Raw genomic sequence first — 44357 nt, 5'->3', positions numbered from 1 at the left:
GGAGGAGTTCACCTACGCCACCGCCGAGACCGTGCTGGCCTACGGCGACGTCATCATCGTCTCCGGCAAGACCAAGCAGATCGAGCGCTTCACCGACCTGCCCTGAACACCGGTTCTGACCTGCGCGGACGGCGGTCAGGGCCGGGTGGGCACTCGATGATGTTATCCCGAAATGGGATTTTCCCTAGGAAAACCGGGTTCATACGATCCACCGTGACGACGAAAGAGCGGCGGCCGTCCGTGCCCTGCCTGCCCGGCGGCGCGTCCACTCAGGAATGAGGGCCCGGTGAGTCGAAAACGCATTCTGTCTCTCGTGACCGCGCTTCTCGCGCTTCCCCCGCTGGCGGTGACCACCACCGCCTCCGCCACCGCCACTGCCGCCCCCTACTGTTACGAGGAACCCTCACAGCCGACCGCGGACGTGAGCGACCTCAGGGCGAGGTTCACCTCGTCCAACTGGATGCAGACGCTCCAGGCGGTGTACGGCAGGCGGTGGCCGAGCGGCCAGGCGCTGGCCGTCGCCCAGGCCAGGGACAAGTACTGGACCCAGTTCGTCCAGACGAGCAGCTTCGAGGCCTTCGCCGAGTCGATGATGGTGGCGATCCACGAGGAGACCCACATGTGGGACCTCGACCCGGCGCGGACCAGGTGGAACGTGCACACCGCGGCCTGGATCAACGCCTCCCGGCAGGACACGGTCGTGCCGCTGTACGACGGGTTCCCCCGCAAGGAGATCCTGCCGCTGATCCAGGACCGGCTCAGCGACTCCATGGACGGCATCTACCTGCGTGACCGGACCCAGGGGGAGTATCACCTCCAGGGCGTGCTGGCCGAGCTGAACGCCGGACTGACGGGCCTGCCCGCGGTGACGGTCCTCCAGGAGTACATCAGGGGCATCGGCGCCAGCAACGCTCGCGACATCGCCGCGACCAACCTGCGCTACCTGCTGCTCTACCTCCGGGTGGCCAAGAGCAGGCACCCCGACTACTGGACGAGGATCAAGAACGAGCCGAAGCTGCGTGAGCTGGTCCTGACCCAGTTCCTGCGCACGGCCTACTGGCTGGAGAAGTCGGCGCCGTACACCGGCAAGCTGGGCAGCGCCGACGCCGACCGGATCACCGCGACCAACTACTCCCCGGCGAACATCGCGATCCTGGAGGAGTTCACCGGCAGAAGCGTCCGCACCGACACCCAGAAGAACTGCACCCTCTGAACGCCGAACGATCCCCTCCGGGTGCGGCCCCGGGGGGATCGTCTGCGTATTTCAGGAAATTTCCGTAATGCCTTGGATGGACTCCTGTACGTTCGCCGGGGCCGTACGCGAGGGGCGGTCAGGCGCAGCGCCAGTCCCCGTCCCAGTCGTGGGAGTCGTACGCCTCAAGGACGAACCGGTGGCCACCGGCGACTTCCTCGTCTTCGAAGAAGAGGGAGATCTCCGCCTTCGTCTCGGCTCCCGCGACCGACACGTTTCTGTAGAAGCGTTGGATCTCCTGCGGCGTCAGCGCCGTCCGGAGCGTGAGCCTGACGCGGTAGTCGCAGGAGGACCCGCTACCGCCGACCAGGTTCGGTCCGAAGACCACGTCACGGTCCGTCGAATAGACGCTCCGCGTCCGTGGCGGGAGAGGAAGGTCGAGAACGCGTTCGCGGAAGGCTTCGAGACGAACCGTGTCCCGCCAGATGGGAGCGATGACCAAGGCGGCCCCAAGGACGGCCGGCACCAGCACGAGCGCCGACCTCGTCCACACGGTCCACGTGCTTCGTCTCATGAGATCGAACCCTAGGGCTGCCGGCGACCGTATCCATGCGGAACAGGATTCAGGTGGCTCCTCATCATGGAGAGGAGCCACCTGGCGATCGATTGGGACAACTCAAGGCCCGCGGTGTTCACCGTCATCTTCATGACGGCTGTTTCGGGAGGAAGCCCTGGTTCCCGGTTATCTGGATGAGTGGGGAGACGAGCTTCGCACGACCGGGAATCCCGGGCGACCCGGTTACTCGGGCACCGTCAGGGTCACCGGGACCCTGACGACCGGCTGGCGCGCGCTGGTCGAGTGGATGACGAGTTCCCCCTCCCGCGTGTCGCCGGGGGCGAGACCGGCGGTCGAGACGGTGACGGTCAGGGTCGCCGACTGGTTCTTGAGGAGTCCGCCCGTCAGGGGCGAGACGCTCAGCCAGCCGGACTGGGCGGATTCGGCGGTGACGTCGTAGGGGGTCGGCCAGCCCTGGTTGGTGAGGGTGACCGTCGCGGTCCTGGTGGTGCCGGGCGGGGCGGTCAGGCTCACCTGGGTGGGGGCGGCGACGACCTTTCCGGTGATCAGCTCGGTGTCCATGGTGGTGCTGTCGCCCGCGACGACGGTCACCTGCCGGGTGGTCGTGCCGTAGTTCTCCCCGGAGACCTGCGCGGTGTGGTTCCCGGCCCGGATCTGACCGGAGAAGGTGCCGTCCTGGCCGGTGGTGAACGTGGCCACGTAGGGGAAGGTCACCGTCGCCCCGGCCACCGGCCGGCCGTCGTTGGCGTCGGTGACCGTACCGCGCACCACGCCGTGGTCGGCGGCGACGAACGTCAGGCTCTGCCCGTCGGTGAGGGAGGCCGTGTTGTAGGAGTAGAGCAGCGCGTCGGTGCCGTCGGCGTTCTCGATGCCGATCGTGGCGCCTCTGCCCCCGCTCCGTTCGGTGCCGATGCCCTTGTAGCGGTAGCTGATCGTGCCGTCCTCACCGAGGAGCGCGGAGAACGAGACGTGATCATCCGAACCCACGATCGCGACATCGCGCCATTCGATCACGAAGGACCGGTGCGGGGCCGTACCCACCGTGGCGGTGTAGACGCCCGCGTTGCCGCTTAGCATGAGGCTGTCCCAGAACGGATAGATCGCCAGATCGGGAACATCGGCGTACGGCAGGGAATCGTTTTCGCCGCCGACGATCAAGAGTTCGGTGAAGGTCGCGAGGCCGACGGGGGCGACCCAGATCTCGTTTTTCAAAGCGCCGTAGAACGGCACGGGGAACGGCAGCGCCACCCGTTCGGTCGTGGTCTCCGGGGGCAGTGCGAGGCGCTGGGTGCCCGCCACGTACGGTTCGGTGCCGACCTCGCAGGTGTAGCCGAAGTCGTCGGTGCGCCGCTGAAGGCTGACGTTCCTGGTCATGTTCCCGGCCACGGTGATCTGCTCGTCGGCGGAGGTGTCGCACCGTGAGGCGCCGACCAGCAGGTGGTAGGAGCCGGACGGCAGCCTGATCTGGTAGTGGCCCGTGGCGTCGGTGACCGTCCTGGCCCCCGTGCCGGTCACGACGACCGTGGCGTCCGCGGCGGGGGCGCCCGCCACGGTGACCGTCCCCGAGACGACGCCGCCCGGCTTCTGGGTCAGTGTGACGTCGGCGGTCGCCGTCTGGCCGTCCGTGACGGTCGCCGTCCCGGTGAAGTCCTGGTAGCCGAACCTGGAGACGGTGACCTGGTAGACGCCGGGAGACAGACGCGGCATGGAGTAGACGCCGTCCTGGCCGCTGACCGCCGTACGGCCGGACGGACCGGTGACCCTCACCTCGGTGTCCGGCACGGGCTGCCCGTTCGACGTGACGGTGCCGTGGAGGTCGCCGAGCGGATCGTCCGGCGCGGCCAGCACGGCGGCGTGGACGTCCATGGAGCCCTCACCGGCGACGTTGTTGTCGTCGGCCGTCCCGCCGCAGCTCGTGTCGGGGATGTCGACGGCGGTGTCGTCGAACAGCGCCCGGATGGCGCTGACGTTTTTCCGCAGGGAGGGGGCGGCGGACAGGACGAGCGCGACCGCGCCCGCCACGTGTGGAGCCGCCTGGGAGGTTCCGGTCATGTGCCCGTAACCCCCGTCGGGGGTCGAGGAGCGTATCTCCGTCCCGGGGGCGGAGATGTTGGGCTTGATGTCCCCGTTCTCACCCGGCCCTCGGCTGGACTCGTCGAAGACGTTCCCGGTGGAGTCGAGGTTTCCCACGCTGTAGGTCTCAAGGTAGCTTCCGGGGTGACGGCTCGTGTCGCACGGCTTTTCCTTCCCCTCGTTGCCGTTGGCGAAGACCGGGAAGATCCCCGCGGCGATCCAGGCGTTGACGGAGGCCCGGAAGTCGATCCCGACCTGGTTCGGAGCCCAGCCCCAGGAGCTGTTGACGACGTCCGGAGCGAGATCTTCGCGGGGGTTCTCGCCGTTCAGGTCGGTGGGCCTGATCATCCACTGGGCGGTCGCCAGCAGCCCGGGTTCCGTACAGTCGCTGCCGCAGCCGTTGGAGCCGATCCACCTGGCACCCGGCGCGACCCCGATGCCGTTCGCTCCGGCCGCGATGCCGGTCACGTGTGTGCCGTGCCCCATCGAGTCACACGGAGCGGCGGAGGGGCACTTCCCGTAGGCGTCGAACCAGTTGTAGTTGTGGTCAACGGACCCGTCGGCCCGTGTGCCGCGGTAGGACCCGATCAGCGCCGGGTGCGTGAAGTCGACTCCGCTGTCGATTACGCCGATGACGATGCCCTCGCCCCGGTTGTGCAGGTCGTTCCACACCTGCGGGGCCTTCACCATGTCGATGTTCCACTCGACCCCGGCTGCCGCCTTCGAACGAGCCTTGTCCGGCTTCGGTCCGGGCTCCTTCGGAATATCGATCTTGGCCACCGGCTCGACGGCGGTCACCTCGGGCAGGGCGGCGATCTCCTCGGCCAGCTTCTCGTCGGCGGTCACCTTCACCGCGTTGACGATCCAGAACGGCGTGAACTCCGCGTGCCGCCTGGTCAGCAGCGCGCGGAGCCCGGCCTGGGACCGGTCGGCGTAGGCGGTCTTGGCGTCGTAGACCGCCTTGCCCTTGGCGGCCTTCGTCGTGGCTCTGGACGCGGGGCTGAGGTCGGCCTCGCCCTTCAGCCGGACCCAGAGGGCGGCCTTGCCGTCCTTCAGGCTCGCGCGGGCCTTCGCCGTGATCTTGCCGGGCTCGTACGGCTTGGCGTTCGCCACGTTCTGGGGGAGGAGCAGGCACAGCAGGGCGAGCACGCCGACGAGTGCCCGGGATAAGGAAGTACGTCGTAGGGCATGGGACATGTGTTCTCCTAGCGTCCGCCGGAGTTCGGGACACCGGACCTCCCCCGGGGAGGTCCACGTGACTTTCCCGCGGCCGAGGAGGGACCTTCCTCGGCCGCGGAGCACTGGTGGGGGAGGACACGCCTGTCAGGCGGTCCTTGGTCGCGGCCCTCGTGGGCCGGCCGTCATGGGGCAAGCATGGCGGCGGGGGCACGCCGTGATCGATCCCGCCCGCTGCCGGGGCGGGGTACAGCCTGCGCTACCCGTGCGTGACGCGGGCCTGGATGCCGTGGAGCACGTTGTGGGTCGCGCGGATGGAGCCCTCCTGCCAGCCGTTGATGTGGCTCATGTGCTCGCCCGCGAACCAGTACGGCCCGTCCGGCGGCAGCAGTACGGAGTAGATGTCGCGGCGGGTGGCCGGATCGTCCCCCCAGTCGATCCAGGCGCCTCCCTGGAAGGGCACGTTCGGCCACGCGACGGAGACGGGACGCCGGACCAGGTTCCGGTAACCGGGGTGGAGGTGTTCGCCGTCGGCGACGGCCGCGGCGGCGCGTTGCGCGGGCGTCATCGCCGAGAAGGAGTTCCCGATGTCGTGTGTCCAGATGTAGGCGCCGACGAGGATGCCCTCGCGGGCGTGGAGGTTCGAGCTGGGGTACCACATCTGGGTGATGTCCCGGCTGCTCCACGAGATGCCGCCGTAGATCTGGTGGTCCTTCTCCCACCACCGGTCCGCCTGGAACGCGATCTTGACGGCCGGGATGTAGTAGGGGACCGCCGCCTCGACGGCCCGTTTCACGGGCGGCGAGAAGTCGCTGTCGATGGCGTTGACGACCGTGAGGGGGACCGTCACGATCACGTGGTCGGCGTCCCAGACCTGCACGCGCCTGGTGACGCGGTCACGCCAGGTGACCTGCGCGCCGGACCCGGCGCGCCTGAGCTTCGTCACCTGCGCGTTGAGCGTGATGAACCGCCGGGTCCGCTGGTAGAAGGCCCGCGCGACGGCGTCCATGCCGCCGGTCGGCTCCACGACGGTCGACTGCTGCGGGTACTGCTCGCTGAACAGCGCGCGCCAGCGCAGCGACGAGCCCTTGGAGATCTCGACGAGGTCGAGGGGTTCGAGGACCTGGCCCGGTTCCGGTCCCCCCGGCGGCTCGGAGTATCCGGCGTCAGGCGACCCGGTGTAGCGGTAGTTCCCGTCGAGCCCGCCGAACCCCTGGATGAAGTCACGCACCCGGGCGAGGTCATCCTCCGACATGGGACGGTCCAGGTCCTGCTTGAGCGCGCGCGCCGCCAGCTCCGCGACGGCTCCCCGCGTGTCGGTGATCACCCGGCGGGCGCGCTGCGGTCGTCCGCCGAACGCGGCGGCGTCGTGCAGGTAGGCGGCGCGGTTGTCGTTGACGAACACCTGCAGGGGGATGTCGAAGTCGCGGCACTACCCGAGGAGCGCCTCGTGGTGGTGGGGGATCCTGGCGGGCCCCGCGTTGAAGTAGAGGCCCGGGTCGCGGTCCCAGCCGACGCGCTGGACCGAGCCGTTCTCGACGACGGTGTCCCCGCCGCGGTAGGTCCTGATCCGGCCGCCGACCCGCTCCTGCGCCTCGAAGACCCGCACGTCGTACTGCGCGGCCGACAGTTCGAGCGCGGCGACCATGCCGGAGACGCCGGCGCCGATCACCGCGACCCTGACGCCCCGCCCGCCGCCGTGTCGTGCCAGGTCCGGCCGTCCGGCGTAGGCCTCGGGTACGGCCAGCAGGCCCATCGCCGTCAGCGTCCCGTACGCGGCTCCCACGCCACCGGCGCGTCCGACCAGGTTCACGAACGCCCGGCGTGTCAGTCGGTCACGGTACATACGCCCTCCAGTACGGGGATGAGTGCGTCGGGATCGGTGGGGCGCCGCCCGGCGGAGCGTGGGCGGGAGAGAGCCCACAGCCGTTTGACGGCGACCTGGCCGGGGTCACGAACCGGGAGGCGTCGACGCGCTGAGCTCGACGGGGCCGATACGCCTGTTCTCCAGACGCGCCTCTCGGGAGAGCAGGAGGTTCTGGGGAGGCGCGAGGCCAGTTTGTCGTTTTATGACGGGAATGTCATTGACGGTTTCTGTATTGGTTGTTGATGGTTTCTGCACGCTCTCTCGGCGGGCGGGGCATGGCCGTTCGCCGGGGACGGCCCCTGTCGTCGCCCGCTCTCGCCGGGTGGGCCGCCGATCAGGGACTTCCGCCGCTCTCGCCCCGCGTGGCGCCCTCGTGGCTCGCCTGCACCGGAAATATATGGATATATCCGACTATTCCTCACTCAACAGGTGTAACTCTCCCTGAGGTCGGTAGCACCTGAAGTCAGGAGAGGAGGAGCCATGGAATTGACGGCCACGACGACAATCCGCAAACCGGCGCGGGACGTTTACGCGTTCTGGCGTCACCTGGAGAACCTCCCGACGTTCATGTGCCACCTTGACGAGGTACGTGTCACGGGCGAACGGACGAGTCACTGGACGGCGAGCGCCCCGTTCGACCGGACGGTCGGATGGGACGCCGAGATCACCGACGAGGTGCCGGGAGAGCTGATCGGCTGGCGCTCGACCGGCGACGCCGACGTGCCGAACGCGGGAAGGGTCCGGTTCGCGCCGGCCCCGGACGGCGTGAGCACGGAGGTGTACGTACTGCTCGTCTACGACATCCCGGGCGGCCCGCTCGGCAAGGCGGTCGCCAGATACTTCGGCGAGGAGCCGCACCAGCAGCTCGACGACGACCTGCGCAGGCTGAAGCAGGTTCTGGAGACCGGTGAGGTGATGCGATCCGACGGGGCGCCCTGGGGCAAACGCGCCCGCCGGGAGTTCCCGCAGCGCCCGGCGCGGCCCCTGTCGGCGGAGGAACTCGCGAAGGGGGCGGGGGCATGAGGGCCAACACCTGGGCCGGACGCAACAAGGTCGAGGTCCGCGACGTGCCGGACCCGACGATCCTCAACGGCCGTGACGCGATCGTCCGGATCACCTCGACCGCGATCTGCGGTTCCGACCTGCACCTTCTCGACGGGTACGTGCCGACGATGCAGGACGGCGACGTCATGGGCCACGAGTTCATGGGCGAGGTGGTCGAGGTCGGGAACGGCGTCGACCCGTCGCGGCTGCGTGTCGGCGACCGCGTCGTGGTGCCGTTCCCGATCGCCTGCGGCGCCTGCGCGGCGTGCGCGGCGCGGCTGTACTCGTGCTGTGAGAACAGCAACCCCAACGCCGGGATCGCGGAGAAGATGTTCGGCCACCCGGTCGCCGGGATCTTCGGATACTCGCACCTGACCGGGGGGTTCGCCGGAGGGCAGGCGGAGTACGCACGCGTGCCGTTCGCCGACGTCGGGCCGCTGCGGATCGAGTCGGAGCTGAGCGACGAGCAGGTGCTGTTCCTGTCCGACATCCTGCCCACCGGTTACATGGGCGCCGAGATGTGCGACATCCAGCCCGGCGACGTCGTCGCCGTGTGGGGCGCGGGCCCGGTCGGGCAGCTCGCCATGGACAGCGCGAGACTGCTCGGCGCGGCCGAGGTCATCGCGATCGACAGGGAACCGTACCGGCTGCGCATGGCCGAGGAGGCGGGCCACACCACGGTCGACTTCGAGGAGACCGATGTCCGCTCCCGGCTGCTGGAGCTGACCGGCGGACGCGGCCCGGACAAGTGCGTGGACGCCGTCGGCCTTGAGGCCACGCACGGCAGCGCCCACATCGGCGCCTACGACCGCGTCAAACAGGCCGTCCGCTCCGAGACCGACCGTCCGCACGCCCTGCGGCAGGCCATCCTGTCGTGCCGCAGCGGCGGAGTGGTCTCGGTCATCGGCGCGTACGGCGGGCTGGTCGACAAGTTCCCCGCGGGGGCGTGGATGAACCGGTCGCTCACCCTGCGCACCGGGCAGTGCCATGTGCAGCGGTACATGGAGCCGCTGCTGAGGCTGGTCGAACGGGGCGAGCTCGACCCGACCCGGATCATCACCCACACCCTGCCGCTCGAACAGGCGCCGTACGGCTTCGACATCTTCAAGAACAAGCGGGAGGACTGCGAGAAGGTCGTCCTCAAGCCCTGAGGGGGCCCTGGGCGCCACGCCGCCGGAGCACCCCGCGCCCCGAGGGCGGGGGTCAGACGCCCGGCGAGGCGTGGACGGGGGCCAGGTCGGTGAACCCGGAGATGTTCAGGACGGGGAGCAGGAGAGGAGGGGCGATCAGTTCGATCCGGTCGACATGGGCGAACAGGACCGACAGGCCGGCGCTGTCGAGGTAACCGACGGAGGTCAGGTCGAGGACGACCGCGCCCGTCGTGCGTTCGAGGGCGGCGGCGAGGACGTCGGTGTTGCTCATGTCGATCTCACCGACGGCCGTCAGCAGGGCGACGCCGTCCGGGCGGAGATCGGGGACCAGGGTGAGCGGTGTGGCCATCAGGTGATCCTCGTGTGCATGTCGACGGTGGTTCCGGTGGAACCCGGGGTGACGGTGACGTGCTGCATCATGGCGCGCATCAGGGCCATGCCACGGCCGCGATGGGCGTTGATCTCGGGACGGGGAGGCTTCCAGTGGCCGCTGTCGGTCACGGTGAGCCGCAGATCGTCGACGGAGGCCTCGGCACGCAGGCGGATCGTGCCGCCGGGGGCGTCGCGGTGCCCGTGTTCGATGGCGTTGGCGCACGCCTCACCGGCGGCGAGCAGGATGCCCTGCAGGACCGGTGGGGAGAGCCTGCACTGGGTGAGCCAGCCACGCAGGGCCGTACGGATGGGTGCGAGCTGGGACGACTCAGCGGGGAAGACCACGTCCAGGGGAGCGGGGTGCCGGTACAGCAGCAGGGCGACGTCGTCGTCGTAACCCCCCTCCGGGGCCAGGCGGGTCATGACCTGGGTGGCGAGATCGTCGACGGCGATGTTCCGGCCCGCCTGGACCGCCGCGCCCGCCTGGTCGATGCCCTCGGTCAGGGAGCGGCGACGGCGCTCGACGAGGCCGTCGGTGTACAGCAGCAGGGTGGCGCGCGCGGGGATGTCGCACTCGCCTTCGGGACGCGCCCTGCCGGGGAGGACGGCCAGCGGGGCGGAGCGGCCCTCTGACAGGAGGCGGACGGTGCCGTCGGGGTGGGCGAGGATGGCCGGTGGATGCCCGGCGCTGGAGTAGGTCAGGTGCCCGGTGCGCGGATCCAGGACGCTGCAGAAGACCGTGGTGCACCTCGCGCCGGGGAGGTCGGCGGCGAAGTGGTCCAGGGCCATGAGGGTCCGGCCCGGCCGGGCGTCCTGCAGCAGCAGGGCGCGGCAGGCGCTGCGCAGCTGCCCCATGACGGCCGCCGCCTCCAGCCCGCGGCCGACACAGTCGCCGACCACGATGCCGATGCGGCCGTCGGGCAGGGTGACCGTGTCGTACCAGTCGCCGCCGACCTCCAGGGGAGGGGTGGCCGGTTCGTAGCGGACGGCGAAACCGTCGGGCAGGCTGGAGGGGCCGAGGATGGCGCGCTGCAGGGCGAGGGCGGTCTCGCGCTGCTGGTCGATCTGGTGGGCGCGGACCAGGCCCTGGGCGAGATGCCCGGCCAGCAACGACAGCAGCAGCTGGTCCTCGCCGGTGAAGGGCCGGTGGTCGCCCAGGTCGATCCACAGGGCCAGCGGGCCCTCGGGGTGCTCCAGGAGGACGCCGGCCCCGGTGCGGTCGGTCACCGAGGAGAGCGGAGGCCGTCCGCGCAGTTCGGTGAGGGCGTCACGGCGCCGCTCGGGCAGCAGCCGCCAGACGGGTGAGCCGTCGGTTGCGGTCAGGGCCGGCTCGTCGTCGCCGTCGAAGACGGCGGCCAGCACCGACCGGGCGCGCCAGAGGTTCTTCAGCTCGGTCAGCGCGCCGCGCAGCGCGTCGTCCAGGCTGGTGGCCCGGGACAGGCACGTGCTCAGCGACGCCAGGGCGCTCTCCCGCTGGACGGCGTAGTGCTCCGCGGTGACGTCGCGGAAGGTGCCGACGGTCACCCTGCGGCCGGTTTCCGGGTCCTGGGCCTGGTTGAAGGTGGCGCTGATCCACAGCCGGTGCCCGTCGCGGTGGGTGACGGGCAGGGTGTGGCTGCCCCGGCCCTGGCCGAGCAGGTCCGCGAAGGACTCGGCGACCTGCCGGTGCGCCTCGGGATCGGTCTCGGCGTCGGGCCACCAGGGATGGGCGGGCGCGTACGGCAGGCCGTCGGCCCCGTAGCCGAGGATGTCGGCGAAGGAGGCGTTGATCTCGATGACCGCGCCGTTCTCGTCACAGACGAAGAACGCCTCCCGAAGGGAGTCGATCAGCGCGGTGCGCCAGCGGGCGTGGTGGCCGCGCAACCGGGCCAGTTCCACGCTCGCCCGTACACGTGCCAGCAGTTCGGCCGCGATGAACGGCTTGACGAGGTAGTCGTCGGCACCGGCCCGCAGGCCCTCGATGGAGGCCTCCTGCCCGGCCCTGGCGGACAACAGCAGGATGGGGACCGAGGCGGTGCGTGAGTCGGCCCGGAGCGCCGCGACCAGCCCCAGGCCGTCCAGGTGGGGCATCATCACGTCGCTGACCACCAGGTCGGGAGTGGTCGTGCGGACGGCCCGCAGGGCCTGCCGTCCGTCGCCGACCGCGTCGACCAGGTAACCGGCCCCCCGCAGGATGCGGGCGAGGTACTCGCGCATGTCGGCGTTGTCGTCGGCGATCAGCACCCGTGCCGGGGGGTCGGAGGCCGGAGCCGTCCCCGCCGCCTCCGTCGTCTCGGCGGTCGGATCGTCGGGCAGCCAGCGCAGCGCCTCCTGCAGGTAGGGGTCGGCCGCGGCGGAGGTCACGGAGAGAGGCCCGGCGAGGGACGGGGCCGTACCGGTGGCCGGGGTCAGCGCCTCGGGGGGCAGGTGGGTGTGCCCGAAGGGCAGACGGATGGTGAAGGTGGTGCCCTCTCCTTCGACGCTGTCGGCGGTGATGGTGCCGCCGTGCAGACCGACGAGTTCCCACACCAGAGCCAGCCCGATTCCGCTTCCCTCGTTGGAGCGGGACCGGGTGTTCTCGATGCGGTGGAAGCGCTCGAACAGCCTGGGCAGTTCCCCGGCGGGTACGCCGATGCCGGTGTCCTCGACGGTGACCACGGCGTGGCCGTCGCAGGCGCGCACGCGGACCCGGATGGAGCCGTCGAAGGTGAACTTCAGCGCGTTGCTGAGCAGGTTGAGGATCACCTTCTCCCACAGGCCGTAGTCGATGTGGACCGGATCGTCCAGCGGAGGACAGTCGACGTCGAAGGACAGACCGGCCTTCTCGACGGCCGAGCGGAACACGCTGGCCAGGTCGGAGGTGACGGCGGCCAGGTCGACCGGCTGGTAGCGGGCCCGCATACGGCCGGCCTCGATGCGGGAGAAGTCCAGCAGGGTGTTGACGAGCTTGCCCAGCCGCAGCCCGTTGCGGTGGACGGTCTCCAGCTCCTCGCGTATCCGGGGATCCGCCTCGGCGAGCTGCCCGCGCAGCTCCTCCAGCGGCCCCATGATCAATGTGAGCGGGGTGCGGAACTCGTGACTGATGTTGGAGAAGAACGTGGTCTTGGCCCGGTCGAGCTCGGCCAGTTCCTCGGCCCGCCGCTGCTGGGCCTGGTAGTTGCGGGCGCTGGCGACCCCCGCCGCGATGTGCCCGGCGACCAGCTCGGCGAATCCGCGGTAACCGTCGTCCAGCGGCCGGTACCGGTTCAGCGCGGTCACCAGGAACCCGTACGGCCCGCCGCCCTGTCGCAGCAGCGGCAGGACCAGCGCCTGCGTGGGCGGCTGCGGCCAGTCCCCGGTGGGCAGGGCGGTGAACGGAGCCCTCCGGAGGTCCACGAGCGCCGGTTCTCCCTGGGCGAGTGTCGCGGCGGGCCACACTCCGTCCGTGTCCCCGGCGGGCAGGGCCGCCGGGGCGGCGGGGTGCCCGGGGGCGACGCCGGTCGCGTTGGCCAGCCGGGCGGAGCCGTCGTCCTGGAACAGGTAGGTCAGCGTGAAGGGAAGGTCCCGCAGGTTGCGGCCGAGTTGCCTGCCGGTGAAGGCGAGCATCTCCTGCTCGGTGCGCACCACGCTGAGGTCGGAGCCCAGGTGCCGCAGCGTCGTCATCCGCCGTCCGCCGACGACCCGCTCGGTGTCCTCGCTGACCACGCACAACATGCCGACCACCTGGCCGTCGTCGTCACGCAGGGGGCTGTAGGAGAAGGTGTGGTAGGTCTCCTCCGGGTACCCCGACCGCTCAAGGAACAGCAGCAGGGCCTCGTCCCAGGTCGCCCTGCCGGTGGTCAGCACGGTGTCGATCCGGGGGCCGATGTCGTCCCAGATCTCCGCCCACACCTCGTTCGCCGGGCGGCCGAGCGCCCACGGGTACTTGCGGCCCAGCGTGTCGCGCCGGTAGGCGGCGTTGCAGAAGAACGTCAGGTCCGGCCCCCAGGCCATCCACATCGGGAACCGGGACGACAGCAGGATGCTCACCGCCGTCCGCAGGCTCTGCGGCCAGCGAGCCGGTGACCCGAGGGGGGTCGCCTCCCAGTCAACCAGGGCGAGATCACCGCCGATCTCGCCGTCGACGGCGAACACGTCGGCTCCCGCCGTCACCGACGGTTCACGCCCAGCGTCTTCAGAACGCGTCACCGAACGCCCTTTCACCCACCTGACCGGATCCCGAAGCCGCCACTCGTCCCGGTCGCGTCCACGGCCCATGATGCACGTCCCGTTCTCTTGCCGATGTGGGGAAGAAAACACCGGCATCGCCCCGCCACCTTGGCCGCTGTATTATTTTTTCACCCATTGTAGAACAATTCGGTCTTTTTCCGGTGCGTGTGGCCGGGCCGACAAGGTACGAAAAGCACCCCTCGGGAGTACGGTGGCCAGGGCCTGAGGGCCCGGGGCAGGAGAATCCACCCCGGAGCGCAGGCACATATCGGCCGTCCATGGGCAGTAACCGGTTCGGCGCTCGTCGCCACGACCAGTAAGCATCACACAAGACAGGTGAACACCGATGTCGACCAAGGGCGCCGAGGACAGGCGGTGCGAAGAGCGAGGACGGACCGGCCTGTCGGCCAGGGCGGACACGAACATGGAGCGCTTCGCCGCTCTGGTGGCCCGGACGTTGCGGGCACCGGTGGCGCTGGTGTCCCTGGTCGAGGGAGACCGTCAGGTCTTCCCCGGCCTGGCAGGCCTGACAGGACCATGGGCCGAGAGCCGGCAGAGTCCGCTGTCGCACTCGCTGTGCCGGTACGTCGTGACGGACGGCGAACCGCTGGTCCTGACCGACGCCCGCCTCGACGAGCGGGTGCGTGCCGTCCCGGCCGTCGCCGAGCTGGGGATGGTCGCCTACGCGGGGATGCCGCTGACCGACGAGGACGGGCGGGTGCTGGGGTCGCTGTGCGCGGTCGACACCACCGCCCGCCGGTGGACCAACGCGGAACTGACCGACCTGGCCGACCTGGCCGCGGCGTGTTCGAGTGAGTTGCGGCTGCGCCTGGCCTCCCGCGCCGCGGAGGACGCCCGCGCGGCCGCGGAGGAGGCGCGCGCGACCGCCCAGGCCAACGCCGCGATGCTGCTGCGCGCCTCCCAGGAGATGGCCGAGGCCACCAGCGTCCAGGACGTGCGGCAGCGACTGCGCCACCTGGTGATCGGCGCCCTGGCGCCGCACTACATCGGACTGAGCCTGCTGCGGGACGGCAGGCTGACGCGGGTGCCCGACACGGACGGCCCGCACGAGGTCGAGGAGGTCCTCGGCCAGTACGACACCGAGGCGCCCTTCCCCTCGGCACGGGCGCTGCGCGATCGCCGGATGATCGCCATCCCCAGCCGGGAGGACCTGGCGGCCCGGTACAGCCCCGAGGCGGTGGCCGCGTTCGACTCCCTGGGCCTGACCTCGGCGGTGTGCCTGCCGCTGATCGCCAGCCGCGGCCCGGTCGGCGTGCTCATGGTCGGCTGGAATCGGCACCACCAGCCGGACCTGGTGGAACAGGCGACACTGAACGCGCTGGCCAGCTACACCGCGCACACCGTGGCACGCGCGCTGTTCCTCGGCGAACGCATCACCGTCGCCCGTCAGCTGCAGAGCGCCATGCTGACCGACCTGCCCGCCACGCCCGGACTGGACAGCGCCGCCCTGTACCGGCCCGCCGCCACCGACGACATGGTCGGAGGCGACTGGTACGACAGCTTCCCGCTGCCCGGCGTCCCCGGCGGGCCGGTGACGTCCTCCCTGGCGATCACCGTGGGCGACATCACCGGCCACGACATACGGGCCGCCGCCCTGATGGGGCAGGTGCGCAGCATGCTTCGCCAGGCCGTACTCGACCACCCCGCGCTCGGGCCCGCGGCCGCGCTGACCGCTCTCGAACACGCCTGCCTGAGCCTGCGGCTGCCCGCGACCGGCAGCATCCTGCACGCCCGTCTGGAGCACGGCGCCGCCGGATGGGCGTTGACCTGGTCGAACGCCGGTCACCCGCCTCCGCTGCTGCTCCTGCCCGACCGGAGCACCCGGCGGCTCGACCAGCACGACGTGCTGTTCTATCCGGGTCTCGGCCATCCACCGCGTACCGACCACCGCATGGACCTGGTGCCCGGCTCGACGCTGCTGCTGTACACCGACGGCCTCGTCGACCGGCCCGGCCGGGACGTCGAGCAGGCCATCGGCACCACCCGCGCGTTGCTGGCCGCCCACGGGGAGCGGCCGCTGCCCGAGCTGCTGGAGACACTGGCCGACGAGATGGCCGGGCCGAAGGCCGACGACGACGTCGCCATGCTCGCCGTACGCGTCCCGCTCCGTCCGCATGTCTGAGCCCGGCGGGCACCCGGGGCCGGCGCGGCGCACAGGACGCCCGGATGTGCCTTACCGTGGTCCCAGAGCCGTGTACCGGCAGGGGGCGCCTGTCAGTGGAAGGGAAGCCATGTCGCACCACGCCGACCAGAACGACCAGACGGGGCAGGCGCAGCAGGCCTTCACCGTGGAGGCCGGTACAGACGGCTATCCGACGATCGTGCACGTGTCCGGTGCGCTGGACTACGACACCTCTCCCGTGCTGGGCGCCGTGATCGACAGGCTGTGGGAGGAACTGGACGGCGACCACCTGCTGCTGAACCTGGAACGAACCACCTTCTGCGACTCGGTCGGCCTGAGCCGCCTCGTCGCCGCCTTCACCGGTTCCCAGCAGCGGGGGGTGACGCTGCTGCTGGTCGCCCCGCAGCCCTTCATGCGCCACGTCCTTGACCTGACCGGCCTGTCGCGGATCCTGATGATCCGCGACAGCCTCGCCCAGGCGCTCGACGAGGCCCGGGAGCGCTCCACGAACGACCAGGGCCACGTGCCCTCCCTGTGAGGCCCTCGGCCGGCGCCACGCCCGGACCCCGGGTCGCGGGACCGGCTACCCGTGCTGGGGCACCGGCCGCGTGTCGGCGAAGGGGACCGCGGGAAGGGGGAGCGTCACCTCGACCGTGGTGCCCTCCCCGGGGCCGCCGCTGACGAGGCAGAGCCCGCCCAGCTCCGCGGTGCGCTCGCGCATGGAGGTCAGGCCGACACCCGCGCGGCGATCCGGCGCCAGCCCGGCGCCGTCGTCGACGATCAGCAGGCGCAGCGCCTCGGGTTCGCGGCGCAGTTCGACCCGGACGTGGGTGGCGTTCGCGTGCCGCCGGACGTTGGTCAGCGCCTCCTGCGCGATCCGGTAGACGGCCACCTCGACGGCGGCGGGCAGGTCGTCCAGCTCGCCCTCGACGCTCACCTCGGTGACGGGCCCCTCGGGGGTGGCGGGTCCGGCGAGCGCCCGTACGGCGGCGGCCAGCCCGAGGTCGTCGAGGGCGGGCGGGCGCAGGCCGTAGACGAGCTGCCTGATGTCGCCGGTGACCGAGTCCATGCCGGAGCGCAGCTCACGCAGCAGCCCGTCGGCGGCGTCGGGGGAGGTCTTCAGGCTGAGGCGGGCCATGTTGATGGTCATGGCCAGCCCGCTGAGCGTCTGCCCGAGGCCGTCGTGCAGGTCACGGCGCAGCCGCCGCCGTTCCTCCTCCCTGGTGCTCAGGATGCGCTCCCGGGAACGTTGCAGGTCGGCCGACATCCGCAGCGCGTGCGCCACGTCGGCCGCGTAGGGGACCAGCGTGGCCAGCACCCGCTCGTCGTGCGCGGCGGGGAAGCGGCGCGGGGTCGGCGGTCCGACCAGCAGCCGCCCCACCCGCTCGCCGTGCCAGACCAGCGGCACCTCACGGGGAGCGTCGCCGATCTGCCCGCTGGTCGCGCTCGCCACGCCGACCCGCTGTCCCGGCTCGCCGCCGGTCACCTCGACCGTGACCCCCTGTACGGCCAGGCCCTCACGCAGCACGCCGATCACCGACGCCAGCGCCTGCGCCGGATCCCCCCGGCGTACCTCCTGGACCAGCCGTTCCGCGAGCACACGCGGGTCGCCGACCGGACCGTAGAGCAGGCGGTCGATGGACCGTTGCAGCGTCCGGCGCAACGGCTGGAAGAACGCGCCGGTGAACAGGGCCGCGGCGAGCCCGGCGATCTGGTCGAGGCCGGAGACCAGCAGGCTCGACAGCGCGGCCACGCCGAAGTAGACCCCACCGACCACGGCCAGCAGCCCCGCCGCGACGAAGGTCCGGCTGACGATGGTGTCGATGCCGTACAGCCGGTAGCGCATCACCGAGAACAGCAGCGCGACCGGGATGAGCATCGCCCACAGGATCGACAGCCAGGTCAGCTCAGGCGCGGCGACGCCGACGAACATGAACACGATGTACCCGGCGAACGCCAGCAGCGGCCAGCCGATCTGCCGCCTGACCTCCGGGTCCGCCCCGCGGAAACGCAGCAGCATGGACAGCGCCGCCAGCGGCAGCGTCGCCAGGATCCCCGTCCAGTTCACCACCAGCATCGTCTGGTGGTACGGCGCCAGCTCGGGGATCTGCAGCGGGTTGTGGATGACCGCAGGGAACAGGTAACCCTCAAGCGGCGGGTCGGGCCGGATGAACTGGCGGGTGGTCTCGGCGACGGTGGACACCGCGCCGAGCAGCACCACCGCCCGCCAGCGCCGCGAGGGCAGCCTGCCGTCCGGGGAGTACAGCGGCAGCAGCATCTCCAGCGCGAGCCCGGAGACCCCCCAGCCCAGATACACCGCGAACCTCAGGAACCCCGCGAGCGTGAGGTTCCCGTGCGAGGCGGTCAGCAGCATCATCGCCTGGCAGAAGTCGTGTACGGCGCCGCCGAGCCCGCCCAGACACATCAGCCACGCCAGCTTGAGCCTGGGCCGGTGCGCGATGAGGAACGCGCCGACCGCGGGGAAGGTCACCCCCGCCGCCGTCAGCGGCGTGACGGTCTCGGGCGACTTCCACTCCTCGGGGAGGGTCGCGTAGATCCATATGGCCGCGGTCACGAGCAACGGAGACACCACGGCCAGGACGACGGTGACCGCCCTGGCTGCCCACGCCATCCCACTCCCGCTTTCCGGCGCCTGTTTTCGCCTGACCCTAGTGTGCCTTTGGGGCGGTACAAAGGTCACGATTCACCACCATTGTGGCAGGGGCGTTATCAAGGGAAGCGCCGGATTTCACACTGATGACCGCCAGCTCGTTCACACGACGACGGGAATGAGATACAAACTCTCAGTGATCCCGATCGATGGCACTGATCCTCGGCGAATCGGTCCGTACCACATCATGGGCAGATTGGGAGCGGGCGGCATGGGGGTCGTGTACGCCGGTCTTGCCCCGGACGGTGCTCGTGTCGCGGTCAAGCTCGTCCACGACTCCCTCGCCGGAGACCCGGAGTTCCGGATGAGGTTCGCGCGGGAGATCTCCGTCCTCACCCGGGTACGGGGCCTGTGCACCGCGCGGATCCTCGAATCCGACGCGGACGCGGCACGCCCCTGGCTGGCCGCCGAGTACGTGCCGGGGCGGACGCTGGGCGACCACGTCCGGGCCGACGGCCCCCTGACGGGGGATCAGTGGTTCGGCCTCGTGGTGGGGCTGGCGGAGGCGCTGGTCGCGGTCCACGCCGTGGACGTCGTGCACCGTGACATCAAGCCCTCCAACGTGATCCTCGCGCCGAACGGCCCCAAGCTCGTGGACTTCGGGATCGCGCGGGCCCTCGACGGGACGTCCGTGACCCGCACCGGGGCTCTGGTCGGCACCCCCGGCTGGTTGAGCCCGGAGGAGTACCGCAGCACGTCGGCAGGACCGGCCGCCGACGTCTACGGCTGGGGACTGCTCGCCGTGTACGCGGCGACCGGCAGACCGCCCTACGGCACGGCCCGTCCCGAGGTCCTCGCGCTCAGGGTCCTCAACGACCCGGTGGACACCTCCGAAGTCCCCGAACCCCTGCGCGAGCTGGTCGGCAGAGCACTGGCCAAGGACCCGGCGTCGCGGCCCTCCGCGCGGGAGATCCTGGCGGAGGCGTCGCAGGCGTGGCGGATCGACGGGACCGACGAACTGACGACACGGCTCGACCACACCTGGGAGCCTCCCGTCGAGGATGTCTCCTGGCGGAAGGAGGAAGAGGAGGAGCAAGCCGGGCAGGAAGAGCAGGACAGCCCGGACAAGCAGGGGGAGCAGGGCAGGCGGGAGACGCGGAAGGGCGGCCGTCGCCGGGGCGTGCTGGCCGGTACCGTCGCCGTCGCCGTCGTGGGGGTGGCGGGGGCGGTCCTCTGGTCCCTGCCGGACGGGGCCGGCCTGTTCGCCGCGCCCTCGTCCACGCCACGGTCGACCCCACCGTCCGCCCCGGTGTCCACCCCACCGGCCAGCCCGTCGACTGTGCCCGCCTCGACGACTCTCTCGACGCCCCCGCCACCTTCGACGACCCCGGCCACTCCGGTACGGCCGGAAGCGCCGAAGACGACCGCCGACCTTGCCGCCGCCCTCGACCTGGCGCTGACCATGACCCCTTCGGCGAGTTTCTCCTACGAGGGCGGTTTCACCCAGAGTTCCGCCGTCGCGACGGTGACCGGCAGGGTGGTGAACCGTACCGCTCACGCCGGCCGTGACGATTTCGACATCAGGATCGGGGGCGACGAGTTCGATGATCGTCACGTCGTCGTCCGTGACGGTGTCCTCTATCCCGGTAAGAAGAACCTGTTGAGCCTGAAGGCGGGCACCGCCGAGTGGGCCGTGCTCATGGTCGCGGGAACAGCCGGGCCGTCCGTCATCGGTGAGGTGGTGGCCAACTCCACCCGGATGGAGCGCAAAGGACACACCTACTCGGGAACCCTGGCCGTCGACAAGACGAACGGGCTCCTGCGGGAGCTTCTCGACTCGTGGATGGGTGGGGACGTCATGAAGGAGGGTTCTCGTTCGTACCTCACTTACCTGCTGACCACTGACACGCACGACAGGCCGAAGGCGTTCCACCTCGTCTGGAGCTTCCCCACCGGAAGCGCCGGCATCTACCGGGCCGACTTCACCACCACCTACAGCGACTGGCGCTCCGCCGAGTGACCTCGGGGTCTGGGTGTTCTCAGCGGTTCGGGCTGATCAGGCCCGGCTCGTAGGCGATGATCACGCGTTGGGCTCTGTCTCGGGCGTGGAGTTTCGCCAGGAGCCGTCCGATGTAGGTCCTCACCGTGGCCGCTCGGCGAGTTCGGCGCCGGACAGGTCGCGCGCCATCAGGACGCTCAGGACCGTGATCCGTTCGGTGAGGCGACAGGAGCCCGCAGAAGGTCCCGCCAGTCGGCGGGCCAGTTGGCCAGTGCGAGAACGCCCATGATGAGGAGGTGGGTGGGCGCGGCCCAGCTTTCCACCGCCGGGTCGTGGTTGACGATGTGGGTGGTGACCGCGCCGGTGAGCACGAACATCAGCGTTGTGGCGCCCAGGAAGCGCGTTCGCCGGTTGGGGATCACGAGCAGGACGGCGGCGGCACCTTCCAGGGCGCCGACCACGAAGCGCATCCAGAAGGGGTAGCCCCAGTCGGCGAACTTCACGGAGTACGCCGTGCTGAATATCGTGTCTCCCGGCCAGTACTTGGTCACGGCGCCCAGCATGAACTGAAGGGCTATGAACCAGTACAGGCCAGTCTTCAGGTGTTTCGACATGTGCTCTCCCCTTTCGGGGGCAGGTCAGACCTCCGCGTTGCCGGAGGCGTCTTTTCTCTTCGCTGGGATCGCGACACGCCCCGCGCCGGGGTGCAGCCGTCCGGGACGGCGGCGCGTGGTCCACCGTCCCGGGCTTGGCGCAGAAGGTCGCGGTCACTCCGCGTAGGGCTGGTCCGTTCCCCGGGGGCTGTAGCCGAGACTCCAGACGTAGCCGTCCGGGTCGGCGAAGGTGCCGCCGTACCCGCCCCACGGCAGGGCACCGGCGGGCTTGAGGACTGTGGCGCCGGCCTTCTCGGCCTCCGCCATGATCTCGTCGACCCGCGCCTCACCACGGACGACGTAGGTCAGGACCAGTCCGCTGAAGCCGCTGCCCTCAGGGCTTGTGCCCACCTGGTCGGCCAGGCCCTCGCGACCGTAGAAACCGACGGGCGAGGCGCCGTCCGACTCGAAGAACACCGAGATGCCGTAGTCGTTCTTGATCTTCCAGCCGAGTCCCTCCGTGTAGAACCGCTTGGCCCGGTCCATGTCCCGGACTCCGAGAAGGATCGAGCTGACGTGCGCTTTCATGCCTTGCTCCCTGTGCGTGGGGTGGTGTGCGTCGGCGGGCCGGACATCCGGGCCGGGGCCCGGATGTCACATCGGCGTGCGTTCGCCGGTCAATTGGTATGACAGGCACGGACGGAGGAATGTGACAGATGGCTGAGCAGGACTGGCTGAGCGAGCGGTTCGCCGAGCACCAGAACCGCCTGTACGCGGTGGCCTATCGGATGCTCGGCTCCTCGACCGAGGCCGAGGACGCGGTGCAGGAGGCCTGGCTGCGGGTCGGCCGCGCCGAAACCGGCCAGGTGGAGAACCCGGCCGGTTGGCTGACCACCGTCGTTGCCCGGGTCTGCCTGAACATGCTGGAGACGCGCCGGGCCCGGCGTGAGGAGTCGGCCGGGGCGCTGCCGCCAGAACCGGCCGAACCGCGACCGAGCACCCACCCGGTCGGCCAGGCCACCCCCGAGGAGGAGACGCTTCTGGCCGATTCGGTCGGTGTCGCGCTGATGGTGGTGCTGGACACGCTGACTCCCGCCGAGCGGCTCGCGTTCGTCCTGCACGACGTCTTCGCCGTGTCGTTCACCGAGATCGGCGCCATCCTCGACCGCTCCCCGGCGGCGGCCCGGCAACTCGCGAGCCGGGCCCGGCGCCAGGTGCGGGGAACGGCCGACGCCTCCGACGCCGCGCGATCGGCGAAGCGGGAGATCGTCGAGGCGTTCCTCGCCGCGGCCAGAGGAGGGGACTTCACCGCCCTGGTCGAGTTGCTCGATCCGGAGGCCGTGGCCATAGAGATCCGCGGCGCCGAAGCGGTGGCGGCGTTCTTCGCCGGACGGGCCCAGGCCGCCAGGCTCGCCCTGGTCGACGGCGTCCCGGCGGCCGTCTGGTCACACCGGGGCCGGCCGAAGGCCGTCATCACGTTCACCGTCCACGACGGGAAGATCACCCGCATCGCCGTCGAAACCGATCCGGACCGGCTCCGCGACCTCGACATCGTCCATCTCCTGGCCGGTGACGAGGAGCGGCGTTGACCGGCGTCCGGTCAGGGCGCGGAACGCCGTTTTCGGGGAGGGGGGTCAGCGGTTCGGGCTGATCAGGCCCGACTCGTAGGCGATGATCACGAGTTGGGCTCTGTCTCGGGCGTGGAGTTTCGCCAGCAGCCGTCCGACGTAGGTCTTCACCGTGGCCGGTGACAGCTGTAGCCGCTCGGCGAGTTCGGTGTTGGACAGGCCGCGCGCCACCAGGGTCAGGACCTCCCGCTCCCTTTCGGTCAGGAGCTGGAGTTCGCGGGTCAGCACCGGGGGCCGCTCGGGGGAGCGGGCGAACTCGGCGATCAACCGGCGGGTGACGGTCGGGGCGAGGAGCCCCTCTCCCCGGGCGACGAGGCGGATCGCGTCGCACAGTTCCGCAGGCCGGGTGTCCTTGAGCAGGAACCCGCCCGCCCCGGCGCGCAGCGCGGCGTACACGTGGGAGTCCAGGTCGAACATGGTCAGGATCAGGACCCGCACCCCCTGGGTCTCCGGCGTCCCGCAGATCCGCCTGGTGGCCTCGATGCCGTCCATCGTCGGCATGAGCACGTCCATGAGCACGATGTCGGGCAGGTGGGCGAGGGCGAGTTCGACGGCCTCCGCGCCGGTGCCCGCCTCCGCGACGACGGTCATCTCGGGCTCGTTCTCGATCAGCGCCCGGAAACTGCCCCGCAGCAGGGCCTGGTCGTCGGCGACGAGCACCCGGATCGGCTCGATCACGGCGCCTCTTCGTAGCGCAGGGTCGCGTTCACCTGGAATCCCCCATCCGGCAGCGGCCCCGCGGCGAACCGCCCGCCGTACATCGTGACCCGCTCCCGCATGCCGATGATGCCGTGTCCCGGGGAGGTCGCGGGAGGCGGGGCGCCGTGGCCGTCGTCGGTCACCTCGATCGTCACGACCCCCTGCCCGGCCAGGACGTTCACCCGGCAGCGGGCCGGGGCCGCGTGCTTGACGACGTTCGTCACGGCCTCCTGGACGATCCGGTAGGCGGCGAGCTCGACGGGTTCCGGGAGGTCGTTCCCGCCCTCGACCGACAGTTCGACGTCCACCCCGGCCATGGCGGCCCGCTCGGCGAGTTCGGTGAGGCCGCCGAGGGTCGGCACGGGGGCCGGTCCGGTGTCCTCCCGGAGCACCCCGAGCAGCCTGCGCGTCTCGGTGAGCGCCTGCCTGCTCGTCGCCTCGATGACCCGCAGCGCGTCGAGGGCCTCCTCCGGCCGGTTCCGCGCCAGGTGGTTGGCGACGCTCGCCTTGACCGCGATCAGCCCCATCCCATGGGTCATCACGTCGTGCAGCTCACGGGCGATCCGCAGCCGCTCGTCGACCAGCACCTGGTGCTCACGCTGCCGTTCCAGGCGTGCCTCCTGGTCACGGCGTTCACGCACGTTGAGCGCCCACCGCCAGGCACCCCCGAGCAGCGGCAGGGCCAGGACGTACCACCACGCGCCGCCGGGGAGCGGCAGGTCACCGACGGCGGCGGCGACCACCGTCGCGGCGGCGGCGCAGGCCATGGCCCGTGCCGCGAGTTCCCTGCGGGCGCCGAGTGTCAGCGTGTACAGAGCGCAGGCCGTGGCGACGAACGGGTCCCACAGCAGGCCGAGCGCGGCGGCGGGGGCCGAAAGCGCCACGATCACGATGAACGCCCCGAACGGCCGGTACCGCCTGAGCGCGAGCGGTACGGCGATCGCGGCGGCGACGGCCAGTGAGACCGGGAGCCGCCACGGGGACCCGGTCTGGTCCATGAGCAGGTTGCCCGCGAGACCGATGTCCACGGTCAGGAGCGCGACGGCCGTCATGACATCGGCGGCGACCTGACGGCGGGTGGGCTTCTCTGCGGGCATGACCGGTACGGTAACGCGCCGCCGAACCAGGACACATCCACCCAGGGAGGATCATCCCTGGGGATGAACGACAGCCCTGGGGCTGACCGGGAAGTGTCCACGGAGGGCTGATCCGCCCTGGGTGGACGCGGTGCGATCGTCGGGCCATGCCAACCGACCACAGCTTCCCCGGCCGCCGGATCAGCGCGGTCTCCATGATCGTCGGACCCCTGCTCCTGCTGGCGGGGGCGTTGACGCGGGTGCCGTTCCCCTTCTCCTTCACCGAGCAGCTGGCGGCCGTACAGCGGGCTCCCGGCCTGGTGATCGGCGGCTACACCGCGTTCCTGGCGGGCAACGTGCTGATGTGGCCCGCCGTCGTCACGCTGGCCCGCGGGATCGGGCGGACCCATCCCATGTGGGCCGCGTGGGGCGGGGCGTTCGTCATCTTCGGGCTGTTCGAGCGCACCTTCCACGCCGGGATCAACCAGACCGCGTTCCGGCTGGTGCTGCGGCGCGGCCTGGACTCCGCGACGGCCTTCGTCCAGGACTCCTACCAGGACACCCATCTGTTCAGCTACCTGTCGTTCACGATCATGTTCGGCTGGTACGTCCTGGCCTTCGGCGCCTACCGCAGCCGGGTCCTCGGCCTGACCGGCTCGATCGCGCTCGCCTCGATGGGGACGGTGCCGCTCGGCGTGCTCAAGGGGACGGACGCGTTCACGATCGCCGGGACCCTGGGGTTGTGCGTGGCGTTCCTGCCGCTGGGGTTCAGGCTCGTGCGTGAGGGGCCGAGGCCGAGCCGCCGCTCCGTCCTGCTCACCCTGCTCGGCACGGCGGTCGTCGGCCTGCTCGCCTACGCGAGCACCCTCGGCTGAGCCACTCGAACGCCGTTCTCACCCGTTGTTAGACTCCCGGAATGCGGATTCCTGGAGACGAACAGATTCGCGCGCTCCACGAGAAGTACGCGCCCACGCGGGAGGCGTTCGAGCTCGTCTTCACCCACTGCGAAATCGTGTGCGGCATCGCCGAGCAGATTCTCGCGCGTACCGGATCCGACCTCGACAGGGACCTTGTGCGGGCGGGAAGCCTGCTTCACGACATCGGGGTCTACCGGCTTTACGGCGCCGACGGAGAACTCGATCACACACGTTACGTACGGCATGGCGTGCTCGGCCACGAACTCCTCCGTGAGGAGGGATTCCCTGAGGAGATCTGCCGCTTCTGCTCCTGCCACACCGGAGTGGGGATCAGTCGGGACGACGTGCGGAACCAGGGGCTTCCCATCCCCGTCGCCGACTATGTCGCCGAGTCGGGTGAGGAGAGACTGGTGATGTACGCCGACAAGTTCCACAGCAAGTCCACCCCGCCCACATTCGTCTCCGCCGCGTCCTACGCCACCCGGGTCCGGCGCTTCGGCGAGGACAAGGTCGTCGCGTTCAAGGCGATGTGTGAGACCTTCGGCGTTCCCGATCTCACGCCTTTCACCACGACCTATGGGTGCGCCGTGGTCTAGGACCTGTTTTGTGGATCTTTACGCCTACTGCGGTCGTCCAGGCGGCCCCCCGCCGCGTTGTCGTCGTCGCCCATAACTCCGTTATGAGCTCCTCCTCCGCCTTGCGGGGCATCCACCTGGACGATCCTCGCCACGGCGAAGATCCACAAAACAGGTCCTAGGAGGGCGGGCGTACGGCAGGGCGGCCTCTCCCGTCTGACGAGGTCGTGGTCCCGTCAGGAGAGCCGGGGGTGATCCCACTCGGAGGCCTCCAGCGGGGTGGCCGTCTCCACGGGGACGACCAGCCCGGCCCTCCCGCGCGACCCGCCGGGGCTCGTGGGGTCGCCGACGCGCAGCAGGACCCGGGCGGGCTCCCCCAGAACCTCCTCGGGCACCTCGTACAGGGCGAGGGTCAGGGCCGGGTCGCGGGGGTCCTCCGCCGAGGCGACCAGCGGCAGTCCGGTCTCGGCGACGTAGCGGTCCCAGCCGAGGGACTCGATGGCGCACCTGCGGACCTCGGCGTCCTTCTCCGTCGCGATGGCCTCGCAGTTCGGGGCCTCGATCACCCACTTCGGAACGCGGGTGCCGTGCCAGGCGTAGAGCGTGTGCCCGTCGGGCCAGGAGAGCGCGGGCCCGTTCTCGCAGTGGAGCCGCAGGTCGCCGTCACGCCGGATCGCGACGGGACGTCCGGACATGACGACCGCGCCGGCCAGGGGGATCCACCAGCCGAGCCTGCGGGTCACCTCCGCCAGCGCGTCCAGGCGTTCGTCGGATCCCGCCCCGGCCACACGCAGGGCGGAGGTGTAGAACGCGATCCAGTAGGCGTCCCTCCAGATGTCCTTGGCCCCCCACACGTACCTGGACGGATCGGATCCGGCCCGGTCGCCCAACTGGCTCAGGAGCTGCCCCCGTAACTGGGCGCGGAGCTGCCCCCACAGCGGCTCCCAGAGCCGGGCGCGGAGCTGACATCGGAGCCGGTCCAAGAGCCGCTGCCCGAGCCGGTCCCTGAGCCGGCCCTCCAGGCACTCCTTGAGCCGGTTCTCGAAGTGCCCACAGCGGACGATGGAGCCGCCAAGGGCGGAGACCATCGGGAAACAACCGGGTGGCGAGTCCACCCACACCTTGAGAAGGGGCGGCTCCAGGCCGACCAGCGCGTACATCTCGCGCACCGCCCGCTCCGCCTCGCCCCTGTCGACGGGGCGGGTGGACAGGCCGTCGCGCATCCACTGGTCACGGATGTCGTCGACGAGGGTCTCGTGCTCGGCGGTGAGGATGCCCTCGAAGGGGGGCAGGGGTGTGCCGCTCATCTGCAGTCGGTCATCCATCTCGGAGAGTCGCTCAGGACGATCGGTGACACCGCCGGTCCGGACTTCTCGTCGGCCGCCTCCGGACGCGTTCGCCGGGTCGAAGGAGCCGGGTGAAACACGAAGCGTGCCGGCGCTCTTCTTCGAGCGGCTCGGTCCGGAGAGGAAACCTGCGTTGTTCCGATGTCGCCAGGTTCACCGAACATTCTTGCGAGCCACTTGGAATTCGCTGGGGGACATTCTTGCGAGCCACTTGGAAGCCGCCGGTGTCAAGGAAGTCGCCGGTCAGGGCGCCGGATCTCAGTCGCGGTGCGGTGCCCGCGGTTTCAGGGGGGCGAGGTGGCGGCCGACGGCACGGGCCAGTGCCTCGACGTCACCGCCGGGCTCGGGCTGCACGTTTCCCTCGACGAGCAGGCTGGCCAGGCCGTGCATCATCGCCCATGTGGCGACGGCGGCGGTCCAGTCGGTCGAGCCGTCCGGCATGGTGGTGCCGCTCAGCCACTGGTGCCAGGCCCGGTCGCGGGCGGCCACGAAGTCGGGGTCACGGCTGTTGAGCAGGTCGGGGACGCGCATGACCGCGAAGTGGGCGGGGTGGGCGGTGGCGAAGAGGACGTAGGCGACGCCCTGCTCGACGAGTCCGCCGGTGACCCGGACCCGTTCCAGCTCGTCGGCCAGCAGGTGGTAACCCTCGACTGCGATCGCGGTGAGCAGGCCGGCCTTGTTGCGGAAATGGTGAGTGGGAGCGGCGTGGGAGACGTCCGCCCGGCGGGCGATCTCGCGAAGGCTCAGCGCGACCGGCCCGTCCTTCGTGACGGCCTCCAGCGCCGCGTCCAGCAGGGCCCGCCGCAGGTCCCCGTGATGATAGGACTGCTTACTCACGGCGATCAGCCTACCGGGGCCGCCTGAACGCCGTAATGCCCCCCTCAGGGCTGCGGACCTGCTCAATCATCGGCCGGGCGGCCGCCCCGGGTCCCGGTTCTCGCGGGAACCCCACGACGCGGGCCGCCTCCGGGATCACGGCTTCGCCGGTCCCGTTCGGCTCCCTTCGGCGGCCGGAGAAGAACCGGGACGAGGGCCGCGTGGCCCGCCGTGCCGGACGGCTCGCCGTACGGGCTCGGGGCCGGGCGGACATCGGCCCCGGAATGACCCACCTCAATCTTGCCGTTGCCAAGATTGAATCCGCGTCGTATCTTGTCGATGTCAAGTTCGGCATCGGGGGGCCGGCCGGCAGGGGTGGTGCCGGCGGATCCCACGACGGCCTCGGCCGGGGGCCGGCCTGCTCAAACGGTGGTCTCGACAGGCCGGTGAGCGGACCGGTGCCGACGCCGCTCACCCGGAGCCGAACCCGGACGGTGAGCGGTTCGCGTCCGTCGTGGACGGCGCGGACCAAGATCGAGCGAAGACGATGGGGAAACGTGGACATGCAGGCTGTCAACGGGGGAAACCGGTTCGATGAGGACCGTCACGTCCTGCTGGACGTCGCCACGGCGGCGCTGGCGAGGGCCGTGAGCGGACCGGGTGACGCGGAACCACGGGCGGAAGGAGGGGTCGTCCCGGGCTGGGAGATCCAGCAGGGCTCTCCCTGGACCTACGTGACACCGCAGGACGCGGCCACCCGCCCGCAGGGCTGGAAACTCCACGTCTCGGCGACGCCGCTGTCGGCGCCGCTGGTGCTGACGCGGGTGGTGGAGGTGCTGGCCCGTCACCGCTGCTCGTTCAAGTTCGCCGCCACGCTCACGGAACTGAGCGGACTCGTCTCCCGCGACCAGAACCGCGGGTCGATGGGCAAGTTCGTCACGGTCTACCCGCCCGACGACGAGGCCGCCGTGGCGATCGCCGAGGAACTGCACACCGCCACGTACGGTCTGCCGGGCCCGCCGATCCTGTCCGACCGCGCCTACCGGCCCGGCAGCCTGGTGCACTACCGCTTCGGGGTGTTCTCCGCCCTCAGCGAGCTCGACAACGACGGCACCTACGCCTCCCGGCTGACCGCCCCCGACGGCACCCCGGTGACCGACGAACGCAACGCCTGGTACTCCCCGCCCGCGTGGGCGCCCTGCCCCTTCGAGTCGGGACAGGCGACGGTCAGGACCACCGCGCCCGAGGCGGTCCTGCTGGCGGACCGGTTCGTGGTGCGCCAGGCCCTCCGGCACAGCGCCAAGGGCGGGGTGTTCCTGGCGGAGGACCGCACCGACGGCGGCATGGTCGTGATCAAGCAGGCCCGCCCGCATCTCGGCGCCTCGATCGACGGACGCGACGAACGCGATCTGCTGCGTCACGAGGCCCGCATGCTGGAACTGTTCGGGCCGCTGGGGGTCACCGCACGCAAGGCGGCGCTGTTCGAGACCGGCGGCAACCTGTTCCTCGCGCAGGAGCACCTCACCGGGACCCCGCTCAGCGCCTGGGTCAACGAGCGGCGCCCTTCCCTGCCCGACGCGGAGTGGCGCAAGACGGTGGTCGGCCTGGCGCAGAGGATGACGGCGCTGGTCTCGACGGTCCACGAACAGGGATACGTGCTGCGCGACCTGACGCCGAACAACGTCATGGTCCTCCCCGACGACGAGTGCCTGCTGATCGACCTGGAGATGGCCGCTGTGCCCGGCACGCCGGTCGGCCGGGCCTACACACCCGGTTACGCCCCGCCCGAGCAGGTGCGGGCCGCCCACTACGGCCCCGCGCCCGATGCCACGGTCGACCTGTTCGCGCTGGGAACGACCCTGTTCTTCCTGGCCACCGGCTGCCAGCCGTCGGTTCCCGAGGACCTGTCCCCCGAGGTCAGGCCGTGGGAGTCCCGGCTGCGCACGCTGCTGAGCGTGGTGACCGCCGACGACGCGACGGCGACCGCGCTGGCGCCGATGATCCTGGGACTGATGAGGGAGGAGCCCTCCCTGCGCTGGGACCTGACCCGGGTGCGGGCGTTCCTGGACGAGTTGGCCGACGGGACCGGGCCGTCTCCCTCCGCGGGGGGCGCCTACCGCCTGAGCGTGGCCGACCAGGATCGTCTGCTCGGGGACGGGCTCGCCCACGTCCTGCGGACGATATCGCCGTCCGGACCCGGGGGCGGTGTGACGCGGCGCGGTTCCCTGTGGCCCGTCACCGGGTTCGGCATGACCGCCGACCCGTGCGCCCTGCAGTACGGCTCGGCCGGGGTGCTCACCCTGCTCGCCGCCGTGGTGGATCCCGAGCTTCCGTCGTCCTCCGAACCGGGCACGGGCGGTGACCTACTGGCGGGCTCACGCGAGGACCTGACGGCGGGGCTGCGGCAGGTGGCGGACTGGACCGTGCGCCGCCTGGCCGGTGAGCCGCGGCCCTCGCCGGGGCTGTACTTCGGCCGGGCGGGCATCGCGTGGAGCCTGTACGAGGCAGGCCGCGCGCTCGACGACGCCTCCCTGCGAGCCCAGGGGCTCGACATGGCCCGGGGCCTGCCGGACGACTGGCCGAACCCGGACATCTGTCACGGCCTCGCCGGAACGGGACTGGCCCTGCTGCACTTCTGGCACGCCACCGGTGACACCGAGTTCCGCGACAAGGCGGACAGATGCGCCGACGCCCTGCTGAAGGTGGCCCAGCGCACCCCGGAGGCCGTGCTGTGGCGCATTCCCCCGGACTTCGACTCCGCACTGGCGGGAGTGCTGCACTACGGCTTCGGCCACGGCGTGGCCGGGATCGGGGCCTACCTGCTGGCGGCGGGAACCGCGCTCGGCCGGGACGACTGCCTGGAGACCGCCGTGGCGGCGGGGGAGACCCTGCTGGCCGCGGCCATCCGCCAGGACGACGCCGCCTGGTGGGCCGAGAGCCCCGGCGGCGTGGCCCGCAAAACCCACTGGTGCAGCGGCTCCTCCGGGGTGGGAACGTTCCTGGTCCGGTTGTACGCGGCCACCGGCGAACCGCGCTTCCGTGACGCGGCCGAGGCCGCCGCGGTGGCCGTGCACTCCGGCCGCCTGCACATGGGTACGGCCGCCTGCCACGGGCTGGCCGGTGACGGGCAGTTCCTCCTGGACATGGCCGACCTGCTCGACGAGCCCGCCTACCGCGAGCGGGCCGAGGAACTGGCCGCGTGCCTGTGGGCACGCGCCATGCTCCGCGACGGGCTGCTGGTCGTGGCCGACGAGAGCGGGCACGAGGTGAGCCTCGGCTGGAACACCGGCATGGCGGGTGTTCTGGACTTCCTGCTGAGGCTGCGCCACGGCGGGCCACGCCCCTGGATGGCGGATGAGCCGAAGGGCGTTCCGGTGCCCGCGGCTGCCACGGGCCGGGCGCGATGAAACTCGGCACGACGGACGCCGGCCGTACGGCGGTCGGTCTCACGAGCGGCCTCGCGACCGGAGCCGACCGCCTTCCCGACGTCCGCCGGATCAACTTCCGCTTCTCCGGGCGCGGCCGGTACCTCGCCTGCCTGGCCGACCACGGTCACGGCCGCCTCGCCCCCGAGCTGTGGGACCTGGCCGACACCGGGCGGGAATCCCGGGAGCTGCGCGTCCGCGACGAGCAGACGCCGATGACGGTGCCGATCGCCACCGACGACGGACACCTCCTGCTCTGCCACATCGGCACCGAGGGCGTGCACCGCGTCCTGCTCGCCGTCCCCTCCCGGGACGGCGGGCGGACCGAGGAACACGAGCTGGGCACCGTCCTCGGCAACGGCCTCGGGATCGTCGCGGGGCCAGGCGGGGGAACGGCGGCCGTGGCCTTCGCGACCGGCGTCGAGCAGAGCAGGGTGCTGCGCCTGTCCGGCAGGCCCGAACCGCCCGAGCTGGTCACCGTACTGCCGGACCTGGTCGGCGGAGGGGTCTGGCTCGACGAGAACGGCACACGCCTGGCCGTCCGCTCCATGGCGGGAACGGGCACGGCGGTCCTGGACCTGGCGCGCGGCGCCCTCGAACCCCTGACCGGATTGTCCGGCGACGAGCACCTGCTGCTGGCCGCGCCCCGTACGGGTGCGCTGCTCACCGCCGCCCGGCGCGACGGCGCGTACCGGCTCGGCGTGCGACTCCTGCACGACGACAAGCCCACCGTCTTCCTCGACCGGCTGAACGCGATCGAGGGAAGCGTGACACCGCTCGCCCTGTCCCCCGACGGGCGACGGCTGGCCCTGGCGGTCACCCGCCGTGCCCGTTCCCACCTCCTGCTGCACGACCTGGTCGGGGACGTCACGGAGGAGAGCGGCCTGCCGGGCGGGACGCTGTTCCCCCTGGCGCACTGGAGCGACACCCACCTGCACCTGATCCACACCACGCCCGACCGGCCCCCCGGCCCGATCACCGTGTCCCGGCGGGCGCAACGGATCCCGTCCGCCCCCGAACCCTCCCGGCCCCGCTGGGCCGGTGCCCGCGTCCACACCTACGACGGCCCCGCCGGAGCCATCGAGGCCGTCGTGTACGGCGAGCCGGCCACCGCCGCGCAGGTCGTGATCGCCCTGCACGGCGGCCCGGAGGCGGCCTGGCAGCTCGGCTTCGACCCGCTGTTCCAGAGCCTGGCCGCCGAGGGGATCGCGGTGGTCGCCCCCAACCAGCGCGGCAGCACCGGATACGGCGCCGCCCACCGTGACGCGATCCAGGGCGCGTGGGGCGGTCCCGACCTGGACGACGTCCTCCACCTGGGACGCGCCCTGGGCGCGGTCAGAGGGCCGCTCCTGGAGCGACCGGCGCTGTACGGCGCCAGCTACGGGGCCTACCTGGCGCTGCTGGCCGCCGCCGCGCGGCCGGAGCTGTGGGCCCGCGCCGCGGTCGTCGCCCCGTTCCTGTCCGGGCGGGAGCTGTACGAGGACGGGCCCACCACGGTGCGCACGATGCTCGACCGGCTCGGCGGCCGTGAGGAGATCCACGACGACCTCGGGCCCCGCGACCTGCTGCGGCTGGCCGACCGCCTGCGAACGCCCCTGCTCATCGTCCACGGCGAACGGGACCCGATCATCCCCGTCTCCCACTCCCGGCGCCTGCGCGACCGGCTGCTCGGGAATCGCCACCACGCGGTCTATCTGGAGATCCCCGGCGCGGGCCACGACCCGCTCTCCGAGAGCGACGGGAAGGCCGTCCGCGACGGCCTCGTCGGCTTCCTGCGCACCGGGACGCCCCCGTCCGCCTAGCCGGCGTGGACGGGGCCACAGCCCCGGCCGGCCCGGGGGCTCCCACGGGCTCGCCCGGTGGAGGAACCCGGGACCGGCCGGTACGGAGGGCCGTCGTCATCGAAGGCGGCCGGCCCTGACGACCAACGAGAAAGAAGGAGAAAACGATGGAACTCGACATCACCGCTCTGGACCTGCTCCCCGCCGAGGAGGAGTCCCAGCTCTACCCGTGCCAGGTCACCTGCTACCCGCGTACCTGCGGCACCGGCCGTACCTGCCAGATCACCGAATGGTGACGTCTCCCTCGCACTGATCGGTATCAGAACCAGCGGATAAGCAGAAAGGCACCACCGTGGAACTCGACATCACGGCCCTGGACATGCTCCCCGCTCAGGAGGAGTCCCCGCTCTACCCGTGCAACAACACCTGCTCTCCGCGCACCTGCGGCACCAACAACCCCACCTGCCTGTACACCTCCGCGTGAGGTCCTCCTCGCGTCACCCGGCATCGGAATCACCGAATCAGTAGAGAGGCATCGCCATGGAACTCGACATCACGGCTCTGGACCTGCTCCCCGCCGAGGAGGCCCAGCTGAAGGACTGCCAGGTCACCTGCAGTGTCACCTGCCACGGCCGCACCTGCATGGTCACCTCGGCCTGAGGCCGTCCGTCCTCGTGTGGCCGCCGGGTGTCCGGCGTGTTCCGAGGACGGTCCTGACGGTGCCGTGCCCGGGCACCGGCCTGGGCACGGCCCCTTCCGGCGCGGTGGTGTTCACGCGACGCCACCGGAGAAGGTGCGCCTTCGCGCCGGACATCTCCCAGAGAACAGCAAGAAAGGCAGAAGCCATGGAACTCGACATCACCGCTCTGGACCTGCTCCCCGCCGAGGAGTCCCCCCTCTACGTGTGCACGGTGACCTGCGCCAGGACCTGCAGCATCGGCGGCACCTGCCGGGTCACCAGCAGCTGACGCCTCTCCTCGCTCCGAGAGAGCGGGAAAGAGGCGGGCACCCGCGGACCTTGACGGCGACCGGAGAGAAAGGAGGAGAAGGCGATGGACCTCGACGTCACGGCCCTGGACATGCTCCCCGAGAGGGAGGAGTCCCGGCTGTACCCGTGCAACCACTCCTGTGAGTACACCTACCACTGCCAGCTCAGCTGCGAGGGCACCAACCGGTGACACCTCCTCCCCAGCGGGAGGAGCGCGAGGAGAACGCGGATCTCCGAGGCGAAGGAACGTCACGGACCATCCCCGGAGTCCGCACCTCCCAGAAGGACACCGCGGGCGTGTCCACGCCCGCGGTGATTCCGACCACGGAAAGGAAGAAGACATGGAACTCGACATCACCGCTCTGGACCTGCTCCCCGCCGAGGAGGAGAGCCCCCTGTACCCGTGCCAGGTCACCTGCAGCGGCAAGTCCTGTGAGCACACCTGCACCGGTCCCACCTGCGACTGGACCAACCCCTTCTGACGTCTCCCGCGTCGGAAGGGTCCCGGGGGACGACGGCCCCGAGTGGGGCCGTCACGACCACGGTGGCCCGGACCTCCTCCGGGGCGATACGCGCCCCGGAGGAGGCACACCTGAACATCGCTCGCGAGGCGGCCAACGCCCGCGGCGACTTCCATCACAGAAAGGCAGAAGCCATGGAACTCGACATCGTCGCCCTGGACCTGCTCCCCGCCGTCGCGGAGGAGTCCCAGCTGCGGGAGTGCAGCGGCCCCACCTGCGGCATCACCTGCAAGGGCCGCACCTGCAACATGACCACCACCTGAGCACGTCCGCCTCGTGGGAGGCGCCGGAGCCCGGCGTCTCCCCGGGAGGACGGCCATGACGGCGCCGCGCCCGGTCACCGAACCGGGCGCGGCCCTTCCCGGCCGGGTGGCTCCCCAGCCGTGACGCCGCCGGAGAACCGAGAGAGGACAACGATGTCAGACCATGCGTCGGACGCGCCGGAAGAGCGAGTGACGCACAAGCACGGCGACCGGCTTCTCTGGTCGCTGACGCGTGGCGCGTGGGCGCCGCTGGCGGTGGCCACGGTGTCCGTCCTCACCTCCTCCGCCGCCGCACTGGCCCTGCCCGCCGCACTCGCCGCCGCGGTCGACGCGGTCCTGACCGGGCGGGGAACGGCGGACGCCGTGACATGGCTCGCCCTCGTCATCGCCGTCGCCACGGGCGCCGAGGTCACCGGCGCGCTGGCCGGGGTGACGGCCACCGCGTCCGCCACGTCGGCCCTGCGCTCCCGCCTCACCGCCCACGTCCTGGGACTCGACACCGTCCAGGCGCGCCGGTTCCCCACCGGGGAACTGGCCAACCGTCTGGTGAGCAACACCGCGATCTCCGGATACGTCCCGCTGACACTGCTGTACACGGTCACCGGGCTTCTCACCTCCATCGGCGGCGCCGTCGGGCTGTTCCTGATCGACTGGCGGGTCGGTCTGACCTTCCTGGCCGGTGTGCCCGTCGCGATCGTCGTCATCCGCGTGTTCGTCGCCCGGGTCTCGGGGTTGTACGACCGCTACCAGGACGCGCAGGGCCGACTGGCCGCGCGCCTCACCGACGCCCTGGCGGGCATCCGTACCGTGCGGGCCTCGGGCACCGCCGACCGCGAGATCTCCCGGGTGCTCGCCCCGCTGGCGGAGCTGTCCGCCAGCGGGCACGCCCTGTGGCGCGCCCAGGCCCGAAGTGTGTGGCAGCTCTCGCTGTTCCTGCTGCTCGTCGAGGTGCTCGTGCTCGCGGTGACCGGGCTCGGCATCGCCGACGGGCGTCTTGAGCCGGGCCGACTGCTGGCCGCGGCCGGTTACACCGCGCTGGCCCTGGCCGTCGTCGAGAGGATCGACTCGCTGATGGATCTCGCCCACGCCCGTTCCGCGGCCCGGAGGGTCGGGGAGGTGCTCGCCCTGCCCGCCCAGGTTCCCGGCTCCCGCCCGCTGCCCGAGGGCGCCGGAGCGCTCTCGTTCCGTGCCGTCACGGTGGCCGGCGACGGCCTGCCGCTCCTGGACGGCGTCGACCTGGAGATCCCCGCCGGGGCGCTGACCGCCGTCGTCGGGCGTTCCGGCGCGGGCAAGAGCACCCTCGCCCTGCTGGCGGGACGGCTGATGGACCCCGACCACGGCCAGGTGCTGCTCGACGGCCTGCCCCTCACGGAGGCCGACCCCGACGCGCTCAGGAACGCCGTCGCCTACGCCTTCGAACGCCCCGTGCTGCTGGGCGGCGACCTCCTGTCGGCCGTCGCCTACGGCCTGCCCGCCGACGCTTCCGACGTCCGCGAGGCGGCGCGCGCGGCGCACGTCGACGGCGTCGTCAGCCGCCTTCCCCAGGGGTACGGCACGCCCGCCGACACGGCCCCGCTGTCCGGCGGTGAGCTCCAGCGGCTCGGGCTGGCCCGCGCGCTGGTCAGGCGAGCCCGCCTGACCGTTCTCGACGACGCGACCTCCAGTCTCGACACGGCGACCGAGGCCCAGGTGATCCGGACCCTGACGGAGGAGATGCGCGGGCGTACCCGGCTGGTCGTCGCCCACCGCGCCACGACCGCCGCCCGCGCCGACCTGGTCGTGTGGCTGGACGACGGACGGGTGCGGGCCCGCGGTCCCCACCGGGAGCTGTGGCGGGACCCGGCCTACCGCGCCCTGTTCACCGCCGCCGCCCCGGTGCCCGGCGCCTCAGTGTCCGCCGCTCCGGCGTCCGGCGTCCCGGTGTCCGGCGCCGGCCGGGAGCCGACCGGCGGCGACCCGCTCCACGAGGAGGAACCGTGCCCGGTCCGTCCCTGACCCGCCCACGGCCCGGGCGGGACATCCCGCCGTCCGGGGCCGCCCCCGCGCAGGCCCCGCCGTACGACGGTCGTCTCACGGGGGACGGCGGGCTCCGGCTGCTGGTGTCGCTGCTGCGTCCGCGCCCGCGTCCCCTGGCGGTGGCCGCGCTCTGGTCCGTCGTCGAGGCGCTGCCGACGCTGCTGTCCGGCCTCCTCATCGCCACCGCCGTCGACCGCGGCTTCCTGGCCGGGAGCCCGGGGACCGGTCTGGCCTGGCTCGGCCTTCTCGGGCTCACGATGCTCGTCCAGGCGGCGGCCGTCCGGATGATGTTCCCCGCCCTGGCGGCGGTGGTCGAACCGCTCCGCGACGACCTGGTCACCGCCGTCGTCACCGCCGCCGTCACCCGCGCCGCGAAGAGCGCGCGGCCACCGGACGCAGCCGCCGTGACCCGCCTCACCGAACAGGTCGAGACGGTGCGAAACCTGGTCTCCGCGCTGTTGCGGAGCACCCGTGCGCTGGGTGTCTCGCTCGTCGCCGCGCTGGGCGGCCTGCTGCTCCTGTCGCCCCTGCTCGCCGCCGTCGCGGCCGTGCCCGTCACCGTGGCGCTGGTCGTCTTCGTCCGGCTGCTCCGCGTGCTCGTGGCCCGCCAGCGCGCGCTCATCCTCGCCGACGAGGAGCTCACCGGACAGGCCACCCCGATCCTGGCGGGCCTGCGCGACGTCGCCGCCTGCGGAGCGCGCCGGCAGGCCTACGCGACCGTACGGGCGGCCGTCGACACCCAGGTGGCGGCCACCCACGCCCTGGCCTGGGCCGGCCTGAGCCGTCGCCTGGTCGTCGCGCTCGGCGCGCACCTGCCGCTGCTCGCCCTGCTGCTCGCCGCCCGGCCCCTGATCGGGGACGGTCACCTGAGCGCGGGAGAGGTCGTCGGAGCGGCGACCTACCTGGCCACCGGCCTCGACCCGGCGCTGCGCGCCCTCACCGGCGTCGTCGGCGGCTGGGGCGTGACCCTCGCCGTCACCCTGCGCAGACTCGGCGAGACCATCGCCCCGCCGCCGGGACCGTCCGTCCCCGCGCCCGTCCCGCCCTCGCCGTACGGCACCGCCCCGGCGGCCGTCGCGGACGTGGAGCCGGTCGGCCACGGGCTGCGCCTGGAGAACGTGGGCTTCACCTACGCGCCCGAGGCCACACCTGTGGTGCGTCACCTGGACCTCACGATCGCCGAAGGAGAGCACCTGGCCGTCGTCGGCCCCAGCGGCATCGGCAAATCCACCCTGTCCATGCTGCTGACCGGGATTAGCCGCCCCACCGAGGGCCGGGTCCTGCTCGGCGGCCTGCCGATCGAGGCGGTCCCCGAACACCGGCTGCGGTCGTTGATGGCGCTGGTGCCGCAGGAGGCGTACGTCTTCACCGGCACCGTGGCGGAGAACCTCGCCTACCTCCGCCCCGAGGGCACGAGGGTCGCCGGCGAGAGGCTGGAGGCCGCAGCCGAGGCCGTGGGAGCCGGAGCGCTCGTCGAACGGCTCGGCGGGCTCCGGGCCACGATCGAGGAACCCGCCGCGCTCTCCGCCGGAGAACGGCAGCTCATCGCCCTGGCCCGCGTCCACGCCTCCCCGGCCAGGATCGTCGTCCTGGACGAGGCCACCTGCCATCTCGACCCGGCCGCCGAGCAGCGCGCCGAGGCGGCCTTCGCCGCCCGCGAGGGCACACTCATCGTGATCGCGCACCGCATGAGCTCAGCGGGCCGGGCCGGGCGGGTCCTGCTGATGGACGGCACCGCCGCGCTCACCGGATCACATCGGGAGCTGGCGGCCCGATCGCCCCTCTACGCCGACCTGGTCGGCCACTGGCACGGCGGTGACCCGTCGGGGCACCGGCCGCCTGAGGGCTCCCGCTGACCTTCCGCTCCGCCCGCCGCCGACGGCGGCAGGGCGGAGCCGTGCCCGCAACGACGAAAGGAACCTCTGACATGGACGACATCCTCTCCGGACCCACCGACGTCATCTGGGACGTCACCTACGCCTGCCCTCTGCGGTGCGCGCACTGCTACTCGGAGTCGGGCAGGCGTCCGGCCCGGCAGCTGAGCCACGGTGAGATGCTCCGGGTCGCCGACGCGATCGTCTCCCTGCGCCCGGAGGCGGTGGAGTTCGGCGGGGGCGAACCGCTGCTGGTCAGGGAGATCTTCGACGTCGCCGAACACATCAGGCGGGCAGGCGTCCAGGTGAACCTCTACACCGGCGGGTGGACGCTCACCGCACAGATGGCCGAGCAGGCCACCCGGGTGTTCTCCCGGATCACCGTGAGCGTCGACGGGGCCGACGCCGCCGTCCACGACCGGATCCGGGGGAGGGTGGGCTCCTTCGACCGGGCGATGAACGCCCTGGCCCTCCTCGACGACGTCTCCGGCAGGCGTGTCGCGGAGGGCGCCGACCCCGTGGAGTTCGGGATCGACTGCGCGGTCGTGCGGAGCAACCTCCACCAGACGGAGGAGTTCTGCACGGCCGTCCTGCCCCGCTTCCCGCACGTCCGGTTCCTGAACTTCGGCGCCGCCGTACCGTCCGGTCTGGCCAGCAGGGCCGATTTCGCCGAGCACGAGCTGCTCACGAACGACCAGATCCGCGCGCTGACCGGCGCCGAGCACGTCGAGCGCCTGGTGTCGGCGGCGCCGCCGTCGGTGCGGGTGTCGGCCTCGGACAACGTCATCCTCCAGATGCGTCCGGCCTTCGTCGAGCAGGGTTTCGTGATTCCCCTGATGCAGGTCGAGCCCGACGGGGAGGTGCGCGCGATGCCCATCTACGAGGGGACCGTGGGCAGCCTCCTGACGGAGGAGCCCGCCGTACTGTGGCGGCGCGCCGTCGCACGCTGGAGCGACCCGTTCGTGGCCGAAGCCCTGTCGTCGGCCCGGTCGATGGGCGACTGGGCCGAGGCCACCCGCCGTATCGACCGCCACTTCGGCTCCCAGGAGGTCCTCCTGCGCATCGACCGCCGCCCCGCCTACCCGGCCCCCGCTCTCGGGAGGTGACGGAGAATTCGGAACCGCGGGAGCGATGCAGGTCGTCGCGCAGCCGCTGACCGGGAGGCGCGTGTAAGACCGAGCCGAAGACGAAGCAGTGGGGCAAGTGACAGGAGCCGACTGAAAACTCACCGATCGCGCTGTTCGGGCACGACTTGAGCTGAGCATCCGCCTGCTGGATCCGTAAGCGTAGACTTGTGGTCATGAGCGCCGGGCATGCGTATGAGGAGCTTCACCACCTGGTGGATCGGCTGTCGCCGGACCAGGCGCGTCGGCTCCTGCGCTTGGTGAAGACAGATCCGGAGCTGGCTGAAGCGACAGAAGAGGAGCGGTCCGGCCCGGTTCGGCGTCGTCGGCTGTCGATTGCCGGAATCGGCGCGTCCGGTGAGGGCGATCTGTCGGAACGGGTCGAAGATCTGCTGGTGGAGCGGTTCAATCGCTCAGTGTGAGCGCCACACTCCTGGATACCGGCCCTTTGATCGCTGTTGTCGATCGAGACGACAAACACCATGCTTCGTGCGTACGACTCCTTGAGGAGTTGGAGGGGCCACTACTTCTGCCGTCAACGATCCTGATCGAGGCCGGATGGACGATCAACCGGCATATGGGTCCTGCCGTGCATGCGCAGTTCCTCGATCTCGTTGTCGAAGAATTCGAGCTGGTCGACCTGCTTCCCGCAGATGTACGACGCATGGCTGAACCGGTCCGGCTTTACAGGAGCGCCCGACTTGACCCGGCCGACGTGTCCGTGGTCGCCATCGCGGAACGTCTGGGCATCACCCAGGTCGCGACGATCGACCGGAGGGACTTCAGTCTGATTCGCCCTCGACATGCGTCGGCGTTCAGATTATTGCCGGAGGTGCTTGTGTGACGGCCGTTATGGTCGTTCTGTGACTTTTCGGGTTGAGCTCATCACGCCCGCCAACGTCGAGGCGGCCATGAAGGTGAACGTCCGTCCTGAGCAGGAGCGGTTCGTCTCGCCGGTGGCGACCTCGCTGGCCGAGGCCTACGCGCACGGGGAGGCGGCCTGGCCGCGTCTCATCCTCGACGGTGATCGTCCGGTGGGTTTCCTCATGGCGTTCCTGAACATCGACTGGGACGGAAAGGGGGTCGACTTCCGTTCCGGGCTGTGGCGGCTCAACGTGGTTCCCGAGGCGCAGGGACGTGGGGTCGGCCGTTTCGCCGTCGAGGTGGTGGCCGCCGAGGTGCGGCGCCGGGGCGAGAGGCGGATGTACGTCACCTGGGAGCCGGGGGAGGACGGCCCCGAGGGCTTCTACCGGAGGCTCGGGTTCGAGCTGACGGGCGAGACGTCCGGGGGCGAGACGGTCGGGGTGCTGGACCTGGGCGAGGTCCCCTCCGGCGACCGGTCGTTCTGATCTGGCTCTGATCTGCGCTGCCTACTGTCGCGGACAACGCACCGGTTCCGCACCGACGGCCCGGTGACCGGACAGGTCCACGAAGGCAGAAGGCAGAAGACAAGAGGAGCCAGTCATGTACGAGTTCCCGTCGTTCACCGAGTCCGTCCGGCCCGCGGGGTCCCCCGAACCGCCGTTCCCCTACGCGCTCCTTGACGCGCTGCGGAGCTCGCCCGACAGTCCGATCTTCGAGCAGGGGACGCGGGTCGTCTCACGGGGTGAGCTGCTGGACCTCGTCGGGCACATGGCCGGTGCGATGCTCGACGCCGGACTCGACCCCGCCCGGGGCGTCGCCGTCCACACGGGCGTCTCGCCGGAGGCGTTCGCCGCGCAGACGGCCGCGCACGTGCTGGGCTGCCGTGTCGTGTTCGTACGCCCGGGACAGACGCCGGGCCAACTCGCCCACATGCTCGACACGGGGGTGGACGCCGTGGTCGTGGACGCCTCGACGGCAGGTCCCGAGGTGTTCGCCGCCGCGGGGGCGGCCACGATACTGACCCTCGGCCCCCTCCCCGGGGACGTTCCCGGCGCGGTCGACCTGCTGGCCCACCAGGGCGGTGTGCGGCTGCCCGCCCTCCTGGGGCACCCCGACGACGTGGCCCTGATGGCCTTCACCAGCGGCAGCACCGGGCAGCCCAAGGGGTGCGCGCTCACCTACCGCGCGCTGGGGGAGAGCTGGTCGTGGCAGCCCAGGCTCTGGTCGCCGCTGGCGACCGAGCTGGCCGGGGCGTTCCGGCGCTATCTGCTGCTCGGCACCCTGTCCAGCCTGGTGGTCCAGGAGTTCCTGGCGTTGTGCCTGCTCGGAGGCGGTGTCGCGGTCATCCCCGAGGACGACGGACGGCCGCCGTTCCCGTACGCGATCGAGCGCCACCGCATCACCGGGGCCATCCTCCCGGTGCCCAGGCTGTGCCGCATGCTCGACCTGCTCCGCACGGAACAGGTCGACGTCAGCAGCCTGCGGGCGCTGATGGTCGCCGGGTCGCCGATCAGCCCGCACCGGCTGGCGGAGGCGGTCGAACGGCTCGGGCCCGTCGTCTACCAGGCGTACGGGTCGAGTGAGGCCGGGATGATCTCCATGCTCACCCCCGGGGACTTCGCGAGGTTCCCCGACCGAGCCCTCGCCTCGGTCGGCCGCCCGCAGCCCAGGGTCGAGATCAGGGTGCTCGACGAGGAGGGCCGTCCGGTCGCCACGGGACGGACCGGGGAGATCCACGTCCGCAACGACTACCTCATCGCGGGCTACTGGGGGCAGCCGGAGGAGACCCGCGCGGTGCTGCGGAACGGCTGGCTGCGCACCCGCGACCTCGGCTACCTCGACGAGGACGGCCTGCTCTACCTGGTCGGCAGGACCAGGGACGTCATCATGGTCAACGCGATGGTGGTCTACGCCGGGCCGATCGAGCGTGTGCTGGCCGGTCACCCCGACGTGGCCGAGGCGTACGTGACCGGCGCCATGGACGAGCGGACCGGGGAGGCCGTACACGCCTTCGTCGTGCCCGCCCCCGGCCGTGTCCCGGACCTCGGCGAGCTGACCGCGCTGGTCGGCACCGAACTCGGCGCCGACAGCGTCCCCCGGACGATCATGTCGATCCCCGCCCCGCTGGTCGCGGCCAGCGGGAAACCGGACAAGCGCGCCCTGCTCGAACGGTACGGCTCCGGCCGTGCCGAGGAGGCAGGACGACTCTGATCAATCTCTGAGAATCACGCGCCAACACTGATGTCGTCCCGTTCGACCGTACGCAGTGACGGAGGCATCAGTGTCTGACAACACCCTTGACTATCTGGTGATCGGCGCCGGGCCCGCGGGCCTGCAACTGGGCCACTTCCTGCACCGGGCGGGGCGGAGGTACCGGATCCTGGAGGCGGGCCCCGAGCCCGGCCAGTTCTTCCGGACCTTCCCCCGCCACCGGATGCTCATCTCCATCAACAAGAAGCACACCGGACACCACGACCCGGAGCTCAACTTCCGGGTGGACTGGAACTCGCTGCTCTCGGACGACCCTGATCTGGTGTTCACCCGCTACAGCGACCGTTTCTTCCCCGGCGCCGACGACCTCGTGCGTTACCTCGGTGACTTCGCCGCCGCCCTCGACCTGCGGATCACCTACGGCGCCCGGGTCGTCGACGTCTCCCGCCCGGACGCGAAGGGGCCGTTCCGGGTGATCGACGGGCAGGGCCGGACCCACCAGGCCGAGCACGTGGTCGTCGCCACCGGGGTCTCCAGGACCAACGTCCCGGAGATCCCCGGCATCGAGACGGCCGAGGGCTACGACACCGCCTCCGTTGACCCGGCGGACTACACGGCCAAGCGGGTGCTCGTCATCGGCAAGGGCAACTCGGCCTTCGAGACGGCCGACAACCTCATCGAGACCGCCGCGGTGATCCACGTCGCGGGCCCCCACTCGGTACGGCTGGCCTGGCGAACCCACTTCGTCGGGCACCTGCGCGCGGTCAACAGCAACTTCCTCGACACCTACCAGCTCAAACTGGGAAACGCGGTGCTGGACGGCGACGTCAGGCGCATCGAGCGCCGCGCGGACGGCACGTACCTGGTGACCGTGAGCTTCGCCAGGGCCGACGAGGTCACCAAGGACATCCCGTACGACCGGGTGATCGTCTCCACCGGGTTCCGGTTCGACGCCTCGATCTTCTCCCCCGAGTGCCGTCCCGAGCTGACGATCAGGAACCGCTTCCCCGCGCTGACACCCGCCTACGAGTCGGTCAACGTGCCCGGCCTGTACTTCGCCGGGACCATCACGCAGTCCCGCGACTTCAAGCGCGGCACCAACGCCTTCATCCACGGTTTCCGGTACGGCGCCCGCGCCCTGCACCGCATCCTGGAGACCAGGCACCACGACGCCCCCTGGCCCGGCCGGGACCTGCCCGCCGACCCCGGCGCGTTCGCGGACGCCGTACTCGAACGGGTCAACCGCAGCTCCGGGCTGTTCCAGCAGT

39 protein-coding genes and 1 pseudogene (1 of these 40 only partly in view) are annotated in these 44357 nt (G+C 71.2%); 27 read left to right on the top strand and 13 right to left on the bottom strand.

The window, feature by feature from the left end; translation table 11 throughout:
- Positions 1 to 106 (top strand): annotated as a pseudogene (locus tag ABZ463_RS26675) (TrkA family potassium uptake protein); the annotation flags it as partial.
- A gap of 207 nt (positions 107 to 313) precedes the next feature.
- Complete coding sequence (locus ABZ463_RS26670) at positions 314 to 1213, top strand: hypothetical protein (RefSeq protein ID WP_352015620.1); 900 nt, start codon at positions 314 to 316, stop codon at positions 1211 to 1213.
- Positions 1214 to 1331: 118 nt separating this feature from the next.
- On the opposite strand, the gene ABZ463_RS26665 is transcribed toward ABZ463_RS26670, so the two are convergent.
- From ABZ463_RS26665 to ABZ463_RS26650, 4 genes are all read right to left on the bottom strand, one after another.
- A complete protein-coding gene (locus ABZ463_RS26665) occupies positions 1332 to 1766 on the bottom strand; it encodes a hypothetical protein (protein WP_362780105.1) in 435 nt (144 codons plus the stop codon).
- Positions 1767 to 1991: 225 nt separating this feature from the next.
- A complete protein-coding gene (locus tag ABZ463_RS26660; protein ID WP_362780102.1) occupies positions 1992 to 5039 on the bottom strand; it encodes a S8 family serine peptidase in 3048 nt (1015 codons plus the stop codon).
- 238 nt (positions 5040 to 5277) lie between these two features.
- The gene (locus tag ABZ463_RS26655; protein WP_362780099.1) at positions 5278 to 6423 is read right to left on the bottom strand and encodes an FAD-dependent oxidoreductase; all 1146 of its coding nucleotides are present in this window, start codon (positions 6421 to 6423) and stop codon (positions 5278 to 5280) included.
- A gap of 27 nt (positions 6424 to 6450) precedes the next feature.
- Positions 6451 to 6864 (bottom strand): FAD-dependent oxidoreductase, encoded by a 414-nt coding sequence (locus ABZ463_RS26650; protein ID WP_362780096.1) that lies wholly within the window; start codon positions 6862 to 6864, stop codon positions 6451 to 6453.
- A 501-nt stretch (positions 6865 to 7365) separates the two neighbouring features.
- On the opposite strand from ABZ463_RS26650, the gene ABZ463_RS26645 reads away from it, so the two are divergent.
- Together ABZ463_RS26645 and ABZ463_RS26640 are read left to right on the top strand one after the other, a co-directional pair.
- On the top strand, positions 7366 to 7908 hold the full coding sequence (locus ABZ463_RS26645) for an SRPBCC family protein (protein WP_352015624.1): 543 nt from the start codon (positions 7366 to 7368) through the stop codon (positions 7906 to 7908).
- Complete coding sequence (locus ABZ463_RS26640) at positions 7905 to 9080, top strand: zinc-dependent alcohol dehydrogenase (RefSeq protein ID WP_352015625.1); 1176 nt, start codon at positions 7905 to 7907, stop codon at positions 9078 to 9080. The genes ABZ463_RS26645 and ABZ463_RS26640 overlap by 4 nt, the downstream gene beginning before the upstream one ends.
- Before the next feature lie 52 nt (positions 9081 to 9132).
- On the opposite strand, the gene ABZ463_RS26635 is transcribed toward ABZ463_RS26640, so the two are convergent.
- Together ABZ463_RS26635 and ABZ463_RS26630 are read right to left on the bottom strand one after the other, a co-directional pair.
- Entirely contained in the window at positions 9133 to 9429 is a 297-nt protein-coding gene (locus ABZ463_RS26635; RefSeq protein ID WP_352015626.1) for an STAS domain-containing protein, read from the bottom strand.
- On the bottom strand, positions 9429 to 13598 hold the full coding sequence (locus ABZ463_RS26630; RefSeq protein WP_362780092.1) for a SpoIIE family protein phosphatase: 4170 nt from the start codon (positions 13596 to 13598) through the stop codon (positions 9429 to 9431). The genes ABZ463_RS26635 and ABZ463_RS26630 overlap by 1 nt, the downstream gene beginning before the upstream one ends.
- Before the next feature lie 367 nt (positions 13599 to 13965).
- On the opposite strand from ABZ463_RS26630, the gene ABZ463_RS26625 reads away from it, so the two are divergent.
- A complete protein-coding gene (locus ABZ463_RS26625) occupies positions 13966 to 15762 on the top strand; it encodes a SpoIIE family protein phosphatase (RefSeq protein WP_362780091.1) in 1797 nt (598 codons plus the stop codon).
- A gap of 109 nt (positions 15763 to 15871) precedes the next feature.
- Positions 15872 to 16300 carry an STAS domain-containing protein gene (locus ABZ463_RS26620; RefSeq protein ID WP_362780088.1) on the top strand — a complete coding sequence of 143 codons (429 nt, stop codon included), beginning with the start codon at positions 15872 to 15874 and terminating at the stop codon, positions 16298 to 16300.
- A 45-nt stretch (positions 16301 to 16345) separates the two neighbouring features.
- On the opposite strand, the gene ABZ463_RS26615 is transcribed toward ABZ463_RS26620, so the two are convergent.
- Complete coding sequence (locus ABZ463_RS26615) at positions 16346 to 18394, bottom strand: sensor histidine kinase (protein ID WP_362780086.1); 2049 nt, start codon at positions 18392 to 18394, stop codon at positions 16346 to 16348.
- 226 nt (positions 18395 to 18620) lie between these two features.
- Between ABZ463_RS26615 and ABZ463_RS26610 the strand changes: the two genes are divergently transcribed.
- The gene (locus ABZ463_RS26610; protein WP_362780084.1) at positions 18621 to 20393 is read left to right on the top strand and encodes a serine/threonine-protein kinase; all 1773 of its coding nucleotides are present in this window, start codon (positions 18621 to 18623) and stop codon (positions 20391 to 20393) included.
- A gap of 176 nt (positions 20394 to 20569) precedes the next feature.
- Here ABZ463_RS26610 and ABZ463_RS26605 read toward each other — a convergent pair whose 3' ends face one another.
- Together ABZ463_RS26605 and ABZ463_RS26600 are read right to left on the bottom strand one after the other, a co-directional pair.
- The gene (locus ABZ463_RS26605) at positions 20570 to 20986 is read right to left on the bottom strand and encodes a DoxX family protein (protein WP_362780082.1); all 417 of its coding nucleotides are present in this window, start codon (positions 20984 to 20986) and stop codon (positions 20570 to 20572) included.
- A gap of 153 nt (positions 20987 to 21139) precedes the next feature.
- Positions 21140 to 21553: a VOC family protein gene (locus ABZ463_RS26600; protein ID WP_352015633.1), complete on the bottom strand. Its 414-nt coding sequence runs from the start codon at positions 21551 to 21553 to the stop codon at positions 21140 to 21142.
- Positions 21554 to 21681: 128 nt separating this feature from the next.
- On the opposite strand from ABZ463_RS26600, the gene ABZ463_RS26595 reads away from it, so the two are divergent.
- Entirely contained in the window at positions 21682 to 22554 is an 873-nt protein-coding gene (locus ABZ463_RS26595; RefSeq protein ID WP_352015634.1) for a sigma-70 family RNA polymerase sigma factor, read from the top strand.
- Between the two features lie 45 nt (positions 22555 to 22599).
- Here the strand turns inward: ABZ463_RS26595 and ABZ463_RS26590 are convergent, their stop codons facing one another.
- Together ABZ463_RS26590 and ABZ463_RS26585 are read right to left on the bottom strand one after the other, a co-directional pair.
- Complete coding sequence (locus tag ABZ463_RS26590; protein WP_362780078.1) at positions 22600 to 23271, bottom strand: response regulator transcription factor; 672 nt, start codon at positions 23269 to 23271, stop codon at positions 22600 to 22602.
- Positions 23268 to 24389 carry a sensor histidine kinase gene (locus ABZ463_RS26585; RefSeq protein WP_362780076.1) on the bottom strand — a complete coding sequence of 374 codons (1122 nt, stop codon included), beginning with the start codon at positions 24387 to 24389 and terminating at the stop codon, positions 23268 to 23270. The genes ABZ463_RS26590 and ABZ463_RS26585 overlap by 4 nt, the downstream gene beginning before the upstream one ends.
- 146 nt (positions 24390 to 24535) lie before the next feature.
- Between ABZ463_RS26585 and ABZ463_RS26580 the strand changes: the two genes are divergently transcribed.
- Both ABZ463_RS26580 and ABZ463_RS26575 read left to right on the top strand, forming a co-directional pair.
- Positions 24536 to 25243: a hypothetical protein gene (locus ABZ463_RS26580; RefSeq protein ID WP_352015637.1), complete on the top strand. Its 708-nt coding sequence runs from the start codon at positions 24536 to 24538 to the stop codon at positions 25241 to 25243.
- Positions 25244 to 25284: 41 nt separating this feature from the next.
- Positions 25285 to 25881 (top strand): HD domain-containing protein, encoded by a 597-nt coding sequence (locus tag ABZ463_RS26575; RefSeq protein ID WP_362780072.1) that lies wholly within the window; start codon positions 25285 to 25287, stop codon positions 25879 to 25881.
- A gap of 215 nt (positions 25882 to 26096) precedes the next feature.
- Here ABZ463_RS26575 and ABZ463_RS26570 read toward each other — a convergent pair whose 3' ends face one another.
- Together ABZ463_RS26570 and ABZ463_RS26565 are read right to left on the bottom strand one after the other, a co-directional pair.
- The gene (locus tag ABZ463_RS26570) at positions 26097 to 27185 is read right to left on the bottom strand and encodes a DUF6745 domain-containing protein (protein ID WP_362780070.1); all 1089 of its coding nucleotides are present in this window, start codon (positions 27183 to 27185) and stop codon (positions 26097 to 26099) included.
- Positions 27186 to 27464: 279 nt separating this feature from the next.
- The gene (locus ABZ463_RS26565; RefSeq protein WP_362780067.1) at positions 27465 to 28043 is read right to left on the bottom strand and encodes a TetR/AcrR family transcriptional regulator; all 579 of its coding nucleotides are present in this window, start codon (positions 28041 to 28043) and stop codon (positions 27465 to 27467) included.
- Positions 28044 to 28585: 542 nt separating this feature from the next.
- Between ABZ463_RS26565 and lanL the strand changes: the two genes are divergently transcribed.
- From lanL to ABZ463_RS26480, 17 genes are all read left to right on the top strand, one after another.
- The gene (gene lanL, locus ABZ463_RS26560; protein WP_362780114.1) at positions 28586 to 31429 is read left to right on the top strand and encodes a class IV lanthionine synthetase LanL; all 2844 of its coding nucleotides are present in this window, start codon (positions 28586 to 28588) and stop codon (positions 31427 to 31429) included.
- On the top strand, positions 31426 to 33249 hold the full coding sequence (locus tag ABZ463_RS26555) for a prolyl oligopeptidase family serine peptidase (RefSeq protein ID WP_362780064.1): 1824 nt from the start codon (positions 31426 to 31428) through the stop codon (positions 33247 to 33249). Before lanL ends, ABZ463_RS26555 begins: the two co-directional genes overlap by 4 nt.
- 146 nt (positions 33250 to 33395) lie before the next feature.
- On the top strand, positions 33396 to 33524 hold the full coding sequence (locus ABZ463_RS26550; RefSeq protein ID WP_362780061.1) for an ALQxL family class IV lanthipeptide: 129 nt from the start codon (positions 33396 to 33398) through the stop codon (positions 33522 to 33524).
- Between the two features lie 56 nt (positions 33525 to 33580).
- A complete protein-coding gene (locus ABZ463_RS26545) occupies positions 33581 to 33712 on the top strand; it encodes an ALQxL family class IV lanthipeptide (protein ID WP_362780059.1) in 132 nt (43 codons plus the stop codon).
- 56 nt (positions 33713 to 33768) lie between these two features.
- The gene (locus ABZ463_RS26540) at positions 33769 to 33888 is read left to right on the top strand and encodes an ALQxL family class IV lanthipeptide (protein ID WP_362780057.1); all 120 of its coding nucleotides are present in this window, start codon (positions 33769 to 33771) and stop codon (positions 33886 to 33888) included.
- A gap of 185 nt (positions 33889 to 34073) precedes the next feature.
- On the top strand, positions 34074 to 34196 hold the full coding sequence (locus tag ABZ463_RS26535; RefSeq protein WP_352015646.1) for an ALQxL family class IV lanthipeptide: 123 nt from the start codon (positions 34074 to 34076) through the stop codon (positions 34194 to 34196).
- A gap of 84 nt (positions 34197 to 34280) precedes the next feature.
- Positions 34281 to 34406 (top strand): ALQxL family class IV lanthipeptide, encoded by a 126-nt coding sequence (locus ABZ463_RS26530; protein WP_352015647.1) that lies wholly within the window; start codon positions 34281 to 34283, stop codon positions 34404 to 34406.
- 151 nt (positions 34407 to 34557) lie between these two features.
- Positions 34558 to 34698, top strand: coding sequence for an ALQxL family class IV lanthipeptide (locus tag ABZ463_RS26525; RefSeq protein ID WP_362780055.1), 141 nt, complete (start codon positions 34558 to 34560; stop codon positions 34696 to 34698).
- A 173-nt stretch (positions 34699 to 34871) separates the two neighbouring features.
- Entirely contained in the window at positions 34872 to 35000 is a 129-nt protein-coding gene (locus ABZ463_RS26520; RefSeq protein ID WP_362780053.1) for a hypothetical protein, read from the top strand.
- A gap of 189 nt (positions 35001 to 35189) precedes the next feature.
- A complete protein-coding gene (locus tag ABZ463_RS26515) occupies positions 35190 to 36995 on the top strand; it encodes an ABC transporter ATP-binding protein (protein WP_362780050.1) in 1806 nt (601 codons plus the stop codon).
- Positions 36977 to 38872, top strand: a complete 1896-nt coding sequence (locus tag ABZ463_RS26510) for an ATP-binding cassette domain-containing protein (RefSeq protein ID WP_362780048.1) — start codon at positions 36977 to 36979, stop codon at positions 38870 to 38872. Before ABZ463_RS26515 ends, ABZ463_RS26510 begins: the two co-directional genes overlap by 19 nt.
- Before the next feature lie 71 nt (positions 38873 to 38943).
- A complete protein-coding gene (locus ABZ463_RS26505) occupies positions 38944 to 39996 on the top strand; it encodes a radical SAM protein (protein ID WP_352015652.1) in 1053 nt (350 codons plus the stop codon).
- A gap of 194 nt (positions 39997 to 40190) precedes the next feature.
- A complete protein-coding gene (locus ABZ463_RS26500) occupies positions 40191 to 40436 on the top strand; it encodes a hypothetical protein (protein WP_352015653.1) in 246 nt (81 codons plus the stop codon).
- The gene (locus ABZ463_RS26495) at positions 40433 to 40858 is read left to right on the top strand and encodes a PIN domain-containing protein (protein ID WP_362780044.1); all 426 of its coding nucleotides are present in this window, start codon (positions 40433 to 40435) and stop codon (positions 40856 to 40858) included. Before ABZ463_RS26500 ends, ABZ463_RS26495 begins: the two co-directional genes overlap by 4 nt.
- A gap of 19 nt (positions 40859 to 40877) precedes the next feature.
- Positions 40878 to 41363: a GNAT family N-acetyltransferase gene (locus tag ABZ463_RS26490; RefSeq protein WP_352015655.1), complete on the top strand. Its 486-nt coding sequence runs from the start codon at positions 40878 to 40880 to the stop codon at positions 41361 to 41363.
- Positions 41364 to 41478: 115 nt separating this feature from the next.
- A complete protein-coding gene (locus ABZ463_RS26485) occupies positions 41479 to 43089 on the top strand; it encodes an AMP-binding protein (protein WP_362780041.1) in 1611 nt (536 codons plus the stop codon).
- A gap of 70 nt (positions 43090 to 43159) precedes the next feature.
- A protein-coding gene (locus ABZ463_RS26480) for an NAD(P)-binding domain-containing protein (protein ID WP_362780039.1) crosses the window boundary here: on the top strand, positions 43160 to 44357 show its 5' portion. 371 nt of this gene lie beyond the right edge of the window; 1198 of the gene's 1569 nt are visible here — the first part of the coding sequence; its start codon is at positions 43160 to 43162; its stop codon lies beyond the right edge, outside the window.

This window comes from Streptosporangium sp. NPDC020145 (assembly GCF_040631275.1).
Lineage (GTDB): Bacteria > Actinomycetota > Actinomycetes > Streptosporangiales > Streptosporangiaceae > Streptosporangium.
The sequence above is the reverse complement of the archived record's forward strand: the minus strand, read 5'-3'. Positions and strand labels throughout refer to the sequence as shown.

Coding starts and splice junctions, on each gene's coding strand:
- ABZ463_RS26665 (WP_362780105.1), bottom strand. CDS start 1,766: ATGAGACGAAGCACGTGGACCGTGTGGACGAGGTCGGCGCTCGTGCTG.
- ABZ463_RS26660 (WP_362780102.1), bottom strand. CDS start 5,039: ATGTCCCATGCCCTACGACGTACTTCCTTATCCCGGGCACTCGTCGGC.
- ABZ463_RS26650 (WP_362780096.1), bottom strand. CDS start 6,864: ATGTACCGTGACCGACTGACACGCCGGGCGTTCGTGAACCTGGTCGGA.
- ABZ463_RS26645 (WP_352015624.1), top strand. CDS start 7,366: ATGGAATTGACGGCCACGACGACAATCCGCAAACCGGCGCGGGACGTT.
- ABZ463_RS26640 (WP_352015625.1), top strand. CDS start 7,905: ATGAGGGCCAACACCTGGGCCGGACGCAACAAGGTCGAGGTCCGCGAC.
- ABZ463_RS26635 (WP_352015626.1), bottom strand. CDS start 9,429: ATGGCCACACCGCTCACCCTGGTCCCCGATCTCCGCCCGGACGGCGTC.
- ABZ463_RS26625 (WP_362780091.1), top strand. CDS start 13,966: ATGTCGACCAAGGGCGCCGAGGACAGGCGGTGCGAAGAGCGAGGACGG.
- ABZ463_RS26620 (WP_362780088.1), top strand. CDS start 15,872: ATGTCGCACCACGCCGACCAGAACGACCAGACGGGGCAGGCGCAGCAG.
- ABZ463_RS26615 (WP_362780086.1), bottom strand. CDS start 18,394: ATGGCGTGGGCAGCCAGGGCGGTCACCGTCGTCCTGGCCGTGGTGTCT.
- ABZ463_RS26610 (WP_362780084.1), top strand. CDS start 18,621: ATGGGCAGATTGGGAGCGGGCGGCATGGGGGTCGTGTACGCCGGTCTT.
- ABZ463_RS26605 (WP_362780082.1), bottom strand. CDS start 20,986: ATGTCGAAACACCTGAAGACTGGCCTGTACTGGTTCATAGCCCTTCAG.
- ABZ463_RS26600 (WP_352015633.1), bottom strand. CDS start 21,553: ATGAAAGCGCACGTCAGCTCGATCCTTCTCGGAGTCCGGGACATGGAC.
- ABZ463_RS26595 (WP_352015634.1), top strand. CDS start 21,682: ATGGCTGAGCAGGACTGGCTGAGCGAGCGGTTCGCCGAGCACCAGAAC.
- ABZ463_RS26585 (WP_362780076.1), bottom strand. CDS start 24,389: ATGCCCGCAGAGAAGCCCACCCGCCGTCAGGTCGCCGCCGATGTCATG.
- ABZ463_RS26580 (WP_352015637.1), top strand. CDS start 24,536: ATGCCAACCGACCACAGCTTCCCCGGCCGCCGGATCAGCGCGGTCTCC.
- ABZ463_RS26575 (WP_362780072.1), top strand. CDS start 25,285: ATGCGGATTCCTGGAGACGAACAGATTCGCGCGCTCCACGAGAAGTAC.
- ABZ463_RS26570 (WP_362780070.1), bottom strand. CDS start 27,185: ATGGATGACCGACTGCAGATGAGCGGCACACCCCTGCCCCCCTTCGAG.
- lanL (WP_362780114.1), top strand. CDS start 28,586: ATGCAGGCTGTCAACGGGGGAAACCGGTTCGATGAGGACCGTCACGTC.
- ABZ463_RS26555 (WP_362780064.1), top strand. CDS start 31,426: ATGAAACTCGGCACGACGGACGCCGGCCGTACGGCGGTCGGTCTCACG.
- ABZ463_RS26550 (WP_362780061.1), top strand. CDS start 33,396: ATGGAACTCGACATCACCGCTCTGGACCTGCTCCCCGCCGAGGAGGAG.
- ABZ463_RS26540 (WP_362780057.1), top strand. CDS start 33,769: ATGGAACTCGACATCACGGCTCTGGACCTGCTCCCCGCCGAGGAGGCC.
- ABZ463_RS26535 (WP_352015646.1), top strand. CDS start 34,074: ATGGAACTCGACATCACCGCTCTGGACCTGCTCCCCGCCGAGGAGTCC.
- ABZ463_RS26530 (WP_352015647.1), top strand. CDS start 34,281: ATGGACCTCGACGTCACGGCCCTGGACATGCTCCCCGAGAGGGAGGAG.
- ABZ463_RS26525 (WP_362780055.1), top strand. CDS start 34,558: ATGGAACTCGACATCACCGCTCTGGACCTGCTCCCCGCCGAGGAGGAG.
- ABZ463_RS26520 (WP_362780053.1), top strand. CDS start 34,872: ATGGAACTCGACATCGTCGCCCTGGACCTGCTCCCCGCCGTCGCGGAG.
- ABZ463_RS26505 (WP_352015652.1), top strand. CDS start 38,944: ATGGACGACATCCTCTCCGGACCCACCGACGTCATCTGGGACGTCACC.
- ABZ463_RS26500 (WP_352015653.1), top strand. CDS start 40,191: ATGAGCGCCGGGCATGCGTATGAGGAGCTTCACCACCTGGTGGATCGG.
- ABZ463_RS26485 (WP_362780041.1), top strand. CDS start 41,479: ATGTACGAGTTCCCGTCGTTCACCGAGTCCGTCCGGCCCGCGGGGTCC.